Source organism: Gluconacetobacter aggeris (assembly GCF_014174395.1).
In the GTDB taxonomy this organism is placed as follows: domain Bacteria; phylum Pseudomonadota; class Alphaproteobacteria; order Acetobacterales; family Acetobacteraceae; genus Gluconacetobacter; species Gluconacetobacter aggeris.
Map to the genome: position 1 here is coordinate 113,992 of NZ_JABEQD010000011.1, position 41,583 is coordinate 155,574.

General features: G+C 60.4%; 35 protein-coding genes and 3 pseudogenes (1 of these 38 only partly in view). 30 read left to right on the forward strand and 8 right to left on the reverse strand.

Annotation, left to right across the window (positions count from 1 at the left end; all coding sequences use genetic code 11):
- The 15 genes from HLH36_RS14795 to HLH36_RS14865 form a co-directional block, all read left to right on the forward strand.
- On the forward strand, positions 1 to 246 hold the final stretch of the coding sequence (locus HLH36_RS14795) for a lytic murein transglycosylase (protein WP_182987104.1). Its footprint begins 726 nt before the window's first position; the window shows 246 of its 972 coding nt (coding positions 727-972); its start codon lies off the left edge, out of view; the stop codon is at positions 244 to 246.
- On the forward strand, positions 243 to 1,109 hold the full coding sequence (locus tag HLH36_RS14800; RefSeq protein WP_338030467.1) for an RlpA-like double-psi beta-barrel domain-containing protein: 867 nt from the start codon (positions 243 to 245) through the stop codon (positions 1,107 to 1,109). The genes HLH36_RS14795 and HLH36_RS14800 overlap by 4 nt, the downstream gene beginning before the upstream one ends.
- 2 nt (positions 1,110 to 1,111) lie before the next feature.
- Positions 1,112 to 2,368: a D-alanyl-D-alanine carboxypeptidase family protein gene (locus HLH36_RS14805; protein ID WP_182987105.1), complete on the forward strand. Its 1,257-nt coding sequence runs from the start codon at positions 1,112 to 1,114 to the stop codon at positions 2,366 to 2,368.
- Positions 2,369 to 2,373: 5 nt separating this feature from the next.
- A complete protein-coding gene (gene tmk, locus HLH36_RS14810) occupies positions 2,374 to 3,009 on the forward strand; it encodes a dTMP kinase (protein WP_182987106.1) in 636 nt (211 codons plus the stop codon).
- On the forward strand, positions 3,010 to 3,987 hold the full coding sequence (locus HLH36_RS14815) for a DNA polymerase III subunit delta' (protein ID WP_182987107.1): 978 nt from the start codon (positions 3,010 to 3,012) through the stop codon (positions 3,985 to 3,987).
- Positions 3,984 to 5,522 (forward strand): methionine--tRNA ligase, encoded by a 1,539-nt coding sequence (gene metG, locus HLH36_RS14820; protein ID WP_182987108.1) that lies wholly within the window; start codon positions 3,984 to 3,986, stop codon positions 5,520 to 5,522. Before HLH36_RS14815 ends, metG begins: the two co-directional genes overlap by 4 nt.
- Entirely contained in the window at positions 5,519 to 6,310 is a 792-nt protein-coding gene (locus HLH36_RS14825; protein ID WP_182987109.1) for a TatD family hydrolase, read from the forward strand. The genes metG and HLH36_RS14825 overlap by 4 nt, the downstream gene beginning before the upstream one ends.
- A gap of 3 nt (positions 6,311 to 6,313) precedes the next feature.
- Entirely contained in the window at positions 6,314 to 7,105 is a 792-nt protein-coding gene (locus tag HLH36_RS14830; RefSeq protein WP_182987110.1) for an MBL fold metallo-hydrolase, read from the forward strand.
- A gap of 387 nt (positions 7,106 to 7,492) precedes the next feature.
- Complete coding sequence (locus HLH36_RS14835) at positions 7,493 to 9,439, forward strand: PrkA family serine protein kinase (protein WP_182987111.1); 1,947 nt, start codon at positions 7,493 to 7,495, stop codon at positions 9,437 to 9,439.
- 187 nt (positions 9,440 to 9,626) lie between these two features.
- Positions 9,627 to 10,934: a DUF444 family protein gene (locus tag HLH36_RS14840; RefSeq protein ID WP_182965747.1), complete on the forward strand. Its 1,308-nt coding sequence runs from the start codon at positions 9,627 to 9,629 to the stop codon at positions 10,932 to 10,934.
- Positions 10,934 to 12,490 carry a SpoVR family protein gene (locus tag HLH36_RS14845; protein WP_182987112.1) on the forward strand — a complete coding sequence of 519 codons (1,557 nt, stop codon included), beginning with the start codon at positions 10,934 to 10,936 and terminating at the stop codon, positions 12,488 to 12,490. The genes HLH36_RS14840 and HLH36_RS14845 overlap by 1 nt, the downstream gene beginning before the upstream one ends.
- A gap of 272 nt (positions 12,491 to 12,762) precedes the next feature.
- Entirely contained in the window at positions 12,763 to 13,974 is a 1,212-nt protein-coding gene (locus HLH36_RS14850; protein WP_182987113.1) for an amine dehydrogenase large subunit, read from the forward strand.
- Positions 13,975 to 14,010: 36 nt separating this feature from the next.
- Positions 14,011 to 14,583: a methylamine dehydrogenase light chain gene (locus HLH36_RS14855; protein ID WP_408871904.1), complete on the forward strand. Its 573-nt coding sequence runs from the start codon at positions 14,011 to 14,013 to the stop codon at positions 14,581 to 14,583.
- Positions 14,580 to 15,035 (forward strand): c-type cytochrome, encoded by a 456-nt coding sequence (locus HLH36_RS14860; protein ID WP_182987114.1) that lies wholly within the window; start codon positions 14,580 to 14,582, stop codon positions 15,033 to 15,035. The genes HLH36_RS14855 and HLH36_RS14860 overlap by 4 nt, the downstream gene beginning before the upstream one ends.
- Positions 15,013 to 15,501: a cystathionine beta-lyase gene (locus HLH36_RS14865; RefSeq protein WP_182987115.1), complete on the forward strand. Its 489-nt coding sequence runs from the start codon at positions 15,013 to 15,015 to the stop codon at positions 15,499 to 15,501. The genes HLH36_RS14860 and HLH36_RS14865 overlap by 23 nt, the downstream gene beginning before the upstream one ends.
- 19 nt (positions 15,502 to 15,520) lie before the next feature.
- Here HLH36_RS14865 and HLH36_RS14870 read toward each other — a convergent pair whose 3' ends face one another.
- Complete coding sequence (locus HLH36_RS14870; protein WP_182987116.1) at positions 15,521 to 16,117, reverse strand: nucleoside 2-deoxyribosyltransferase; 597 nt, start codon at positions 16,115 to 16,117, stop codon at positions 15,521 to 15,523.
- 117 nt (positions 16,118 to 16,234) lie between these two features.
- Between HLH36_RS14870 and guaB the strand changes: the two genes are divergently transcribed.
- From guaB to HLH36_RS14885, 3 genes are all read left to right on the forward strand, one after another.
- A complete protein-coding gene (gene guaB / locus HLH36_RS14875; protein ID WP_182987117.1) occupies positions 16,235 to 17,737 on the forward strand; it encodes an IMP dehydrogenase in 1,503 nt (500 codons plus the stop codon).
- A 36-nt stretch (positions 17,738 to 17,773) separates the two neighbouring features.
- The gene (locus HLH36_RS14880) at positions 17,774 to 19,066 is read left to right on the forward strand and encodes an RsmB/NOP family class I SAM-dependent RNA methyltransferase (RefSeq protein WP_182987118.1); all 1,293 of its coding nucleotides are present in this window, start codon (positions 17,774 to 17,776) and stop codon (positions 19,064 to 19,066) included.
- A 99-nt stretch (positions 19,067 to 19,165) separates the two neighbouring features.
- Positions 19,166 to 21,004, forward strand: a complete 1,839-nt coding sequence (locus HLH36_RS14885; protein ID WP_182987119.1) for a cation:proton antiporter — start codon at positions 19,166 to 19,168, stop codon at positions 21,002 to 21,004.
- Positions 21,005 to 21,041: 37 nt separating this feature from the next.
- Here the strand turns inward: HLH36_RS14885 and HLH36_RS14890 are convergent, their stop codons facing one another.
- Complete coding sequence (locus HLH36_RS14890) at positions 21,042 to 21,500, reverse strand: L,D-transpeptidase family protein (protein ID WP_182987120.1); 459 nt, start codon at positions 21,498 to 21,500, stop codon at positions 21,042 to 21,044.
- A 258-nt stretch (positions 21,501 to 21,758) separates the two neighbouring features.
- Between HLH36_RS14890 and HLH36_RS14895 the strand changes: the two genes are divergently transcribed.
- The 3 genes from HLH36_RS14895 (at position 21,759) to HLH36_RS14905 (ending at position 25,611) form a co-directional block, all read left to right on the forward strand.
- On the forward strand, positions 21,759 to 22,475 hold the full coding sequence (locus HLH36_RS14895) for a response regulator transcription factor (protein ID WP_182965727.1): 717 nt from the start codon (positions 21,759 to 21,761) through the stop codon (positions 22,473 to 22,475).
- Between the two features lie 299 nt (positions 22,476 to 22,774).
- On the forward strand, positions 22,775 to 24,265 hold the full coding sequence (rfaE2, locus tag HLH36_RS14900) for a D-glycero-beta-D-manno-heptose 1-phosphate adenylyltransferase (protein ID WP_182987121.1): 1,491 nt from the start codon (positions 22,775 to 22,777) through the stop codon (positions 24,263 to 24,265).
- The gene (locus tag HLH36_RS14905; protein ID WP_338030468.1) at positions 24,262 to 25,611 is read left to right on the forward strand and encodes an AGE family epimerase/isomerase; all 1,350 of its coding nucleotides are present in this window, start codon (positions 24,262 to 24,264) and stop codon (positions 25,609 to 25,611) included. Before rfaE2 ends, HLH36_RS14905 begins: the two co-directional genes overlap by 4 nt.
- Positions 25,612 to 25,638: 27 nt before the next feature.
- On the opposite strand, the gene HLH36_RS14910 is transcribed toward HLH36_RS14905, so the two are convergent.
- Entirely contained in the window at positions 25,639 to 27,090 is a 1,452-nt protein-coding gene (locus HLH36_RS14910) for a mannose-1-phosphate guanylyltransferase/mannose-6-phosphate isomerase (RefSeq protein ID WP_182987122.1), read from the reverse strand.
- Between the two features lie 137 nt (positions 27,091 to 27,227).
- Between HLH36_RS14910 and HLH36_RS14915 the strand changes: the two are divergent.
- The 9 genes and pseudogenes from HLH36_RS14915 (at position 27,228) to HLH36_RS14955 (ending at position 37,681) form a co-directional block, all read left to right on the forward strand.
- Positions 27,228 to 27,979 (forward strand): annotated as a pseudogene (locus HLH36_RS14915) (IS5 family transposase).
- Positions 27,980 to 28,176: 197 nt separating this feature from the next.
- Complete coding sequence (locus HLH36_RS14920) at positions 28,177 to 29,955, forward strand: hypothetical protein (protein WP_182987124.1); 1,779 nt, start codon at positions 28,177 to 28,179, stop codon at positions 29,953 to 29,955.
- Positions 29,955 to 30,551 (forward strand): glycosyltransferase family 9 protein, encoded by a 597-nt coding sequence (locus HLH36_RS14925; protein WP_182987125.1) that lies wholly within the window; start codon positions 29,955 to 29,957, stop codon positions 30,549 to 30,551. Before HLH36_RS14920 ends, HLH36_RS14925 begins: the two co-directional genes overlap by 1 nt.
- Positions 30,548 to 32,200, forward strand: coding sequence for a glycosyltransferase (locus tag HLH36_RS19870; protein ID WP_182987126.1), 1,653 nt, complete (start codon positions 30,548 to 30,550; stop codon positions 32,198 to 32,200). Before HLH36_RS14925 ends, HLH36_RS19870 begins: the two co-directional genes overlap by 4 nt.
- Before the next feature lie 25 nt (positions 32,201 to 32,225).
- Entirely contained in the window at positions 32,226 to 33,470 is a 1,245-nt protein-coding gene (locus HLH36_RS14935; RefSeq protein ID WP_182987127.1) for a pectate lyase family protein, read from the forward strand.
- A 17-nt stretch (positions 33,471 to 33,487) separates the two neighbouring features.
- Positions 33,488 to 34,108, forward strand: coding sequence for a D-glycero-alpha-D-manno-heptose-1,7-bisphosphate 7-phosphatase (locus HLH36_RS14940; protein WP_246376890.1), 621 nt, complete (start codon positions 33,488 to 33,490; stop codon positions 34,106 to 34,108).
- Between the two features lie 7 nt (positions 34,109 to 34,115).
- Entirely contained in the window at positions 34,116 to 35,573 is a 1,458-nt protein-coding gene (rfaE1, locus tag HLH36_RS14945; protein ID WP_182987128.1) for a D-glycero-beta-D-manno-heptose-7-phosphate kinase, read from the forward strand.
- 24 nt (positions 35,574 to 35,597) lie between these two features.
- Positions 35,598 to 36,782, forward strand: coding sequence for an AGE family epimerase/isomerase (locus HLH36_RS14950; RefSeq protein ID WP_246376892.1), 1,185 nt, complete (start codon positions 35,598 to 35,600; stop codon positions 36,780 to 36,782).
- A gap of 35 nt (positions 36,783 to 36,817) precedes the next feature.
- Positions 36,818 to 37,681 carry a glycosyltransferase gene (locus HLH36_RS14955; RefSeq protein WP_182987129.1) on the forward strand — a complete coding sequence of 288 codons (864 nt, stop codon included), beginning with the start codon at positions 36,818 to 36,820 and terminating at the stop codon, positions 37,679 to 37,681.
- Between the two features lie 30 nt (positions 37,682 to 37,711).
- Here HLH36_RS14955 and HLH36_RS14960 read toward each other — a convergent pair.
- The 5 genes and pseudogenes from HLH36_RS14960 to HLH36_RS14980 all read right to left on the reverse strand — a co-directional run.
- Positions 37,712 to 37,834, reverse strand: a pseudogene (locus HLH36_RS14960) (IS5/IS1182 family transposase); the annotation flags it as partial.
- A gap of 73 nt (positions 37,835 to 37,907) precedes the next feature.
- The gene (locus tag HLH36_RS14965) at positions 37,908 to 38,912 is read right to left on the reverse strand and encodes an IS481 family transposase (RefSeq protein ID WP_182987130.1); all 1,005 of its coding nucleotides are present in this window, start codon (positions 38,910 to 38,912) and stop codon (positions 37,908 to 37,910) included.
- Between the two features lie 79 nt (positions 38,913 to 38,991).
- The gene (locus HLH36_RS20280) at positions 38,992 to 39,192 is read right to left on the reverse strand and encodes an IS4/Tn5 family transposase DNA-binding protein (protein ID WP_220792862.1); all 201 of its coding nucleotides are present in this window, start codon (positions 39,190 to 39,192) and stop codon (positions 38,992 to 38,994) included.
- 112 nt (positions 39,193 to 39,304) lie between these two features.
- A complete protein-coding gene (locus HLH36_RS14975) occupies positions 39,305 to 40,804 on the reverse strand; it encodes a glycosyltransferase family 9 protein (RefSeq protein WP_182987131.1) in 1,500 nt (499 codons plus the stop codon).
- Between the two features lie 604 nt (positions 40,805 to 41,408).
- A pseudogene (locus tag HLH36_RS14980) lies at positions 41,409 to 41,583 on the reverse strand (IS630 family transposase); the annotation flags it as partial.

A 41,583-nucleotide genomic window follows, 5' to 3' on the forward strand; every position in this document is an offset into this window, starting at 1 on the left:
ACGGTGGCGCAGGCCGAACTGGGGCGCGGCAATGTGCGCACCCTGGAAGAATGGATGGCGCAGGGCGTGCGCAGGGCGGATGGACGCGCGTTTTCGCGCAGCGATATTCGCGGGGCGGTGATCCGCCCGGATGGGCCGGGGGGCGAGGCCTTTATGGTCTATCGCAATTTTTCGGTGATCCGCCGCTACAACCCATCGGATTTCTACGCGCTGGCCGTTGGCCTGCTGGGCCGCGACGTCACGTGACGCGCCGTGCCTTTCCGGTGATGCTGGCCGTGCTCGGGCTGGCGGGCTGTCATCGGGCCGAACCGCCATTGCCGCCAGCCGACCCGCATTACGTCGTCGGTGCGCCCTACCAGATGGACGGGGTGTGGCAGTATCCGCGCGAGGATTTCGGCTATCGGCAGACCGGGCTGGCAGTCGCCGACCCCGACCAGACGCCCTATGTCACCACGGACGGCGAGCATTACGATCCGCAATCGCTGACCGGCCGCCATGCCACCCTGCAACTGCCGGCGATCGTGACTGTGCGCAATCTGGAGAATGGGCGGGAGCTGAGCATCCGCCTGAACGATCGGGGGCCGGAAGCGCGCGGACGGCTGATCGGCCTGACGCCCCGCGTGGCTGCCCTGCTGGGGATCGGCGCCAATCCGGTGCGGGTCGAGATCATCGGGCATGAGGCCGAGAACGAGCAACTGGCCGAGGCCCTGCCGGGCGGCCAGCATCTGGATGTCGCGGCAGCGCCGGTCCACCAGATCCGCGCGGAATCGCTGGATCGTCCGGGCACCGGCGGGACGATCGTTTCGGCCCCGACCGGCACGGTCGGGGCGGCCGATGTTTCGGCGCTGATGCGCGACCTGCCGCCTGAGGTGCGGCAGGGATATGTCCAGGGCGGAATGTTGTGGGTGGATGCGGGAACGTTCTCCACCCTGCGCTATGCCCAGGTGGCCGCCGCGCGGACCGGTGGCCGGGTGATACCGGTGCAGGATCATGGCCGGGCGGCCTGGAGGGTCCATGTCGGGCCCTTCATGAATGTCGCCGGGGCGGATCGGGCGCTGGACCAGCTTTTGGGCGACGGAATGACCGGCGCCCGGATCGTCGTCGAATAGGGATGAACGTGCAGACCCGAAGGTTTCTTCTGGCCGGGACGGCCTTGCTGGCCGCCACCGGTTCTCTGGCGGTTGCCGCGCCGCGTCGGCGCCATGCCCATGGCGCCGCCAGCGCCCCGGCCGCCGCGCAATCGGATGACGAATCCGGCCCGGACCAGGCGCAGGCTCCGGCCGGGCCGCCGGCCGCCAGCCTGATCGGGCCGGTCGATACTGTTGCCCGCTGGGCGTGCATCGTGGATGTCACGACCGGCACGGTGCTGCTGGAAAAGGCGGCGGACGAGCGCATGCCGCCCTCGTCGCTGACCAAGATGATGACGGCCTATATCGTCTTCAGCATGCTGAAATCGGGCCGCCTGAAGCTGGACCAGGCGCTGCCGGTCAGCGAGAAGGCGTGGCGCATGCAGGGGTCGAAGATGTTCGTGCCCCTGGGCGAGAGCATCCCTGTGCAGGACCTGATCCAGGGCATGGTCATCCAGTCCGGCAATGACGCGTGCATCGTGCTGGCCGAAGGTATTTCCGGGTCCGAAGAGCAGTTCGTCGCCCAGATGAACGAGGTGGGCGGAAAGATCGGGCTGATCAATTCGCATTTCATGAATGCCACCGGCTGGCCGGCCGACAACCACTATATGTGCGCCCGTGACGTGGCGACCGTGGCGGTGCGCCTGATCCGCGATTTCCCGGAATATTATCACTTCTTCTCGGAGAAGGATTTCCGCTTCAACAAGATCTCGCAGGGTAATCGCAATGTCCTGGTGGACAAGGGGCTGGCCGACGGGCTGAAGACCGGTCACACCGATGCCGGCGGGTTCGGGCTGTGTGCCAGCGCCGATCGGGGCGGCAACCGCGTGGTTCTGGCGCTGAACGGCATGCCGTCGAGCAACGCCCGTGCGCATGAGGGCGAGCGGCTGCTGGAATGGACGTTCGCGAACTTCGAGAATGCGACCCTGTTCCGCAAGGGCGATGTCGTGGACCAGGCGCCTGTCTGGCTGGGCACCCAGCCGACGGTGCCGCTGGTTGCGACGCGGGACGTGGTGATGACGCTGCCGCATGGATGGCGTACGCGCGTCCATATCGGGGTGGATTATCAGGCGCCCGTCGCGGCACCGGTGGCGGCGGGGCAGTTGCTGGGTGATCTGGTGCTGACCAATCCGGGCCTGCCCGATATCCGCATGCAGCTTGTGGCCGGGCAGGCCGTGCCGCGGCTGGGGCTGCTGGCGCGGGCCTCGACGGTGCTGGGCCAGAAACTGGGCCGGCACTGAAGCCGGTGTCGGGTCTGTTCATTACCTTCGAAGGCGGTGAGGGCGCCGGCAAATCCACCCAGGTCGCATTGCTGGAGGCGCATCTGCGTGCTGGCGGGTGCGACGTGGTGCGCACGCGCGAGCCGGGTGGGACGCCGGGCGCCGAGGCTCTGCGTGACTTTCTGCTGTTCGGCGGGCATGACCTGTCGCTGCGGGCCGAGATCCTGGCTCATTTCGCCGCGCGGTGTGACCATGTGGACCGGCTGATCCGGCCGGCGCTGGCACGCGGTGCGGTGGTGATCTGCGACCGGTTTGCCGATTCCACCATGGCCTATCAGGGCTATGGGATCGGGCAGGGCGATCCTGCGACGATCGGACTGATCGACGCGCTGACGGCACAGGTCGGGCTGGTGCCTGACCTGACGCTGGTTCTGGCGCTGGACCGTGCGCGGGCCCGGCAGCGCCTGGATGCGCGCGGTGGCCGGTCCGACCGTTACGAGGCGGCGGACGAGGCGTTCCATACCCGGGTGGCCGAGGGATTCGAGACGATTGCCCGGACCCACGCCGGGCGGTGCGTGCGCCTGTCCGCCGACCGGCCGGCCGAGGTGATCGCGCGGGATGTCGCGCAACGGGTCGATGCGCGGCTGGCGGGACCCGCCTGAATGGCGGGTACCACGCCGCGCGACGGCCAGGAACCGGTGGGGCATGACGATGCCCGCCGCGCTTTCGAGGAGGCATGGGGCGCCGGGCGGCTGCATCATGCCTGGCTGCTGACTGGCCCCGAAGGGATCGGCAAGGCGAGCTTCGCCTTCTGGATGGCGCGGGTGCTGCTGAAGGCGACCGGGGCGGACAGTAGCGCCGCGCGGCGGATCGCGGCCGGCAGCCATGCCGATCTGCTCTATATCGCGCGCGGCGTGGACGAGAAGCGCCAGCGGATGCGGGCCGAGATCGTGGCCGACGATGTGCGTCCGATCGGCCAGTTCCTGCACCGGACGGCGGCCGAGGATGGATGGCGCGTCGTGATCGTGGACGGCGCGGAGTTCATGAATCGCAGTGCGGCCAACGCGATCCTCAAGATCCTGGAGGAGCCGCCGCCGCGTGCGATCCTGATCCTGACCTGTGCCGCGCCCGGCCGCCTGTTGCCGACCATTCGCAGCCGCTGCCGCACGCTGCGGCTGGAGCCGTTGCAGGCGGCGCAGATGCGGGACGTGCTGACCCGGGTGGCGGCGGATGTGCCGCCCGAGGATATCGCGCGGGTGGCGCCGCTGGCCCATGGGTCGCCCGGCCGCGCGCTGGCCCTGCTGGCGGGCGATGGCGCGGCACTGGGCGCGCTGGTGGCGCGGGTGCTTGAGAGCCCGCCGGATGCGGGGGCGATGTACGAGATTGCCGAGAGCGTGCTGAAGCGGGAAAATGGCTTCCCGGTCTTCTTCGATCTGTTGTGTGATGCCATATCGAAGCACGCGCGTGCCCTCGCCCTGCAAGACGGGCGAGGCCGGGAGGATGCGGACGGATCGTTGCCGGCGCACCGCATGGCGGAACTGTGGCGTCGCCTGACCGACCTTCGGGTCGAGACGGAACGGTTCAATCTGGATAAACAACAGGCCCTGCTGAGTGGCCTGACTTTGGTGAGTGGAAGATGACAGGGCGCTATTACGTCACGACACCGATCTATTATGTGAACGGGGCGCCGCATATCGGTCATGCCTATACCTCCGTCGCCGCCGACGTCATGGCGCGCTTCAAGCGGCTGGCGGGACATGATGTCTTCTTCCTGACCGGCACCGACGAACATGGGCAGAAGGTCGAGCAGGCCGCCCAGGCCGCCGGCGTGGCGCCGATTGCCTTCGCCGACCAGGTTTCGGCCGATTTCCGCGCGATGTACGATGTGATGAACGTTTCGTACGACGATTTCATCCGCACGACGGAGCCTCGGCACATTGCCGGCGCGACCGCGCTGTGGGAGCGGATCGCGGCGAACGGGCATATCTATCTGGGCGCGTATGAGGGCTGGTACGCGCTGCGCGACGAGAGCTTCTACAATGAAGACGAACTCGTCACCCGCCCCGACGGCACGAAGGTGGCGCCGACCGGCGCGCCGGTCGAATGGGTGCGCGAGCCGTCCTATTTTTTCCGCCTGTCGGCTTTCGCCGATCGGCTGCTGGAACTGTACGAGACCCGGCCCGGCTTCATCGAACCCGCGTCGCGGCGCAACGAGGTTGCCAGCTTCGTGCGGCAGGGCCTGCGCGACCTGTCGATCAGCCGCACCAGCTTCCGCTGGGGCATCCCGGTGCCGGGCGATGCGGACCATGTGATGTATGTGTGGGTGGATGCGCTGGCCAATTACCTGTCGGCCACCGGCTTCCCCGATGCGGACAATCCCCGCGCCGGATTCTGGCCCGCCAACCTGCATCTGGTCGGCAAGGATATCGTCCGCTTCCACGCCGTCTACTGGCCCGCGCTGCTGATGGCCGCCGGGCTGGAGCTGCCGGCATGCGTGTTCTCGCATGGGTGGTGGACCATCGAGGGCGAGAAGATGAGCAAGTCGCTGGGCAATGTCGTCGACCCGCGCGACCTGGTGGCGCAGTTCGGCGTCGATCCGCTGCGCTTCTTCCTGATGCGTGAAATGCCGTTCGGCGGCGATAGCGACCTCAGCCGCCGGGCCATCATCAACCGGCTGAATGTCGAACTGGCGAACGATCTGGGCAACCTCGCCCAGCGCACCCTGACGCAGGTGGCGCGCAATTGCGGCGGCGTGCTGCCGGCGCAGGGCGTGCGGACCGAGGCCGATGATGCGCTGCTGGCGCAGGCATCGCTGCTGCCGACGCTGATGCACGGGCATATCGACCGCCATGCGCTGACCGACGCGCTGGAGGATGTGTGGCGCGTGATCCGGGCCTGCAACGCCTATATCGACCACCAGGCGCCGTGGGCGCTGCGCAAGACCGACATCGAGCGGATGGCGGTGGTGCTGCGGGTGCTGGTGGACGCGCTGCGTGTGATCGGCACCATGCTCCAGCCCTACATGCCCGGCAGTATGGACGCATTGCTGACCCAGTTGGGCGTGGCGCAGGACGAGCGCGATTTCGCCGCGCTGGAGCGCCCGCTGCCCGAGGGCCGTGCCCTGCCGGCGCCGCAGGGGATTTTCCCGCGTTATGTGGAGGAAGCGGCGCAATGAGTGCGCTGATCGACTCCCACTGCCATCTCGACCATTTCACCGACGACGAGATCCCGAGCCTGCTGGAGCGGGCCCGCGCGGCGGGGGTCGGCGGGATGGTGACGATCGGTACCCGCCTGTCGCGCGCGCAGCAGCAGAAGGACCTGACCCGTTTCGACCGGCCGGAAGTGCGGGTGTGGTGCACGGTCGGCACCCATCCAGACCATGTCGAGGAATGCGAGGTTGCCGATGCCGAGGGCATTATCGCCCTGGCCGACGATGCACGCGTGGTGGGGATCGGCGAGAGCGGGCTGGATTATTTCCATGGCGCGGAAGGCGTGCGCCCGTTGCAGCAGGCGCGCTTCCGCGCCCATATCGCGGCGGCGCGACGGATGGACCTGCCGCTGGTCATCCATGCGCGCGAGGCCGATTCGGACGTTGCCGCGATCCTGCGCGACGAGGTCGAGACAAACGGGCCGTTCCGTTTCCTGCTGCATTGCTTTGCATCCGGGCCAGATCTGGCGCGGGTGGGGTTGGAGCTGGGGGGGTATATCAGCTTCTCGGGAATCCTGACCTTTCCGCGCTCCGACGCGCTGCGTGCGATCGCGCGGGACATCCCCGGGGACCGGCTGCTGGTCGAGACCGATTCGCCGTACCTTGCCCCGGTGCCACGGCGCGGCAAGCGTAACGAGCCGGCGCTGGTCGCCCATACGGCGCTGCGCCTGGCCGAAGAGCGCGGCATGGACCCGGAGCAACTGGCGGACCTCACCACCGCCAATTTCCACCGTCTGTTCAGCCGGGCAGCCTGAGCGATGGAACTGGTCGTCCTGGGATGCGGCGGCTCGGCCGGCGTGCCGATGATCGGCGGGCCGGACGGGCGGGGCGACTGGGGGATCTGCGATCCGGCGGAACCCCGCAATTGCCGGACGCGTGCATCGGTCCTGCTGAGGGGCGATGACGGGCAGGCGGTGCTGATCGATACCGGCCCCGACCTGCGCGCGCAGTTGCTGGCGCAGGGCATCGACCGGTTCGATGCGATTCTCTACACCCATGCCCATTCCGACCATATCGCGGGGCTGGACGAGGTCCGGGCGATCAACCGGGCGATCGACCGGCCCCTGCCGGTGCTGGCCACGCCGCCCGTGCTGGCGGATCTGGAGGCGCGGTTCAACTATGCCTTCCGCCCGTGGTCGCCGCCCGGCTTCTATCGCCCCGTCGTGGTGCCGCGGGAGGTGCATGCCGGCCAGACGGTCGACATCGCAGGGCTGCGCCTGACGCTGTTCGAACAGATCCACGGCCGCACGCTGTCGCTGGGCGTGCGATGCGGGACGATTGCCTACTCCACCGACGTCGTCGACCTGCCCGAGGAGGCGTTCGCCGCCTTGGCGGGGGTGGAGACGTGGCTGGTGGATTGCTTCCAGCGGTTCTCGCCCCATAACGCCCATGCATGGCTGGACCGGGTGCTGGAATGGCGCGCCCGCCTGATGCCGCGCCGCGTGATCCTGACGCATATGGGCACCGACATGGATTGGGCCTGGATGCGCGACAACCTGCCGGAGGGGGTGGAAGCCGCCTTTGACGGCCTGCGCGTGCCTTTTTGCTGATCCGCGATTGCGGGGGGAAGGGCACCCGGTTGTTCTGAAAACCCCTGCTGTCCGGGTGTGTGTTTCCGGAGCGCACGCGATTTAGGTTGAATCCCGAAGGCGGGGAGCGATAGCCTCGAAGTTGACGGCCCGGGATCTCGCAGCGCGATACCTGACTGCGATTCCACCATATGCCAGTCGCCCTTGTCTGGGGCGGCAGCGTGCCTATCTGCCTCTAAATGGGCCAGACAGCAAGGGGGAATGTGTGTTGGACAGCCGATTGCAGAGCCGACAGGACTGACGGTTTTTCCCGCTCCGGGGGCCGCTCCCCGGAAGAGATGCGTATCCATGGTGCATGGTCGTCCAGAAGAATGACGGATTCTGGCGCCGGTTCGGAGACTTCCCAGGATGGTTTCTGATTTCAATGTGTTTTCTCTGGCCACTGCGATGCGCGATCAGCGTCGCGAAATCGAGATGAGCCTGTCCGACTATCTTGAAGCCTGCCGTACCGATCCGTCGTGCTATGCAACCGCGGCGGAGCGCATGCTGAAGGCGATCGGCGAACCGAGGAGCGTCGATACCTCGCGCGATCCGCGCCTGTCGCGCATCTTCATGAACCGTACCCTGCGGATCTATCCGGCCTTCTCCGATTTCTACGGCATGGAAGAGACGATCGAGCAGATCGTGGGCTTCTTCCGGCATGCGGCGCAGGGGCTCGAGGAGCGCAAGCAGATCCTCTATCTGCTCGGCCCGGTGGGCGGCGGCAAATCGTCCCTGGGCGAACGGCTGAAGGCCCTGATGGAGAAGGAGCCGATCTATGTGCTGAAGGCCGGGCGGCATGTCAGCCCCGTCTTCGAAAGCCCGCTGGGCCTGTTCGACCCCGACCGGATGGGCGATGCCCTGCAGGAGCGGTACGGCATTCCGCGCCGGCTGCTGGGCGGTGTCGCCAGCCCGTGGGCGCTGAAGCGGCTGGAGGAATTCGATGGCGACCTGTCGCGCTTTTCCGTCATCAAGGTCCATCCGTCCCGGCTGCGCCAGATCGCGATCGCGAAGACCGAACCCGGCGATGACAACAACCAGGACGTGTCGGCGCTGGTGGGCAAGGTCGATATCCGGCAGTTGGAGCATTTCAGCCAGAACGACCCCGATGCCTACAGCTTTTCGGGCGGCCTGAACCGGGCGAACCAGGGGCTGCTGGAATTCGTCGAGATGTTCAAGGCGCCGATCAAGATGCTGCACCCGCTGCTGACGGCGACGCAGGAGGGCAATTATGTCGGGACCGAGAATATCGGCAGCATTCCGTTCACCGGCGTGATCCTGGCCCATTCGAACGAGGCCGAGTGGCAGAGCTTCCGCAATAATCGCACCAACGAAGCTTTTCTGGACCGGGTCTGCGTCATCAAGGTGCCCTATTGCCTGCGGGTGGCGGAGGAGACGAAGATCTATGAGAAGCTGGTCCAGTCCTCCAGCCTGGCGAACGCACCCTGCGCGCCCAATACGCTGGAAATGCTGGCCCGTTTCGCGGTCCTGTCGCGGCTGAAGCCGCACCCGAACTCCACACAGTTCGCCAAGATGCGCGTCTATGACGGCGAGAATATCCGCGAGACCGACCCCAAAGCCCGCACGATGCAGGAATATCGCGACGCCGCCGGGGTGGATGAAGGGATGGACGGTATTTCCACCCGCTTCGCGTACAAGGTGCTGTCCGCGACCTTCAACCATGATTCTTCCGAGATTTCCGCCGATCCGGTGCATCTGATGTACGTGCTGGAACAGGCGGTGCGGCGGGAGCAGTTCCCGACGGACATCGAGGCGAACTATCTGGCGACGCTGAAATCGGAACTGGCCGGGCGCTATGCCGAATTCCTGGGGCACGAGATCCAGAAGGCCTATCTGGAGAGCTATAACGATTACGGCCAGAACCTGTTCGACCGCTATCTGGACTATGCCGACGCCTGGATCGAGGACCAGGATTTCAAGGACCCCGACACCGGGCAGATGCTCAATCGCGAGTTGCTGAACGCCGAACTGACCAAGATCGAGAAGCCTGCGGGGATCGCCAACCCCAAGGATTTCCGCAACGAGGTGGTGAAGTTCTCGCTCCGCGCGCGGGCGGGCAATGGCGGGCGCAACCCGTCCTGGACGTCCTATGAGAAGATCCGCGACGTGATCGAGAAGCGGATGTTCAGCCAGGTCGAGGATCTGCTGCCCGTCATCAGCTTCGGTTCCAAGAAGGACGGCGAGACCGAGCGCAAGCATGACGAGTTCGTCGAGCGGATGGTCTCGCGCGGTTATACGGAACGCCAGGTCCGCCGACTCGTTGAGTGGTACATGCGGGTGAAGCAATCCGCCTGAGGCGCTGTTGCCAAGGCGCCGCTACAGGCGAGTCCTGGGCGTGTTTTTCCCGCCTCGCGGTGACCGGCCGGCAAGGCCGCTCCGCTTCGATGCGCGAAAACCTTCTTCGGACGCGATCTGTAGCGGCCCGCTCCTGACGCAGCATCAGCAGTTTTGAAACCGCCTCTGAACGGAATGGTGCCGGCCAGTGGATATCATTGACAGACGTCCCAATCCCCATGGGAAAAACCTCGAAAACCGGCGGCGCGTGCTGCAGCGGGCTCGCTCGGCCGTGCAGACGGCGGTACGGGACGCGGTGGCGCGCGGCAGGATCCGGGAGGTGGGGCAGGGTAACGCGGTCTCGGTCCCGTCGGATTCGCTGCATGAACCCTCGCTGCATCGCGTCTTTTCCGAGGGCGTGCGCGAGATCGTGCTGACCGGTAACCGCGAATTCTCGCGCGGAGACCGGCTGCAACGGCCGCCGGCTGGGGCTGGCGGGCAGGGCTCCGGGGCCGGGCAGGCCGGCGAGAGTGGCGGGGGAGAGGATTCCTTTCGCTTCGTGCTGAGCCGGGACGAATTCCTGGACCTGTTCTTCGACGACCTGGAATTGCCGGACCTGCTGAAGCGCGAGATCTCCACCACCGAAAACGGGGTGCCCGCCCGTTCCGGCCTCAGCAACGAGGGTGCGCCGTCGCATCTGGATCTGGGGCGGACGATGCGGCGCTCGATCGCGCGGCGCCTGGGGCTGGGCCGGCCCAAGCCGGCGGAATTGCAGGAGGTCGAGGAACGTATCGCCGAACTGGAGGCCCTCCGTCCGGCCTCGGCGGAGGATCTGGAGGAACTGGAGGGGCTGCGCGAACGGCGCGGCACGCTGCGCCAGCGGCTGGCGCGGATTCCATGGGTCGATCCGGTCGATCTGCGCTTCCGGCGCTATACCATCATGCCGCAGCCGGCGACGCGGGCGGTGATGTTCTGCATCATGGATGTCTCGGGTTCGATGACCGAGCGGATGAAGGATCTGGCGAAGCAGTTCTTCCTGCTGCTGCATGTGTTTCTGGAGCGGCGGTACAAGAAGGTCGAAATCGTTTTCATCCGCCATGCCGAAAGCGCCGAGGAAGTGGATGAGGATGCGTTCTTCCACGATCCGCGCACGGGCGGCACCATCGTCTCGTCGGCGCTGGAACTGATGCATACCATCCAGCGGGAGCGTTTTCCGTCGGCCAACTGGAATATCTATGTCGCCCAGGCATCGGACGGCGACAACGCGTCGTCCGACACCGCGCGCACCGCCAGCCTGTTGCGGGACGATATCCTGCCGGCGGTGCAATATTATGCCTATATCGAAATCACGGGGTCGGGGGCGGTGATCCGCGGCGAGACGGATCTATGGCGCAGCTATCGCGCCATCGCCGATGAGAACGATCATCTGGCGATCCGTCAGGTCGGCGACCGCAAGGAGATTTTCCCGGTCTTCCGCGACCTGTTTTCCCGTCAGCACCATTCGGCGGAGGCTTGATGGACCAGATCGTATCAGGGGGCGGCTCTCCGGCCCGGTCCGGGGGGCTGCTCTATTCCGGCAATGACTGGAATTTCCAGATCATCCGCGATTGCTATGACGCGATCGAGGAGATTGCGACCCGTGAGCTGGGGCTGGAGATCTACACCAACCGCGTGGAGATCATCACCTCGGAGCAGATGCTCGATGTCTACACCGCGCATGGCATGCCGGTAGGATACAAGCACTGGTCGTTCGGCAAGCGCTTTATCGGGCATGAGAATGCCTACCGGCGCGGGCTGATGGGGCTGGCCTATGAGGTCGTCATCAATTCCGATCCCTGCATCAGCTATCTGATGGAGGAAAACTCGGCGACGATGCAGGCGCTGGTGATTGCGCATGCCGCATTCGGCCATAACCATTTCTTTCGCAATAACAGGTTGTTCCGGGAGTGGACGGACCCGTCGGACATTCTGGACTATCTGGAATTTGCCCGTGGCTACATTGCCCGGTGCGAGGAACGGCATGGATTGCGGGCGGTGGAGCGCGTGCTGGATGCGGCCCATGCCCTGCAGAACCAGGGGGTCAACCGGCATTCGGGTGCCCGCAAGCTGGATCTGAAGGCCGAGCAGCAGCGCGCGAAAGAGCGGCGGGCGTACGAGGACAGCGTCTTCAACGACCTGTGGCGCACCCTGCCCACCGAGGCCGGCGATGCGGCGGGAACGGCGGAAGGGGCCCATGCACGCCGGCTTCTGGGGCTGCCCGAGGAAAACCTGCTCTATTTCCTGGAGAAGAATGCGCCGCGCCTGGCCCCCTGGGAGCGGGAGATCATCCGCATCGTACGGATGATCGCGCAATATTTCTATCCGCAGCCCCAGGTGAAGATGATGAACGAGGGCTGCGCCACCTGGGTGCATGTCTACATCATGCGGCGCCTGCACGAACTGGGGCGGATCGACGACGCGGCCTATCTTGAGGTCATTCATTCGACGTCGAACGTGATCAGCCAGCCGGGCTTCGACGCGGGGGGAGGGGCGTCGTTCAATCCCTATGCGCTGGGCTATGCCATGATGACCGACATCGTGCGGATCTGCACCGAGCCGACCGCCGAGGATCGGGAATGGTTTCCCGATATCGCGGGCAATGGGGATGCAATCGGCACGCTGCGCCATGCCTGGGCCGAATATCGGGATGAGAGCTTCATCCAGCAATTCCTCTCGCCCAAGGTGATCCGCGATTTCCGCATGTTCCGTCTCAGCGACGATACCGCCCAGCCTTATCTGCTGGTCGACGCCATTCATGATGAGGCCGGATATCGCGATATCCGCCGCAGCCTGGCACGCGTCTATGATCCCGGGACGTTCTATACCGAGATCGAAATCGTCGATGTGGACCTGCTGGGCGACCGCACGCTGAAGCTGGAGCATCGCACCCGGGCCGGCCAGTTGCTCCAGGCCGGTGATGCACGCCAGACGCTGGACTATCTTGCCTCGCTGTGGGGGTATGGCGTCGTTCTGCAGGAGGTGGATGCGCAGACGGGCAGTGTGTTGGCGACTCACAGTGCAGGCCCGTCGTAACAAGGTGCCGAATGTGTAGGTTCGGTCCAGTTTTTGCCGTACGCTATAATATTATTTCGTCAGTATCGGAATTTCTGAAATTCACTTGCGATTTTTCCAAAGTGGAAGGCTAGGCAGCCTGCCCGAAAATTTGTATCGAAAGAACATCAAACTGGATGGCAGGCGGTATCCGCTCTGCCGCCGGGCTTCCGAATCGCGGTTCGGGTCTGGTGTCGCGAACAACAGGGTTGGCTGGATGAACATGATACTTCCTTCGTGGAGCCGACGGTCGCATGCTGGCTGATCGGCGGTCTCGCGCCACCCGGCGCGTTTCGCGTGCCCTGGCAGCCGCTTCCGTTGTGACGCTCCTCGCGGTACAGGGGCCGGCCCGGGCCGCCGAGCCGATCCTGCAGACCGAGGAAAGTGATATCGTCAGGCTGCCTCCCGGTGGTCCGCACCGGGTCCTGGTGGAGGATGCGGTCTATCGCCACAGCAAGGATGGACGGGTCTATGTCGTGGACCTCGATACCGGCCGGCTGCTGGGGATGGTGCAGGCTGCCTATAACGCCAACATGGTGGCCGATCCGGCGGGCAAGGCATTCTATGTTGCCGAGACGACATGGGAGCGGGGCAATCGCGGCAAGCGCCACGATATGCTGGCGGCGTATGATCCGCGCACGCTGGAGCAGGTGGCGGATATCGACCTGCCGGGCCGCGCGCTGATCACGCCGAAGAAGCCCGACATGGCGATCGGTGCCGACGGGCACTATGTCTATGTCTACGATTCCAGCCCGACCAATGCGGTCCATGTCTATGACACAGGTCTGAAGTCGGTTGTGCGGACGGTGGACGTGCCGGGCTGCGCGCTGATCTATCCTTGGGGCAATGCCGGTTTTTCCTCGATCTGCGGCGACGGGTCGCTGGCCAATGTGCGGATGGATGCCAAGGGCACGCCGGCCCTGACGCGGACCCCGCCGTTTTTCGTGCCGGATCGCGATCCGGTCTTCGAGCACAGTCCGGAGATCGCGGCGAGCGGCCATGTCTGGTTCATGTCCTATAGCGGCCTGATCTACGAGGCGACGCTGGGCGCGCAATCCAGCATCGCCAAGCCCTGGTCGATCCAGGAAGCGGCCGGCCTGAAGGCGGCGTCGGATGCCCGTGCCCCGTTCGAGGTGACGTGGCGGCCGGGCGGATGGCAGCTCGCGGCGCTGCGGGCCCGCGATTCGCATCTGTTCGTGCTGATGCACAAGGGCACCTTCTGGACGCACAAGGATGCCGGCTCCGAATTGTGGGAGCTGGACCTGAAGACGCACCGGCTGGTGCGGCGCATTCCGCTGGCTGCCCGCAGCATGATGGTGGGTGTGACCCAGGACGCGCAGTCGCGGATCATGCTGACGGATGAAGCCGGTGACCTGATGGTGCTGGACGGTGCCGACGGCAAGCCTGTGCGCAAGATCGGGGCGCTGGGCGATGCGCTGATCTTTACGGCTGCTCCCGGAGAATGAGCCCCCGGAATGATCCCTGCGTGACGGAGAAACGATATGCCCGATCCTGAAGACAGGGGGGCCGTCGGCGCGATGCGGAACGGCCTCGACACCGTGGCCGAACGGCTTGCCCGCTATCTGGCCGGCCGTTCCTCGCGTCGCAGTGCGCTCGCGCGGCTGGGCGGTTGGGCTGCCGCCGTTCCGGCCTTTCCGCTGCTGCCGGTCTGGCGGCGAGACGCACGCGCCGCGGCGCCTGCCGCACCGTCGCCGTTTGCGGCGAAGGCGCAGGCCAAGGACGACACGAAGTGCGATTACTGGCGCTATTGCGCCATCGACGGCAATCTATGCACCACCTGTGGCGGTGGCGTTCATAGCTGCCCGCCGGGGACGCACCCGTCGCCGACCTCGTGGATCGGCACATGTTTCAACCCGCAGGACCGCCGCTCGTATCTGATCGCCTATCGCGATTGCTGCGGGCAGGACGCCTGCAACGAGCAGAACTGCCTGGGCTCCGATGGTGACCTGCCGACATATCGTCCGCAGGCCAACAACGACATCATCTGGTGTTTCGGGACCGGTTCGCTTCTTTATAATTGTTCGACCGCTGTGATTGTAGGAACCGCCGAATGAAGAAGATCCTTACCTTGGCCCTGTGTCTGGGCGCCGCGACTCCGGCTTTTGCCGCGCCCGATGGCCAGGCGCTCTACGGTGCCAATTGCGGCATCTGCCACCAGGGCGGTGGCGTCGGCGCGCCGGGCCAGTTCCCCCCGCTGGCGAATCGGATCGACAAGATCGCCTCGACCCCCGAAGGCAAGAAATATGTCACCGCCGTGCTGATGAACGGCCTGGCCGGTTCGATCGACGCCGCTGGCGCGACCTATGTCGGGTTCATGCCCAGCTTCAAGAGCCTGTCGGATGACGATGTGGCGGCGATCCTGACCTATCTGTCATCGCTGGGCAGCACCAAGCCGGCACCGGTCATCACGCCGGCCGATGTGGCGGCCGCGCGCGCCGCGCCGATGCCGTCCTCGGGTGTGGCGGCGGCCCGGAAGGAATTGAATGCAGCGCATCCGCTCCCCTGAGGCGTACGGGCGTTTTGTCCGCGTAACCGGGCCGGCCATGGCGATTGTCGTCATGGCCGGCCTGATGATGTCGGGGCAGGGCGCGCTGGCGCTGGACCGGACACGCACCACCTATCTGGAAAAATGCGGTGGCTGCCACGGGATCGAGGGGCAGTCGGGGCAGACCTATATTCCGACCCTGCGCGACCGGATCGGCACGCTGAGCTGTACGCCGGAAGGACGGGCCTATCTGTTGACGGTGCCCGGCGTTTCGATGTCGCTGATCCGCGATGACGCGCTGATGGCGCAGGTGATGAATTTCGTCCTGTTCGACCTCGGCGGCCGCAGCACCCCGCCGGGCACGATGGCCTTCACGGCGGAAGAGGTCCATGCCCAGCGCGGCCACGCGCTGAGCACCACCGACCTGCCGGCGGTGCGGACCCAGATATGGGCGCGGGCCATTGCCTGCGCTACAAATCGCCGGTAACGGCGCGCCGTCCGCGTATTCAGGGCAGGCGACGCGCCATGTCGGCGGCTGCGAGGGCGAAGGCCTGGTAGAAATCGTCATGCACGGCGACCATGCCGCCGGACAGGCGGATGAAGCCCTCGGTCATGCCGTTCTGCACCATGCCGTCTGAATGGGCCAGGATGCCGTCCGAATCCTCCATCGCACCCGATCCGACCGGTGCGTCCGGGGTGATGCGCGGACGCAGCGTGTCGTTCCACGCCGCCTTGCGGTAGGCGGCGACCTTCTCGGGGTAGGGACGGCCGTCGGTCGTATAGCCGGCAAGGGGTTTGCCCTGCGCCATCATGTAGCCGATTTCCACCGCCGTGCCGGGGTCCATGTCCGCGGCACGGCGGAAGGGATCGAGGCAGAAGATGCCGCCGGCGCATCGGTCCATCAGGTCGCGGTCGACAGTCACGATCTTCAGGATCGTGTCCAGTCCCGGAGGCAGCGATTCGATGCCGGCCTGGCCGTCGAAAGGGGCGAGGCCCTCCAGCCCCACCTGCCGGCACAGCGCGCGCAGCCGGTCGAAAATCGCGATCGCGCTGGGGCGAAAGACCAGATCGCCGGCCAGATAGACGGTTCTGTTCGCTCTCATGCCGTTCCTGCTCTCCTTTTTCTTGCCACGATCCGATTCGCATCTTATGTGGAAGCGCCAACGGTCGGGTACCCGAGGCACTGGGACCCCTGCAACGGTAGATGAGGTTCCTGCACGATGTCTTCCCCCAGCCATCCGCTTTCCGTGTCCCGTGTCGAGGAGCGCATTCGCGAGGCCCTGGCATTCGACGACGTCCTGGTTGTTCCTGCGGAATCGCGGGTGCTGCCTGGCCAGACATCCACCAGCAGCCGCCTGACGCGCCGCATCGGCTTGAACATTCCGCTGATCTCGGCGGCGATGGATACGGTGACCGAGGACGCGATGGCCATCGCCATGGCCCAGCAGGGCGGCATGGGCGTGATCCACAAGAACCTCACGATCGACGAGCAGGCCGAGCATGTCCGGCGCGTCAAGCGCTACGAATCGGGCATGGTGGTCAATCCGGTGACGGTGTGGCCCGACCAGACCCTGGCTGACGTCAATGCCATCATGACGCGCCACGGCATCAGCGGCCTGCCGGTGATCGAGCGCGACACCAAGCGGCTGGTAGGCGTTCTGACCAATCGCGACGTGCGCTTCGCCACCGACCCGAACCAGCGCGTCGACGAACTGATGACGCGCGACAATCTGGTGACCGTGCGCGCCGATGTCGGCCGGGAAGAGGCGCGCCAGCTTCTCCACCGTCGCCGGATCGAGAAGCTGCTGGTGGTCGATGATGAAAATCGTTGCATCGGGCTGATTACCGTCAAGGACATGGAAAAGGCGGTCCTCTACCCGCTGGCCAACAAGGACGAGATGGGGCGCCTGCGCTGCGCCGCCGCGACCGGTGTGGGCGAAGACGGCTTCAAGCGTGCCCGTGCGCTGATCGAGGCCGGGGTGGATGTCGTGGTTGTCGATACCGCCCATGGCCACTCGGCCGGGGTGATGGAGGCTGTGGCGCGGGTCAAGGCGTTCGACGACCGGATTCAGGTGGTTGCGGGTAACGTTGCGACGCCGGAAGCTGCCATCGCCCTGATCGAGGCCGGCGCCGATTGCGTGAAGGTGGGGATCGGTCCGGGTTCGATCTGCACCACCCGCGTCGTCGCCGGCGTAGGCGTGCCGCAGTTCACCGCGGTGCTGGAAACGGCGGCGGCCTGTCATGAGCGCGACATTCCGGTGATCGCCGATGGCGGCATCCGCACTTCGGGCGATATCGTCAAGGCGATCGGTGCCGGGGCCGATGTCGTGATGGTCGGTTCGCTGCTGGCCGGCACTGCCGAGGCACCGGGCGAGGTGTTTCTGTACGAAGGACGCTCGTACAAATCCTATCGCGGCATGGGCAGCCTGGGCGCCATGGCGCGGGGTTCGGCCGACCGTTATTTCCAGCAGGAAATCAAGGAAACCCACAAGATGGTCCCCGAGGGGATTGAAGGGCGCGTTGCCTTCAAGGGCGGCATGGATGCCGTGGTGCATCAGCTGGTCGGGGGGCTGCGGGCCGGCATGGGCTATACCGGCTCGGCGACGGTGGCCGACCTTCAGGTGCGTGCGCGCTTCCGCCGGATTACCGGGGCGGGCCTGCGCGAGAGCCATGTCCATGATGTGGCGATTACGCGTGAAGCGCCGAACTATCGGCGCGACTGATCCCATCGACCGCCATCTTCGACTGACAGGACGAGTATGACGCCCAGCGCGCGGCTTGCTGCCGCCATCGATCTGCTGTCGGAGATGGAGGTGACGCCGCGTCGCCCCGCCGACGCCGTTGCCAATGCCTTCTTTCGGGAGCGCCGCTATATCGGCGGCGGGGACCGCCGCGCCGTGTCCGAGCGGGTCTGGGCCGTGCTGCGGCACTGGCGCCATATCGGCTGGTGGCTGGAGCAGGCAGGCGCGCCGGCCACCCCGCGCACACGGTTGATCGCCGCCATGCAGTTGATCCCCCGGCCGGGTGAGGCGCCTGGGGCCCTGTTTTCGGGCGACCGGTATGGGCCGGCACCGCTGACATCGGCGGAGCAGGATCTGGCGGCGCGGCTGCGCGGCCAGGCGCTGGCCGATCCCGCGATGCCGCAGGCGGTTCGGCTGGAAGTGCCGGACTGGCTGCTGCCGCGACTGGCCGAAACGTTCGGTTCCGCGCTGGAGGCCGAGGTCTCCGCGCTGGCGGGCGAAGCGACGCTGGACCTGCGGGTCAATCTGCTGAAGACGACACGCGGGGAGGCGGCACGCCTGCTGGCGGAAGAAGGCATCCACGCCGAGGAGACCGATCTTTCCCCCTGGGGGCTGCGTGTGCCGGGGCGGCAGCCGATTACGGCGACGGCGGCCTTCAAGGCCGGGCTGGTGGAAATCCAGGACGAAGGCAGCCAGATCGTGGTGGCGGCGGCCGATGCACGGCCGGGTATGCGCGTGCTGGATTACTGCGCGGGTGCCGCCGGCAAAACGCTGGGCATGGCCATGACCATGCAGAATCGCGGCCATATCGTGGCGTGCGATGTTTCGGAGCCCCGGCTGGAGGGTGCGGTGCGCCGCTTGCGCCGGGCAGGGGTCCATAATGCGGAACGGCATCTGCTGGTGCCGGGTGACCGCTGGGCGCGGCGCCGGGCCGGGAGTTTCGACCGGGTGCTGGTCGATGCACCCTGCACCGGAACCGGCACATGGCGTCGCAATCCGGATGCGCGGCTGCGCCTGACTGAGCGGGATCTGGAGGAACTGACGGCCAAGCAGGCCGAGATCCTGTCGATGGCCGCCACGCTGGTTCGGCCGGGCGGGCGGCTGATCTATGCTACCTGTTCGGTGCTGCGCGAGGAAAACCAGGAGCGGATTGCGTCGTTTCTGGCGGCGTCGCCGCAGTTTCGGCGCGCGGGGCCCGAGCCCGATTGCGGCCTGCCGGCCGATCTGATGCAGGATGGCATGATCGCGGTGTCGCCGCTGCGGCACGGCACGGACGGTTTCTTCGCTGCCGTTCTGGAACGGGTGGACTGATTTCCTGCAAGGTGTCGGGGCGGCGTTCTATCGCCCTGACATCGCACGACGTATTCTGGTACCTTGCGGCTCTTCGAGCTACCAGTCCGGGATAGGTGCATGCAGGAAAATCTGGCCATTGGGATCTTGTGTGTGCTGGGCGGCGGCATCGGCGCCCAGTGGATTGCCTGGCGCTTTCGGCTGCCTGCCATCGTCCTGCTGTTCGCGTTGGGTCTGATCTATGGTCCCGGGCTGAATCTGCTGCATCCGTCGGCCGCGATCGGGCGTTATTTCCACCCGATGGTCTCGCTGGCTGTGGCCTTCATCGTGTTCGAGGGGGGGCTGGGGCTGGATTTCCGCCAGTGGCGTGCCGCCGGCGAGGGGGTGCTGCGCCTGACGGTGGTGGCCCTGCCGATCAATCTGGTCCTGGGGACGCTTGCGGCCCATTTTGTCGGGCATCTGCATTGGGGCGCCTCCTGGCTGTTCGGCGCCATCATCGTGGTCACCGGGCCCACGGTGGTCCTGCCGTTGCTGCGTCATACCAAGCTGCGCCCAAGGGTGGCGGCCTTCCTGCGGTGGGAGGCGATCCTGAACGACCCGGTCGGTGCCATTCTGGCGACGCTGGTCCTGGAATTCCTGATGATCCTGGGCAACCGGCATTCGGGTATGTTCGTGGCGGAAATCGTGCCGCATCTGCTGTTTGCCACCATGATGGGGGTGGGCTGCGGCATTTTCCCGGCGGTGCTGGTGCGATTCCTGTCCCGCCGAGATCTCATCCCTGAAATTCTGCGGATCCCCATCATCCTGACCTTGGCGATGAGCGTTTTCGCCATCTGCAATTTCTTCATGGAGGGCGCGGGTCTGATGGCGGCCACCGTCTTCGGCATGGCACTGGCGAACCTGCATGTGCTGGGCATGAGCGAGCTGCGCCGTATCAAGGAGTCGCTGGGCGTGCTGGTTGTGTCCTGCCTGTTCGTCATGCTGACGGCCGACCTGCATCGCGAGGTACTGGCCCGCCTGTCCCTGCCGATCGTGGCCATGACGCTGACGGTGCTGTTCGTGGTACGCCCTGTCGGCATTTTCCTGTCTACGGTGCGCTCGGGCCTGTCATGGCAGGAGCGGCTGTTCGTTGGCTGGATCGCGCCGCGCGGTATCGTTGCCGCCGCCGTGGCGGGGGCGGCGGGCCTGCAACTGAGCGACGCCGGTTATCCCAGCGCGGACCTGGTGATGCCGGGCGTGTTCGCCCTGATCGCGACGACCATGATCCTGCATGGCTTTTCCCTTCGCCCGGTCGCCCGCGCCCTGCGCCTGACCCTGTCGGACGACCCTGCGCTGGCGATCGTCGGCGCCAGCGCCTGGTCTACCGACCTGGCGGGGGTGATGCATCGGCTCGGCTGCCCGGTCGTGCTGGTGGATACCTATGCCGGCGCGCTGACGGCGGCGACGCGTGCGGGCATTCCCACCTTGCGGGCGGAGCTGCTGTCCGACGAGGGGATGGAGAGCCTGGAGGAACGCCCGGCCGACTATCTGATCGCCGCTACGCCCGATGCGATCTATAACGGGTTGGTCTGCGCCCGGCTGGCCCCCGATTTCGGGCGCCAGCGCGTGTTTCAGGTCAGTCCGGGCGTGGCCCGGCTGGATCTGTATCGCGGATTGAGCCGCGATTCGCGCGGAAGGGTGCTGGGGGAGCCGGCGTGGAATTTCACGCTGTTCGAAACGCTGTTCGAACGCGGATGGCGTTTTCGTGCCATGCCCCCCGTACCGGCCCCGTCGGGCGGGGCGCCGGCGGGATCGTCGGGTTCGGCCGACGGCAACCGGCTGGTGATCCTGACTGTTCGCAAGGGGACTGCGATCTGGATCTGTTCGGCCGAGGATGCGACGCCGGTGGAACCGATGACCGGCGACATCGACGTGGTCATGGAGCCGCCAGCGCCGCCGGAACAGACCGCGCTGGCCTGAGCGCCTGACTGGAATGCGGGCCGAGGGTACTGTGCCCTCAGCCGGGCGGCGGGACGTCGATTTCCGACAGGCCGGCCGCCAGCAGGCGGCGCAGGTCCGACTCGTGCAGGGCGATGCAGCCTTCGGTGGGACGCCGGTCGGGGGATTGGAGGTGCAGGAAGATTGCCGACCCTCGGTCGGGCACCGGCGGGGAATCGTTGTAGCCCAGGACGATCACGATATTGTAAACATCATCATCGCGCCACATGCGCTCGTGGCGGGCGGGGTGTGGCAGCGTGACCGGGCGGTTGTAATCGGCATGGGTGGGGTCGTCGCACCAGCCGTCATTCGGTGCCAGCGGTTCGACCGGAAGATGGCTGGCAGGCGCGGCGACCCGATCCGCGCGATACAGGACCCGCCGCAGCTTCAGCACGCCGGCCGGGGTCGCGTGGTCGCCTTCCTGCTTATGGACGCGGATTCCGGCGGCGCCGATGATGGCCGGGATTTCCTCGCCCATGCAATGCAGGCGTGCGTCGGACCCTGTATTTGTTTTTAGCAACGCGCGTATCATGAATCGCTCCAACTGGATCGCTTTTTGCCCTGAATCGGTTTTAGACTGTCGGGCCTGAGGTCTGGATAGGGCAATGTGACCGGGATGGTGAGTGAGGTGTCGTGTCGGCTGGCCCGGATGCTGCCGTTTCCGTCCTGGGAATGATATAGGATAAAGATGCCGGCCCCGCGTGAATGGGGCCCGGTCAAAATTAAAGAGGGTTCGATGGCAGGTGCGCGTCCCATTCTGATAGTGGATGACGATCAGACGTTACGTCATATGCTCGTCGAACAATTGCAGCTGGAGGGAGAGTTCCAGGCGATCGAGGCCGAATCGGTTGCCGATGCCTGGGAGAAGCTCAATGCGGCGGGCGCCCGGTTCGACGCGATCATCCTGGATGTGACGCTGCCCGACGGTGACGGCCGCGATTTCTGCGCCGAACTGCGGCGGCAGGGGAAGCGGATTCCGATCATCATCCTGACCGGTTCGGACGAAGAGACGGACGTGGTGCGGGGGCTGGACGCCGGCGCGAACGACTATGTCGCCAAGCCCTTCCGTATCGCCGAGCTGCTGGCGCGACTGCGTGCCCAGATGCGTATCTTCGAGAACAGCGAGGATGCCGTCTTCTCGATCGGGCCGTATGTGTTCCGTCCTTCGGCCAAGCTGTTGCAGGAACCCGCGCGCAATCGCCGCATCCGCCTGACGGAGAAGGAAGCGGCGATCCTGAAGTTCCTCTACCGTGCCGGGACGCGGCCGGTGCCGCGCCAGGTGCTGTTGAACGAGGTGTGGGGCTATAACGCTGCCGTCACCACCCATACGCTGGAAACCCATATCTACCGCCTGCGGCAGAAGATCGAGCCCGATCCGACCAATGCCTCGCTGCTGGTGACCGAGGGCGGCGGTTACCGTCTCGATCCGGAAGGGGGCGTGCGCGCTTCCTGATCGCGGGTTTGAGGTGACGCCGTAAAGGCGTCCCTTACTCCGATAATTCGTCCCTTCATGCCGGAGCGGGCGATGCGGCGCGGACCACGGATTCTCCTCTCCCGCCTTATTGCAGACAGCTTCAGAGAGATCTGTACGGGGGCGGGCGGCGGCCGGTGAGCGAGAGTGCATTTGCCGCGCTCCGAGCTTCCATGTCTCTCGAATCGTCTGTCTGTGGTCGCGTATGCTAAGAGGCCCCGGCTGGGAGGGCTGCGCCCCTCCTTGGCGTTTTTCGGGCAGGTTTAGGTATTCAGGGCACCATGATCGAAGATTTCGACTTTGGCCGGATTGCCGTCATTGGTGATCTTTTTCTTGATTGCTACATTACCGGATCGGTCAGCCGGATTTCTCCCGAAGCGCCGGTGCCGGTCCTGCTGCGTGCGGCGCATAGCGCGGTGCCCGGTGGAGCGGCGAACGTAGCCATGAATGCGGCGGCCCTGGGATGTCGGGTCGAACTGGTCGGGCTTGTGGGATGTGATGGTTCGGCGGAAAGGTTGAGAGCCGCGCTGGCTCCTTACCCCACGATCGGTCTTTCCGGCCTGGTGGCCGATCCGGCCTGGACCACCATTACCAAGACGCGTGTGCTGAGCGGCCGCCAGCAGATTGTGCGAATTGATGACGAGCGGGTGGAGCCAGTCGTTGCCTCCACGAGGGCGCGCGTGATCGATGCCGCCTGTGTCGCGATTGCGCAGGCCGATGTGGTGGTCTGTTCGGATTACGCCAAGGGCGTCCTCTCAGAGGAGACGCTGGAAGCGATCATGGCTTTTGCCGTCGCGCGGAATGTTCCGGTTATCGTCGATCCCAAGCGCAAGACCTTCTCGGCCTATCGTGGGGCGTGGCTGGTTACCCCCAATCGCGATGAGCTGACCACTGCGACTGGCTTGCCGCTTCGGACGGACGATGACGTTGCTCGTGCAGCGACCGTGGCGGCGGGACAGTTCGGTGGCAACGTGCTGGTGACCCGTTCCGAGGAAGGGATGACACTCCTGCGGACGGATGGGCGGTTGCAACATGCCCGCGTGCGCAAGTCGGAAGTGTATGACGTGTGCGGCGCGGGGGACACGGTAGTTGCCACCATCGCCAGCGTGGTCTCGGCGGGCCAGGATCTGGGGACTGCCGTCGTCATTGCCAACAGTGCGGCATCGCTGGTTGTCGGCAAGCTGGGCACGGCCACGGTTTCGCGCGATGAGTTGAGCGCCGCCCTTACGGCCGAAATCCGCGAAGATGGTGCCACCGTTCCGACCGATCGCGCGCGGGAGATCGTGGAGGAATGGCGGCAGCATGGTGCGCGGATCGTTTTCACGAATGGGTGCTTCGACCTGGTGCATCCCGGTCATATCTCGCTGATCAGGGCCGCGGCGCGGCAGGGTGACAAGCTGATCGTCGCGCTGAACAGCGATGCGTCCGTCCGGCGGCTGAAGGGTGAAAGCCGTCCGGTACAGGATGAACAGGCCCGCGCAACTGTGATCGGTGCCCTGCGCGATGTCGATCTCGTCGTCATTTTTGACGAGGACACCCCACTGGAGACGATCCGCGCCCTGCGGCCCGATGTGATCGTGAAGGGGGCGGATTATCAGGAGCATCAGGTTGTCGGCGGCGATTTCGTCAAATCCTACGGGGGAGCCGTGGCGCTGGTCGATATCGTCTCCGGGCGCTCGACGAGTGCTCTGGTCGGGAAAATGCGCCAGCCTGCACCTTCGGCCGTTGAACCTGCCAGCGTTCCCGGAACAGCGCGGGGAAGCGTTCCGTGACCAGCCCGGCGGATGCTGGCAGGCCTCTGTCCCGTGGTCTTGGGGCAACGTGGCGTGAATGGCTTGTGGCCCGTGCGTTGCCTTTATGGAGTGAGCGCGGATTCGATCCTGAACGAGGGTTGTATCACGAGCGGCTGACATGGAGCGGTGCGCCGGTTGCGTTGCCCGAGCTTCGGCTGATGGTGCAGGCCCGGCAGATCGCCGTCTATTGCCGGGCGGGCCTCGATGGGCTGTATGAGCCATCGGCCCCGGCGCTTGCCCAGGCATTGCTCTGCCTGGAGACTGTCGAGCGGCTTTACTGGCGCGCCGATGGCGCGCCGGGCTGGATTTTCTCGTTGGCGCCGAATGGCGGGCCTGCAAGCCGCGTGCGTGACCTGTACGCCCACGCCTTTATTTTGTTCGCTTACGCTTGGGCTTACCGTTTGACCGGCGCCCCCCGTTATCGGCGCGCTGCCCGTGAGACCGCCAGCGAGACCTGGCGGCTATTCGCCACGGACGGCGAGGGGTTTAAGGACAAAGTGCCCCAGGCAGACGCAATTCGCCGTCAGAATCCGCACATGCATCTGCTGGAAGCGTGCCTCGCCCTGTTCGAGGCGACGGGGGAGGCTTTCTACCTTGACCAGGCGCAGTCCCTTGTTGGCCTGGCCTGCCAGCGGTTCGTGGACGCGCGCTCGGGGGCGCTGCTTGAGGAATTCGATTCCGGCTGGGCGCCACTTGCGCCCTGGGGGCGCAACCGCGTTGAACCTGGGCATTTGTTCGAATGGGCCTGGCTGTTGGGCGAATATCGCAGGCTGGCGGCTTGCGGGGCAGAAGAGGACGCGCGCCTGCGCGCGGTGGCGGACCGATTTTTTTTGGTGGGAAGGGACTGGGGCTGCGCGCCGGATACAGGGCTTGTCTATGACGCCATGACCGAGGATGGCATTGTTTTCGAGCATTCGACCCGGATCTGGCCCCAAACCGAGTTGCTGCGCCTCCTTGGTCAACGCAAGATTACGGAAGGAAGCGAGGGGGCGGATCTGTCCTCTCTCAGCGGACTGTTTTTCGCGCGCTATGCCCCATCCTGGCTGGCTGGCGGATGGGTAGATCGGCTGGATAAGCGGCTTGCCACGACGGTGGACTATATGCCCGCAAGTTCATTTAACCGACTTTGTAGGCCTGGCAGGCCTTATGCGTCATCGCCGCGACGATGCTCCGAGCGCACTGGCACCAAAGTGCTTCTGGGACTAACTCGTCTATTCGATAATCTTCATAGAATCATGGACTCGTCTGACCCAACAAGTCCGACGAATGAATGGAGCGGACCTGTTAGTCATTATGGCGCATTATTGATGCTGCCCGAGCAATGACCATGGTCCGCATCCAATCAGATGGTGTTATGCCCTGGCATAAACATCTTCGATACGCACAATGTCGTCCTCACCCAGATAGGGACCGGATTGGACCTCGATCAACGTCAACGGAATCCGACCAGGGTTTTCCAGTCGATGAATGGCACCAAGCGGCAGATAGACGCTTTCATTCTCACGCACCATGATCTGTTCGTCGTCGCGTGTGACCAGCGCGGTTCCGGCGACAACGACCCAATGCTCAGCCCGATGGAAATGCTTCTGTAGCGACAATTTCTGGCCGGAATGGACCGAGATGCGCTTTACCTGGAAGCGATCGCCCTGGATCAGGCTTTCATAGAAGCCCCAGGGCCGATAAACCCGATTATGGCTGAGGGCCTCAGGACGTCCCGCCGCTACCAGGCGGGCAACCATCTTCTTCACGTCTTGGGCGCGATCACGATGCGACACCATAACGGCATCTTTCGTGACCACGACGATCAGATCCTCGACGCCTGTGACCGTGGCCACGATGCCATCAGAACGGACATAACAATTCTTTGCCCCATCAAGGAAAACATCCCCCGACGTCGCGTTGCCGTCGGCATCCTTCGGGGTCAGTTCCCAAAGCGCATCCCAACTGCCGATATCCGACCAGCCGAAATCCCCAGGGACGACAGCGGCCCGTTTGGTGCGCTCGGCTACTGCGTAGTCAATTGAAATGTCGGGCGACTGTGTAAAATGCTCAACGGAAAGACGTTCGAAATCCATGTCGGACGTGCGTTCGGTGACAGCGTTTTTGACCGAGGAGTAAACCCGCGGTTCAAACGCTTCGATTTCGCTGAGCAGCGTGTGGGCACGGGCAACGAACATGCCGGAATTCCAGAGATAACGTTCGTCACGGATCAGTTCGGCCGCACGTTCGCTGTCTGGTTTTTCGAGGAATTTGGCGACCTGATAGGCGCCAGACACCTCCTCCAGTTCAGCCCCACGTTCGATGTAGCCATAGCCTGTTTCGGGCTTCCTGGGCTGCATGCCGAAGGTGACGATATAGTCGTTGCGTGCCGCGTCGACCGCCAGGGCCAAGGCGGTTTGCAGGGCTGATTGATCCTTGATCGCCGCATCAGCCGCCATGACCCACATTATGGCGTCAGGATTTTCCTCGGCAATCAGAAGCGCCGCAGCGGCAATCGCGGGAGCGGAATTTCGACCTGTCGGTTCCAGCACGATACGGGCATTGGTGATGCCCACCTCACGGAGTTGTTCGGCGATAAGAAAACGATGCTCAGCATTGCAGACGACAACCGGGCACCCCAGTCCAGGCTGCTCGCCCCGCAAGGCGGTTTCCTGCAATAGCGTTTTGTCGGAAAGCAAAGGCCAGAACTGTTTCGGAAAACTTCCACGCGATACTGGCCAAAGGCGGCTTCCAGAACCACCAGACAGAATAACAGGAATTACGGCTTGTGTGCCTGATTTAGTATTCAAAGCAGTATCCGACATTTTTATCTATCAATTTCCAAAAGAAGGGCTCATTTCTTAATGAAAAATGATTGGGTTGAATAGATAGAAAACCAACAGACTAGGGTCTGTGGGGATTTGAGATTCCCATTTTAGCGGAGATGTGATTCACCCCCTGGATGGATCGCTTAGTACTGACCGATGCCCAATGGGCGAAGATAGAACCGCATTGCCTGGGTAAGCTGTCTGATCCCGGACGCAGTGGTCGCGACAACCGGCTATTCATTGAGGCGGTTCTTTGGATTGTCCGAACAGGCAGCCCATGGCGGGACCTTCCTGCCACATTCGGCGACTGGAATACGGCATTCCGTCGGTTTCGTGATTGGCGCGAAGCCGATGTTTTCAAGCGGATTTTTGATGCCTTGTCGGGAGACCCCGACATGGAATACGCCATGGTTGATGCCACTATCGTCAAGGTCCACCGGCACGGCCAAGGCGCAAAAGGGGGACTCAGAGCCAGGCCATTGGTCGTTCCAAAGGCGGGATAACGACCAAGATCCTGGCCCTGACCGATGCCTTGGGCAACCTTGTTCGCTTCAAACTGCTACCGGGGAACCGCTATGACACGATCGGCGTCGCCCCCTTGATCGATGGCATCAACTTCGAAGCTCTGCTGGGCGACAAGGCCTTTGATGCCAACTGGATCATCGAAGAACTCGACCAGCGAGGAGCGAAGGTCGTCATCTCACAACGGTCACAGCGCAAGAACCCGCGCGCCATTGACGAAGAGATATACAAATGGCGTCACCTGATCGAGAACTTCTTCTGCAAACTCAAGGAGTTCAAGCGCATCGCCATGCGAGCCTGCAAAACCGACCGGAGCTTCGAGGCAATGATATATCTCGCCGCAGGTGTCATCAACTCACGCTAAATCCCCACAGACCCTAGTCGTCAATCTGACATAGCCGTTTTATTTCGCAGGGCATCAGGCCACGCCGGAAACTCTACCATCCGGCGATCCAACGTTTGGGACCAGATCACAGTTCGCCATTGCCCAATTTCTGCCATGGCTCAATCTCAGTGCATATGTGAAATTCCTGCCAACCCCATTTTCGTGGAGAATTGTAAATGTTATCAACTGTGATTCGCTTGATAAGCGGTGAAGGGGTGGAAATGCTGAGTGTTCGCGCGAAAATTAGACACTTTTTTTTGGGAAGTGATCCACAGAGCGAAAATATTAAGCAGTTTAAGGTAAAAAAAACTCCGAATGGACGGCTGGAGACGGAAGAAGATCCGCCATGCCTTGGCATAGACGGTGAAGATGATCGTGTTTCGGAAGATTTTTTTTCACTTTCGAGCGCAATTCCTGGCCTCAAGTCAGCCGTCCGGCGGGCGGATGTTGTAGACCTTACTCTTCCGGGTGCCCTTGTCCCCCTAGCAGATGACGGCATCACCACTAGCATTGTCGTGGCGTTAAATCCGGCGAAACCCAACGAAAGCATTAAGGTTCTTCCTCCGAAGCAGCGCTATATTCTCATGCGGGAGGTTCTGCAGCTCATCAAGGACTACCGTATTACCCTTCAGGCTGCGTTCGACCGACTTCGCATTGGTGGATGGCTTGTTATTAGCGTCCCGCATCAGTTCCTGGCCGAACGCAAATATCGTTTGCCGTCCCGCTATGGTTCCTCGGCACTGAGGTTATATACTCCCGCCTCGCTTATTGCGGAAATTGAGGAAGCTCTAGATCCGACAACATATCGCGTTCGTCTACTGCGCGATGATGATAATGGTTACAATTATACGTCTGGAATTCATGAACGTCCAGAAGGTAACCAGCGCATAATTGTGGCGATACAAAAGCTGAAGCGTCCCATTTGGGCTGACCAGCTTTTTGAAGGTGATCAGCCAGTGGAAGCGTTCAGCCCGGCAGATCGGGTTGTGTCGAAGGCAGAGGGGCCTATCTCCACCCATATTCTTTCTCCGTCGCCAGGTGAAATTGGGACCATTCTTGTGATCAAGCTTGACCACAGAGGAGACTATCTCATGGCGGTTTCGGCTATGGCCGAACTGCGAACGCGGTTTCCTGCTGCAAAGATTACTTTTGTCTGTGGAAGCTGGAACGCAGATTCTTCGGAAAAAAGCGGATATTTTGATGAAGTTTTAGTTTTGAATTTCTTCGGCGAGGATGCCTCTCTGCAACGGGAGCCGAAACGTGATGTTGTCACACAAATCTTCGCAGATATGATGAAGGGGCGGTATTTCGATCTTGCTATCGATATGCGTTTCTTCGACGATACAAGGGATTTGCTGCGCCATGTTGGTGCGCGCTTCAGGGCTGGTTTTGACCGTTGGAATACATTTCCATGGCTCGATATTGTTTTAACTCTTCCTTCGCCAACGCTCGATGGAAGTGCGATGCAAATCGATTGGCCGCTTGATAGCTTCCGTTGTGCTGACAAACTGCGTCTTCCCGATCAAATTATTCTACCACCCGCGACATTGTTCGGTAAGCCCAGCATCACCGTTTTTGGTCCCTACAAACCATTGAAGGCGGGGAAGTACAAACTCGAACTGAATTTACGGAGCCGACGTAAAGCACAGAAAATTGCCATTGATATCGTTCATACATCTGCATGCAAATGTGTGTTCGTGAGTCGTGTGATGGTGCGACCTGACGGTTGCGACATCATTTACTTCGATCTTCCCGAGCCTGCGGATGATTTCGAGATCAGAATTACTTGCCCAACTTGGGGCAATGATCCGCTCGAATTTTCTGGGGCACATCTGGTTCGGCTGGGTGCGATCGTTGGGGTCCATCAGCGTGAAGCGATGTATCTTCTCATTCAGTTGATCTACCATCGTCTTACGGCACCTTATGTCCATGAAATTGCAGAAGAAGACATCTGATGATGGCTAACGAAACGGTAGGGCGGGCGCCCATCGTGATTGCGCCATTCGCAAATGAGCGGGCTCGCGAATGGCCATTGGAAAATTTTCATGAATTCATCCGGTGCGGTTTGAAGGACGGCTACGATTTTGTAGTGTCAGGTATGCGAGGACAGCGACCGCTTGCGAATGTGCTCGTCCGATCATTTCCTGCTGATCGTGTGCGCAATGCGTGCGGTGCGACAACTTGGCGTGAGATGCAGACGCTGCTTCGCCAGGCTCCTTTTGTTGTCGCTAACAATTCAGGAATCGGGCATCTTGCCGCCGATTTGGGGCAATGGGTACTCTGCGTTTTTTCTGGTTCGCACAGTTGGGTCGAGTGGATGCCGCGTGGCCCCAAAGTGGTCACCCTGGCGCGCATGCCCGCTTGTGCGCCGTGTGAACGGGAACGTTGTCCGAATGATCGTGATTGCATGATTAATCTTCGCGGTTCGTTCGCCTACGCGGAGATGACTGCGATTATTCGTGACTACTCCAAAAAAACTCGCGGTCAAGGTACGGTGCATCAGGCTGTACAAGTCATGACGGCCAATATCTCTCCTGGAGTGACCCAGTGAAAATCTACTACTTTATACATATTGTTGGACGTGACCAGGGAAATAGTGGTATTCCCCGTGTTTCGCGTAATCTCGGTGCAGCACTCGATATGGCGTCGGGCATTACACTTGTTCCCGTTCGTTGGGATGAAGCGTCGTCGGCAATTGTACATGTAGAATCTGTCTTTTTGGATACCATGCGTCTCTATGGTGGCCCAAATTTGAAATCAGGCGGCATCGCTGGCCAGCCTGTTCACCTTGATAAAAAACCGGGTCACTGGCTACTTATCCCCGAGGTGCCTCAACTGGGCTCTCACGATAACCTTTATCCCCCTGTTCAATTTCCGCTAATCACCGGCTATGCACGACAGTATGGCATGCGTACTGGTGCCATTTTCCATGATGCTATGCCCCTTACACATTTCGGGGAGGAAAATTCGGGTCAGCCGAACGGCCTTGGTTTTTTGATCTACGTGCTTGGGCTTGGTGAGTGTGATATTCTTTTGCCCGTCTCACGTGCTTCCAGTGAAGCGTTGACTGGTTTATTTGGGCGCTATGGGATTCTTCCCACGTTTGATCGGACTGTAAAACCCATTTTGTTGCCAGAAGAAGTCATTGGCGAACAAAGCCTTGCTTATTTGAAAACATCAAGTCGTGAGCATCAAAATTCTATCGAATTTTGCATGTGGGGGACGATTTTTCCTCATAAAAATTTCGTTTCTGGAATGGAAGCCTTTAATATTCTGTGCCAGCGTAGACCTGATCTCGATCTTCGCTTGCATCACGTAGGTTCCGTTAGTGGCGAGAGTATGGATGCGGTGAGACGTCTCGTTCGACAATCGCGTGGACGTATAATATTGCATGGCTTCGTTTCTGATGCAGAGCTTTCTATGATTGCTAGACGTTCGCGTGCTAGCATTTTTGTATCTCTAGCTGAAGGTTATGGGTTGCCGTTATCGGAAAGCTTGTGGCTCGGGTTGCCATGTATTACGTCAGCGTTCGCACCAATGACTGAAATCGCGGCGGGTGGCGGGGCACTACTCGTTGATCCAACAGATACCGAGAGTATTGCTCGCGGTATAGAGAAAATAGCGACGGATTCGGTATTGTATGAACGCCTAAAAAATGAGTTGCGCGCGCGCAATTTTAGGACGTGGAAACAATACAGCTATGAGGTTTTACAAGAAATTCGGGCAGTCGACGTGACCGCACGGGAACGAGTGCACGTATTAAACTATATTCCGTTGCGTTCGACGTCAGCGTCGATGCAGCTTGAAGTTCTCGGTTTTGACTTGAGCGATATGTCAATACCCGAAGCCTACGATGCCGTATCAGTGCCTCTAGTTGCCGACGGCGTGTTGAAATACGAGCGTGATGAGCATTTTGCAGTTTCTCATCCAGTGATTTGCTTTGGCCCTTATGTTACTGTAGGCGCTGGACGATACGTAATTGTCTTTGATGGAATATTAAAAGGGAAGTGTCTGATCTGTATCACGTCCGACGAGGGGCGTAATATTTATTTGGAGAAAATCATTGATACTTTAGAAACTAAATTGGAATTCGTAACGGATAAAATCATGAGTAAGATGGAGATTGTGTTCACCAAAACACCAGAACTCGAATCACTCTCGTTAGACGCCATTTGGGTTACACGCTACTCTTTGTCGTAGAATGTCGGTGCGGAAAATTAGCGACATGAGACAGAAGGCGGAACTGCAAAACGAGCATGGGATGCTTGATTGGAGCGTAAGAGACGGCGGGCTGCGCTTGCGTTGCGTCGTTGCGACAGTCACGATTGTTTTTGCATGTTTCTGTGGGGCGCGGGAAGCAGAATGTGCCACGAGCGATGGCATCGAGCGGCTTGAAGCGTTTGGTGCCCGATGTGACGGAAAGGTCGACGACACGAAGGCTATAAGCGCATGGTTGGCGACAATCCGGCCGCATGCGCATATTTTGTTGACGGCTCCACCGGGGCGTTGTGTTTTTTCTGCTCCACTAGCTACGCCAGCGGGCGGTGCATCGGATGTCACGATCCGGGGATCTGGTCCATATTCCACCGTCTTCGTCTATAATGGTTCGCGGAGGGACGCGGATCTTCTCGTGATCGGAGATGGGCGTAATGGATATGTACAGTTCGCAATCGGCGATTTTTCTATTACTTCCAGTGTGCCGTTAACTGATGGTGCGGCAATCCATCTGAGGGGACTTCAACGTTCCGTCCTTTCCAACATCATTATCGACGGGCAAGACGGCACCGGTTATTTCTGGAATGGCATCTGGTTCGACGGTATTGACGACGTAGTGACTTCTGGTCAGAACTATGCGGCTGCCCAACGGGATGCGGTTCGGGTGAATGGTATCGAAGGGCTTGGCCTCGCGGATTTGACTCTCAGTGGATGGAAAATCTCGCCTGTCAACGGGGGGAAAGTTGATGCGCGCCAGGTTGGGCTTCATCTCGGTGGTGGTTTTGGCGGTCTTTATTGTACAGGTGGGACTGATATCATCGGAAACGGGACAAATGTGCTGATAGATACTAGCCTTAATCCAATCCTTCACAATCGCGAAGCGTCATTTGACGGCATGTGTGCTCTTGATTCATCCCGCTTCGGCCCAGGGTTAGCGTTGATGGAAGAAAAGGGTGGTAATTACCTTACTTTCGCAGGCGGATGGGTGGCCTCCTCCTATACGTACGGTCTTTATATCGCGCCTAAGGCGACTGGTTGGCTCTCCTTCGTTGGCGGAACCATCTATAATAATGGCGAAGATGGCGTGTTTAGCGCTTCGTCTGAAGTCCTACAGACGTATGTGGGAACCCACTTTCGCCATAATGGCATGTCACGAAAGGGAGCAGGGCTAAAATTTCGAACTGGGGGGCAGGTTTCGTATGAAGGGAGTCTTTTTGAAGGAAATCGCGAAGGTGCGGTAATAAAATTACCTTAAGCTGAGGACGTTTTGCAATGACAGAATTTCCATCCCGCGCCAATAACCAACCAGACTTGAATGCGTCGATGGCTCAGATCGTAGTCGGCGCGGGCACACCGACTGTCGATGGTCTTAATTTTTCTCCGGCGGTTTTCTTTGATCGCGACGGTGTGCTGAATGTCGATACGGGTTATCCCCACCGGCCGGAGAATCTCACGCTCCTTCCCGGCGCAGGGGAGGCCGTGGCGCTGATCCGGCGGCGAGGCTATCGGGCGATCGTCGTGACGAATCAGTCGGGTATTGCGCGAGGTTTATTTGGCGAGAAAGATGTCGAGCTATTTCATGCTCGATTAGTCTCGGCACTTGCCAAGAAAGGCGGAGCAATCGATGCATTTTATTTTTGTCCCTATCACCCGCAGGCCATGATCGAACGTTATCGCTGCGATCATCCTGACCGTAAGCCAAATCCCGGGATGATTGAACGTGCAATAGCCGATTTTGCGATCGATCGGTCGCGTTCGATTTTGATCGGCGACAAAAACACTGACATCGAAGCTGCTTTGGCCGCCGGCATTCGCGGTTATCTGTTCACTGGAGGGAATCTGTTCGACTTTGTATCCTCGATACTTCCCCCCTCATCAGCTTTGGAGGCATAGCGTTATCGTGATCGAAAATTTTGATTTTGGCCGTGTGGTCATTATCGGTGATATTATTCTTGATTGTTATATTAATGGTTCTGTGGGGAGGATTTCTCCGGAGGCTCCGGTACCGGTTTTGCTCCGCGCGCATCATACCGCCGTTCCGGGTGGAGCGGCGAATGTGGCGACGAATGCCGCGACGCTGGGGTGCGAGGTCACCCTGCTTGGGCTCGTCGGTTGCGATGATTCGGCCGAAATCCTGCGCGCGACGCTTTCCACCACGCCGGGCATTGATCTGACTGGGCTTGTGGTCGATTCGTCGTGGACAACTATAACCAAGACGCGCGTCCTCAGCGGTCGTCATCAGATTGTTCGGATTGACGAAGAGTGTGTCGTATCCCTACCCGAAACGACGCAGGCCCGCCTTATTGAAGCGGCGCGTAATGCCATTAGCAAAGCCGACGTCGTAGTGTGTTCCGACTACGCTAAAGGCGTCCTTTCGGATGATGTGCTCGGTGCTGTCATTTCTTTCGCTCGAGAGCGAGGAATTCCTGTGATCGTCGATCCCAAACGGAAGGATTTTTTGGCTTATCGTGGTGCGTCTCTCATTACGCCCAACCGCAGCGAAATGACATTAGCGACCGGATTGCCCATGGATTCAGACGAGAAGGTCGAACGTGCAGCACGCATGGTCGCTGAACAGTTCGAGGGAGACGTCTTAGTCACACGGTCGGAAGATGGTATGAGCCTAATTCGGCGCGAAGGTGACGTCACGCATGTCCGGGCGCGCAAATCGGAACTTTGTGATGTTTCGGGTGCGGGCGACACGGTGGTCGCGACGATCGCGAGCATGCTGTCCGCTGGACAGGATCTGGAAACTGCTGTGGTTATCGCTACGAGTGCTGCTTCGATCGCTGTTAGTAAGTTAGGCACCGCGACGGTATCACGAAGTGAACTGAGTGCCGCCTTGCTGGCGGAAATAAAAGAAGACGGTGGCACGCTATCGATCCAGCAGGCTCAGACGGTGGTTGACAGCTGGCGTCATCATGGCGCTCGCGTCGTTTTTACCAATGGTTGTTTCGATCTGCTTCATCCCGGACATATCTCGTTAATCAGTGCTGCTGCACGACAAGGGGACAAACTGATTGTTGCGATCAACAGCGATGCGTCGGTCAAGCGGTTGAAAGGGGCATCTCGACCGCTTCAGGATGAGGGGGCTCGCGGAACTGTAATTAGTGCGTTGCGCGACGTCGATCTCGTCGTGATTTTCGATGAAGACACACCACTCGAAATCATACAGACGTTGAAACCCGATGTGGTCGTTAAGGGAGCTGACTACCAAGAATACGAGGTAGTCGGTGGCGATTTTGTGAAATCCTATGGCGGAGCTGTGGTCCTCGTGGATATCGTGTCGGGCCGCTCGACGACCTCGATCGTCAAGAAAATGCAACAGACCAAATCTGCCGTCGAGATGGCTCTCTAAAATTTTCTGGACGGAGATTTTTTTATGTCGGACGGACGTAGCGTTTTGTCTCTTACTTCGATGCATGACACATGGCGGGGCTGGCTGACCACGCAGGCTCTACCGCTATGGAGCAACGAGGGCTTTGACGATCGCCGTCACCTTTATCATGAACGGCTGACTTGGGATGGCGCGCCGATCGCGATGGCTCAGCTTCGCCTTATGGTTCAGGCGCGACAAGTCGCGACATATTGTCGCGCGGCCCTCGACGGTCTCTATGACGTTTCTACCCAGGCGATTCGCTGTCTCGATGAAGTGGAACGCCTATACCGGCACTGCGATGGCGCTTCGGGTTGGATCTTTTCGTTGGCTCCAGATGGCACGCCCGCAGACCGTAAGCGTGATCTCTATGCCCATGCTTTTATTCTGTTTGCCTATGCGTGGGCATATGAACTGACAAAAGAGGAGCATTACCGCCGGATTGCTCGCGAGACGGTCGAGGAAGTGCACAAGATTTTCGCTGCCGCAAATGGCGGGTTCAGTGATGCCGTTCCTGCGCCTGATACGGTGCGGCGGCAGAATCCGCATATGCATCTCTTGGAAGCCTATCTTGCCTTGTTCGAGGCAACCAGGGAACAATTTTATCTTGATCATGCGAAAGCGCTCGTGAAGTTTGCCCTCGGGCGTTTCATCGATAAGCGTTCTGATATGTTGCTCGAATTTTTCGATGCCGAATGGGTGCCGTGTGAGGTATACGGTAAGAACCGCGTCGAACCGGGCCATCTTTTCGAATGGGCTTGGCTGCTGCGCGAATATGAACGGCTTGTAGGCTTTGGCGGTGAGAAGGCCGCGCAAATCGCCGGTACTGCAGATCGTCTCTTCGCGGCAGGGATATCTGTTGGCATTGACCCCGAAACAGGAATCGCGTTCGATGCCATGACGGAAGAAGGCGTGGTCTACGAACGATCTACACGTATCTGGCCGCAGACCGAACTCATGCGGCTACTGTGCCAGCGACGTAGACTAGGCCTCCTAAACGATGCTATATTACTGGTCCGATTGAGCCATGTATTTTTTGGCCGTTATGCCCCTCAGCGCCTGTCTGGTGGCTGGATAGACAGGCTTGATTCGTCTCTTACTCCTCTAGTGGATTACATGCCCGCGAGTTCCCTTTATCACATCTACGGTCCTGGTCGCGAGCTAGGGATTGGTGTCTCTCTATGTAAATAGAGGTATAATTATGATAGAATACTACGGAGAAAAATATGTTTTCTATAGAAGAAAATTTTCATGAAATAAACGAAATTTATGAGAATATATTTAGAGAAAATAGGGGATTCTATCATTGTCTTCTTGTTAAAATCATCTGCCAAAACCCATACTTAGAATATATAAAGAATAGATGTACAGAAAAAATAGCAAAAAGAGAAGTGGAGTGTATGCAATTTTGGGATGCGAAAAACATACCGAAAGACGTAAATTTGTTTATGGATACTTGGAGAGAATTTTCTGGCGCAACTTATAAAGTTTTTGATGACGTTTCCGCTGAAGAATTTATTAGTGCGAACTTTCAACCGCGTGTTGTGAAGGCTTACCAAGCTTGTTGGCATCCAGCCATGAAATGTGACTTCTTTCGTCTTTGTTATCTTTACATTAATGGCGGATTTTATGTGGATGCAGATGAAATTTTAGTAAAAGGCGATGATTTTTGTATACCAAATTCGGGAAGCTTTATCATTTTGCAGCCTATACTGAGAAAATTTGAGCATGGGGAATGGAGGGGTATTGAATATGATAAATTTATTAAAGATAATCAGAGTCGGAATGGTTCAGAACCCTACTTCAATAATTCTCCAATAATATGCTCAAAAAAGAATCCGGTGGTATTTTTGTCTATAATGAGGTCTATATCTATATTAGAGAATGGTAACTCATATAATTATTCTGTACATGATATCACCGAGCCGTCCAATATATCTTTGTCTTGCATAGTATATATGATTGCTCGTGGCTTGGGGTTGGTCCCTCATACAGATATTGTCTCAATCGGATGGAAAGAATTTGCTCGGGACGGGAGCGAAATCGAACTAGCGTATAAGCGGGATACGCGGGATTGGAGAAAAATCTGACTGTTGCGGGCGACAGTTTTAGAGCCTGGATCAGAAAGGGGTCTGATTGATTTTCCGCAGAACTCTGCGGATATGGGCGATCATCAACCAGGCGTGGGATGACGAGATTGTTGCCTCGACATCCTTCGTGAGGCGGCGGCAGCGCCCGAGCCATGGTAACCGGCCGTTCATGGCCGCCTTATGAGTGGGGCGGTGGATTGGTAAGTTCACGTCAATAACGACGTCGTTAACGACGTGAACTGTCAGGTTGTGAGACGTCATTGGCGTAAATCATGATGCGATCGACATCATCCATGATTTCTGCGTCCTTGACGGGTTTGTGGCGTCGATTGCGGAGACGTGGTCGTTGCCGGAGGCGCTCGGCCACTTTTGCAGCAGGTGAAAGCCCGTTCAACACCCGCTGTCGGCGTTGGTTGTAGGCGTGGTTGAACCCACGCAGCAGGGCTTCAAGATCCGCGTGGTGCGCGACGTTGATCGGCAGAACTTCGGTTGCGATACGGCCGTTGAACCGCTCGACCATGCCATTCGTCTGGGGCGAGTAGGCCCGGGTCCGCCGCCGATCCACACCCTGATCCTGGCATGCTTTCTCAAACGCATCCGCAGTAAAGCAGGAGCCGCGATCGGTCAGGATATGGGTTATCTTGAATGGGAAGGCGGCTTTGACGGCCTTGAGAAAATCGACGGCATTGGCAGCATTCTCGGCGTCGTAGACGGCCAGATGCACGAAGCGCGAGCAGCGATCGATCGCGACGTAGAGGAACCGTTTGCGGGCCTCACCATCTGCGGTCTGCAGCTTCGGCAGATGCTTCACGTCGATATGGACATAGCCCAGGTCATAATCCCGGAAGGTGCCCTCTCCCCGCGCCGGGCGGACCTTCTCCTTCGCCGGCCGGCGATTGAGGCCTGCGTCCTTGAGGATGCGCCAGACGCTGTCGCGGTTGAGGTGGGGCAGGAAGTGCCGCAGCACGAAGGTCAGGTCATCGAGTCCGAACTCAGTGGCCCGACGCAGATGGCAAACGATCGCGCGCTCTTCCTCGGTCGCTTTCCAAGCCAGCAACCGGGGCTTGCTGCTACGATCCGTGCATCCCTCTACTCCGCGCTTGCGCCATTTGCGCACCGTCTCGTCGCTGATGCCGAAGCGTTGGGCTAATACCCCGGTCCCTTCCGTCGAGCGCGCGATTTCGGCCCGGACGGCAGGTGTGGTGCGGGCTTGCGGATGGATCTGATGCATCAACGATCGCTCCAGGACGCAGCGTCAAACCAGCGGGCGTAGGCAGCAATAGCCCATGATACCTCATCCCAATGACGTCTCACAACCTGACACATACCCTCTCATTTGAGAGGAAGCGATAGGCCGCCTTCGTATTCGCCCAGTCCTGGCAGACAAGAGGGATACTCTGTCCAATAGCTCCGCCCATTTGACCAAGCAGTCTGCAAAACCTTGTCTTCAGACGTTTGTCGGCAAAATGACATGCAGACATCTCACGTTCAAACCACTGACCCTCAGGCATCGCACCTCTCCAGAAAAGGTGCCAGAGAAAGAATCACATACCATATACCGTGCGCAAGACCGGTTGTTCTCGAAAACCAGATTTATGGGTAATTGAAAGCATGAGCGGCCGGTTACCCTTCATCTTTGGGTGAAATTTCTTCTAGAGCGGCTTCCAAAACTGTTGAGATCGGAACCGACGTCAAGCACGCGATATTCATGCCGCAGGAAAGGCTGTCATTCAAGCCGCAGCCGGCACAAGGAACGCGGCGTGATAGAATAACGCCACTACGATTCTGCCCCCATTCCTGCCAGTTGAGGCGGGGGATGGCAATGCTCACGACACGAACTCCCCGAGTGGCTGCAAGATGCTTCGGTCCGGTGTCGTTGGCAACTAGAAGCCTAGCGTTCGATAGAAGCGTGTCGAACGTCTCCATGTCTGTGGATGGCACCAGCCTGATACCGTCCAAGCTTTCGCATTGTGCTTCTACGGTGCTGGTCAGGTCGTCGCTATCGATGAACAGTAGAACAGGAATGCGCGTGGCCGAATAGAATAGAGCACAGAATTCCAGGAAACTCGGCAGCGGCCAACGATTGATAGGATGGCGCGCACCCGAGTGCACGACAATATAACCCTTTTTTTCCACTCCGTGGGCGTTAAGAACGGAGACATCCTGGTGTGATGGAAGGCGGGCGACGATGGTTTGTCGCATGTGCAGGGCCCCTTCCAAGGCAGAAACTAGCATGCTGACATGGGCCGCATGATTGACGATAGCTTTGCGGTTGATCTTGTCTCGTGAAGTGACTTCAATGCCGAAATCGATAAAAGGAAACTGATCGGGTTTGAAACTTACCCTGTAGCGCGCGGCACATAACCGCATCAGGGTCTGGCTCTCGGCACCGGGAGAGAGATCCATGGCCAGATCGAACTCTCGCCCCCGCAGACAGTCACGCACTGCCTGTTCAGCTTCGGTCGTCAGAAAACGTCGCTCCGTGCGACTGTTATAGGACAGCGAGAGCGACAGATACTCATCGGCGATTCCCGAGGCGACCAGAATGGGCTGGATAGTTCTTTGCGACAGAACGGTGATGCGTGCTTCGGGAAAGAGCGCCTTTATGCGTGCCATTGCGGGCAATGAGGCTGACACGTCTCCCAACTGGTCCGTGCGCAGGATCAAGATGGAGCGAATAGTTCCGGGAAAAAGAGATTCCTGCGGCCTGTGCCACTCGACTGGTAAAGACAGCACATGGTCGATGGTCTCCATCTTTCCGTCCAAAGCCGATGGCACGAAGGAGTCCGAATACCGGACGCCATCGGGAACTAATGCGGTTATCGTCTCCTGCGGCATAACAGTCACGAAGCGGCGGATGTGTCCGACCAGTCGTGTGCCCGTATAAACATTCATATGCAATTTCTGCCGACCAGCAGATAGACGGGCCGTATCCACCCACGCATTCACAATCCAGATCTTCATACTACCGATCGTACGAGCCATTATCGGTGTGGCGATGGCAATTTCTGTCGCGGAGCCGTCGGCGGTGACGACGGCGCGAGTCAACTTATGACGCGAAGAAACAAGAACGCGAAACGCAATCACCCCCGATAGGATCGGATGCCCGGTCGGGGTCTTCATACTTCCGATCTGTATCAGGGCGACACGTGTCACGGAGACGCTCAACAGATACACGAATGGGCGGAATATTACCGATAGATGTTTGCCACCGCCGGGAGATTTCTGATTTAGGGCGGGTAGCATGCGTGTCAAAAGCCATTTGATATTGCGAGACAGAGGAAGGGTCGTCAGTTCGAAAAACGGAGCATGCGCGTCGCTGTCGCTCAAAAAAGGGAGGTGGGCGTCCGGGTCTGTGTCCAGTCCCTGATAGGCAGGTGCAGAACAGTTCCGTGAGTCAACATCGTCATTGGACGGGTCGAAGGACCTGATTGTTTTATTCACCACTGCTCCTAGTAAAATTCCGCTTTTGAACGTCGGCTCACAACGTCCCAATATTATAGCGTAAGGAAGCTGCCTAGCCGATTGATTATGCCTTACGATTATAGACTATTCACGGGTCGCCAATTGTCCCACGCATGACCAGATGAGAATTTTACCTAAACACAAATAGTTTCTTCATATCTCACTGGTAAATATACCCGTATATGGACACTTGGGCGGCTTTCCATGCTGGTCGCGATCATGGCTCATAATAAACCATGCTAGTGTCCTGATTCCTAAATTTCTATCCACATTTTTGCTGGACGGCGACGGTTCGTTGGCAGAAGCGTTGGATTGACGCCAGGATATCGTCAGCGGACTTTGTCCATCGGAAAGGCTTGGGATCCGCGTTCCGGGCGTCGATGTAGGCATTGATCGCCGTCTCGAGCTCTCGAACGGAACGATGCGTCCCACGCCTG

Coding starts and splice junctions, on each gene's coding strand:
- HLH36_RS14835 (WP_182987111.1), top strand. CDS start 7,493: ATGGTTTCTGATTTCAATGTGTTTTCTCTGGCCACTGCGATGCGCGAT.
- HLH36_RS14895 (WP_182965727.1), top strand. CDS start 21,759: ATGGCAGGTGCGCGTCCCATTCTGATAGTGGATGACGATCAGACGTTA.
- rfaE2 (WP_182987121.1), top strand. CDS start 22,775: ATGATCGAAGATTTCGACTTTGGCCGGATTGCCGTCATTGGTGATCTT.
- HLH36_RS14850 (WP_182987113.1), top strand. CDS start 12,763: ATGCTGGCTGATCGGCGGTCTCGCGCCACCCGGCGCGTTTCGCGTGCC.
- HLH36_RS14885 (WP_182987119.1), top strand. CDS start 19,166: ATGCAGGAAAATCTGGCCATTGGGATCTTGTGTGTGCTGGGCGGCGGC.
- HLH36_RS14890 (WP_182987120.1), bottom strand. CDS start 21,500: ATGGGCGAGGAAATCCCGGCCATCATCGGCGCCGCCGGAATCCGCGTC.
- HLH36_RS14965 (WP_182987130.1), bottom strand. CDS start 38,912: ATGCATCAGATCCATCCGCAAGCCCGCACCACACCTGCCGTCCGGGCC.
- HLH36_RS14880 (WP_182987118.1), top strand. CDS start 17,774: ATGACGCCCAGCGCGCGGCTTGCTGCCGCCATCGATCTGCTGTCGGAG.
- guaB (WP_182987117.1), top strand. CDS start 16,235: ATGTCTTCCCCCAGCCATCCGCTTTCCGTGTCCCGTGTCGAGGAGCGC.
- HLH36_RS14950 (WP_246376892.1), top strand. CDS start 35,598: ATGTCGGACGGACGTAGCGTTTTGTCTCTTACTTCGATGCATGACACA.
- HLH36_RS14860 (WP_182987114.1), top strand. CDS start 14,580: ATGAAGAAGATCCTTACCTTGGCCCTGTGTCTGGGCGCCGCGACTCCG.
- HLH36_RS20280 (WP_220792862.1), bottom strand. CDS start 39,192: ATGCCTGAGGGTCAGTGGTTTGAACGTGAGATGTCTGCATGTCATTTT.
- HLH36_RS14955 (WP_182987129.1), top strand. CDS start 36,818: ATGTTTTCTATAGAAGAAAATTTTCATGAAATAAACGAAATTTATGAG.
- HLH36_RS14830 (WP_182987110.1), top strand. CDS start 6,314: ATGGAACTGGTCGTCCTGGGATGCGGCGGCTCGGCCGGCGTGCCGATG.
- HLH36_RS14815 (WP_182987107.1), top strand. CDS start 3,010: ATGGCGGGTACCACGCCGCGCGACGGCCAGGAACCGGTGGGGCATGAC.
- HLH36_RS14920 (WP_182987124.1), top strand. CDS start 28,177: ATGTTATCAACTGTGATTCGCTTGATAAGCGGTGAAGGGGTGGAAATG.
- HLH36_RS14935 (WP_182987127.1), top strand. CDS start 32,226: ATGAGACAGAAGGCGGAACTGCAAAACGAGCATGGGATGCTTGATTGG.
- HLH36_RS14910 (WP_182987122.1), bottom strand. CDS start 27,090: ATGTCGGATACTGCTTTGAATACTAAATCAGGCACACAAGCCGTAATT.
- HLH36_RS14855 (WP_408871904.1), top strand. CDS start 14,011: ATGCCCGATCCTGAAGACAGGGGGGCCGTCGGCGCGATGCGGAACGGC.
- HLH36_RS14825 (WP_182987109.1), top strand. CDS start 5,519: ATGAGTGCGCTGATCGACTCCCACTGCCATCTCGACCATTTCACCGAC.
- HLH36_RS14845 (WP_182987112.1), top strand. CDS start 10,934: ATGGACCAGATCGTATCAGGGGGCGGCTCTCCGGCCCGGTCCGGGGGG.
- HLH36_RS14925 (WP_182987125.1), top strand. CDS start 29,955: ATGATGGCTAACGAAACGGTAGGGCGGGCGCCCATCGTGATTGCGCCA.
- HLH36_RS14870 (WP_182987116.1), bottom strand. CDS start 16,117: ATGAGAGCGAACAGAACCGTCTATCTGGCCGGCGATCTGGTCTTTCGC.
- HLH36_RS14865 (WP_182987115.1), top strand. CDS start 15,013: ATGCAGCGCATCCGCTCCCCTGAGGCGTACGGGCGTTTTGTCCGCGTA.
- HLH36_RS14805 (WP_182987105.1), top strand. CDS start 1,112: ATGAACGTGCAGACCCGAAGGTTTCTTCTGGCCGGGACGGCCTTGCTG.
- metG (WP_182987108.1), top strand. CDS start 3,984: ATGACAGGGCGCTATTACGTCACGACACCGATCTATTATGTGAACGGG.
- HLH36_RS14975 (WP_182987131.1), bottom strand. CDS start 40,804: ATGAAGACCCCGACCGGGCATCCGATCCTATCGGGGGTGATTGCGTTT.
- HLH36_RS14940 (WP_246376890.1), top strand. CDS start 33,488: ATGACAGAATTTCCATCCCGCGCCAATAACCAACCAGACTTGAATGCG.